Below are 57,671 nucleotides of genomic sequence, written 5' to 3'. Positions count from 1 at the left end.
TGAGATCACAGAGAGGTGTCGTCTGATCAATATCAGCAGACTTTCCGGGATTTTGTCAGAGTTGCGCGCAATCGGAGTCCGGTTTGCCCTTGATGATTTTGGCACCGGATATTCCTCGCTGAGCATCTTGAAACAACTGAAATGTGACATCGTCAAGATTGATAAAGTTTTTGTGGATGGCATCGCAGAAGGGTCGGAGAATGCCAGATTAATTGATGTTATGAATGATCTGGCGGAGATCTGTGGGTCGACTGTCTGTGTAGAGGGAGTCGAAACGAAGGAACAGTGTGACATCATAAAAAGATGCGGAGTTGACAGCCTGCAGGGCTATTATTTCTCCAGACCGGTGCCGCTGGATAGCTTCCGGGTGCAGTTTGTCAAATGAGTCGGGAAACCGATCCCTTTACGTCGGTATGGAACGTAATTTTGACCGGGCACTGCAATATTTTAAAAAGGCAGTGGAATTAGGGGATGAACAGGCACCGGAAATATACAATATGGTTTTGCAAAATCAACTCATTGAGGAAGGGGTGGAGGCACGTGAGTCGGGTGAATCCGAACTCGCTTATCTGTTATTTTCAGAGGCGGCCCAATATCAGAATCATGTGGCTTTGTTATACTGCGGCATAATGAATATAAGCGGTGAGGGCATGGAAAGAGATCTGGAGAAAGCTCAGGATTATCTTGAGAGGGCAGCAGAAATGGGAAATGAAGATGCTATGCAAATCCTTCAAAAGCTTCCGGGAGAAAAATTGCTGGATGAAGGGCGTATTGCTGTTGAAATGGGAGAATATGAGCGTGCTTTTGCAATCTATGATAAGCTTGCAAAAGCAGAGAGTGCAGATGGTATGTTTAATTTCGGAATCATGTTTGCCCGTGGTGTTGGTGTTGAAAAAGATATGGAAAAAGCGCAGCAGTATTTGGAGATGGCGGCATCAATGGGAAGTGTACAGGCAGCCAATATACTTGAAAAAGTGGGATAGGAATGGTTCTCTGTCCTGAATAGTTTTAAAAGTTAGACAAAAACTGTCCCTATTCTCAAAAATGTATAATGATATGAAAGAAAGTGCTATGAATGAAAATTTGTGGCGCTTTTTATATTGGTATCATAATAGATGAGAAAGTGAAAAAAAGAAACAAAATAATGTAAAAATAGAGTTATGAAACCTGTCTTCGATTGTCGATAGATGTTGAAAAGTTTTTTCATTTCTTCTATAATACATTATGAAAGACTATATCTAAGCAAAAATGAAGGGGAGTTGTGATTATGCGGGAAGATGAAAAACTGAATAATGCGGAACAACAGCTCGAAGAAATAAAGGTGCTTAAAAAGTCTCTTTATGAAAAAAAGGAAAAAGTAGATGATTTTTGGAATACATTTTTGCGTACGGGAGCTATTATACTTGCAACTTTAATTGTACTGGTTTTTTTAGGGATAGCTTGGTTTGTGATGAATAATTGGGTAAAAGGAGAAAGCGCTGCGATATCTGCATTAGGTGAAAATAGATTTTCATTGGCGACTCTGATAGATGAGCCTGCTACAAAACAGGGCGTGTATGATGTCAGCGTAAATGATGAGAGTGCATTAGCAAAGGCTTTAAATAAGTTCTGGCGTGCAGATCGAAATGGGCGTGACGATGATAAGGGAAATCATTATACATCATTTTTGAATTTGCCGAATTTAGTTAAGGGGACATCAACTTTTATAGATAAAGATGGAAATACTTATATTTTGGGTGATTCAGATGGAATTAGCCTTCAGGTGAATTCGGAAAGCAATGTTAATAATACGGAAGAATTTGAACATATTGGACCGGGATCTCGTGGAAAGGTTACTTTCTATATTATTCCCCATATAGACAATTTTGATAAAGTGAAACTATCGGTTTCTCTTAAAGCATTTACGCTGGTCAGAGAAGGAGAGCCAAATGATAAAACAGCAACTGGAAGGGCAGTTCCTGTGGAAAAAACTGGAAATCAAGTATTAATGAATATGCTTCAGGGACACATATTGTTGTTTGCGGGAGCGGACGAGAAAACTGGAAATTATTCAAATCGCATTCTTCCGAAATTAGAGGATGATGGTAGAATCAGTTTTGTATTTGAGAAAGATCGTACTAATACGGCTTGGGAGAAGGATCAGCCGGTACCGATAACCGTGTATTGGATCTGGCCCAGGCGATTTGAAAATATCAAATACTGTGGTCAGGAAGATAGCGTGTTTAAAAGTGAATGTGATAGTCATACTGAGTTATTGCGGTGGATGGATGAGAAGAAAGAATGCGTGGTAAATACAAATGAAATTGATACGACTTCTCTGGTAGCACCATGGGAGAATATGACGAATAAAGAGTTTGCTCAGTGGAGTACAGGCTATAATAAAGGCGATCAGCTTATAGGTGAAAATGTCGCGTATTTTCAGTGGATGATTGAGGCCGAATAGTGAAAGATGGGAGAATAAGGATGGAAGACAAAGAGAAAAGTTTTAATGGTAAACGATGGGTTCCGGCTCTTATTATAGCACTTCTTCTGGTACTGATAGGAATCAGTGTGGCCTGGTTTGCATATTTAAATCGACTTAATACGATTTCAGTTGTTCAGATCCCTTCACGTATTACCATTTCCGGGGCGAATCGTTCTGAGATGCAAAAGATATCTTTGGAAATGACCAGTGATGATACACAGGTTGAAAATAGAGTTACGATTCGACGTGTATTTTGTATTGAAAGTACAGATGATTTCCTTTTAGAGGTTGCACATACAACGAATATACCAAGTATGGAGATTAAAATCTTTCCGGTTTCTAATGAGAACAGTAAGCCGGAAAAGAAGTCAGGAGCTGTAACGGGTTCAGACGCAGGAAAAACATTTTACTATGATCCAGATGGGGAAGAAATTGCGGGAGATTATATTAATAAAGAAGGAAATATTGCAATTCAAGAAAATGATTCTGATCCGCGAAATTTGCACGGTAAGACATACTCTGATGGCGACACAGGAAAGGTGCAGCAGAATGCAGAACCTCTGTATTGGCTTAGTGATGATGTGGAAGAGTTCGATAAAGAAAATTATAGTCGTGTAGGAAAAGCAGGAGATGGAGTAACAGAAATTCATTATCGTTATTATGTTCTCGAATTAAGTTGGAATATTGATAGAGCGGAAACAGATATGGTATATCTGTTGGCGAGTCATAAGGATTAAGATTGAGTCTGGGGTTACAATTGAGAATAAAAAGGAAGGAAAACTATAGGATGAAAAAGAAAACAAAAGTATTAATAATTTCTATCATATTGATACTGATTGCGGCGATAGGGGTGATTGCTGCCTATACAAGCCGTTCCTATGTAAAAGGTGTTGCGACGACTCCAAAGCAGGGGCTCGCACTTTCTTCCGATTACCTTGTAGTTGTTGCGCAGGAAGCGCGCGTTGATAAATATGCAGTCAGAAAGATTCTTTTAGATAAAAAAAGTGATGATGATCAGACTCCATATACATTTTCCTTTTATATACAGAACTCGTCAGACGGATCTGTTAGTGAAAAAGCAATGAGATACACACTTACGGTAGAAGACTTGCCTGAGAATGTAAAAATTGAACGGGATGGAGTTGATATTACCGGTGAAGCAGCAGGTCAGGGGGCAACGGCACCTCTGATGCCGGCATATACAAAAACAACACACTTCTACCAAATTAGCATACCAAAAGATGAGATAAACAATGTGTCAGAGATAATTATTAAAGCAGTACCTGATGCAGATTCGGACAGCAGTGGAAATATGATAGCGGCTAAATTTCAGCCAAGTGTAGCAGGCGTGGTGGCAGGTTTCTCCTATAAAGGGGTATTTATTGACGAAACAGTGAGTAATAAGCCTTCAGACTTTGCGGCTTTTAATTATGAGATTTTGGTATTGAATGCAACAGAACCTCATCAGATGGTTTTGAAATGGGATACCAATTACGTTGAGATTGATCCGTTATTTTTGAATAAAATTGGAGCAGAATCCGGTAACAGTGGTATCGTGGAATTCCCAATGGATGCAGAACATAATAGTTATCTTGTTCGATTTTATCGATTGGATGGGCAGGATACAACGGCTGACTGGCAGAGCAGTTGGGAAAAACTCAAAGGTATCATTACGTTTAAGGAGAAAGAATAGAAAGTATCAGGCATAAGAACTTGGCAGGGGATAGGAAAATGAACAGTAATATGAGAAAAAAAATAATGGCAATCTTGCTGTCCGGAGTGATTTGCGTATCGAATTGTGTTGTTCCATCATTTGCCAGCGAGGCGGCAATGGATCCTGTTGCGGAAAGTGAAACAGACGGAGAAAAAGGAACTGCAGCAGATATAGTGGAAGAAAATCAGGGGGAAGTTGAAAATACAGGTTCGGAGCAAGAGAAAGAAGGCGTCGAATCAGGAACTGAAGTTGAGCAAGGTGGTGAAGAAAATACTGTAGATAATGCAGAAGAAACTATCGTAGATCACACAGTAGAAGATAATGCAGAGGATACAGAAGAAGTTCTGATGACTTTGGCGGCTGATACAGGTACATTTTCAACGTTAGGTGAGTTGAAGAGTTTTTATGATGAATACCAGTCAAGTGGAGGATTGGTAAATGCACTTGATTTTACTAATTATGAGCAGAAAATAATTGGTGCAAATGCGAATGGTTTGATTTTGCTGTCATGTGTGGAGAATGAGTCTTTTGAGGGATATAAAATTAAGTTAAGCGGATTAACCGGTGGTGGTTCTAATTTATCTGCTCAGATTGAGGGATTTCCGGCTTATCATTTTAAAGGACTGGGAAGAAATGGAAGTCCTTTTAAAGGTACGATTACAGTTTCTGATGCAACAACAGTATCTTATATTGATCTGATACTGGATTGTCCGTTTTTTAATGCAATTGACGTGACAAGTGCAAAAATAGAAATAGAAAAGATAACAACAATCAATATTATAACCGCAAGTGAGTCTGTCGTTGCGTTCGCGCAGGAGGTTAGTGGAATTGCTCCAGAAGGTTCCTGGGACAACGTTGAAGTAAGTATTGATGCATATGAACATGTTGATGGGGAATCCAGAAGATACACATATCCGGGTTCATGTATTGGTACGATTCGAAGTGGTACAAGCTTTTCTCTGAAAAAGATTTGGTACAAATCCGCTGCTAAAGTCAATGAGGCGTCAGGCAATGCAGGTTTGCTCTGTAATGAAATAGAAAGCAATGCTACATTTCAGGTCGGTAGTGTAGCGGTTTCAGACAGTGTGAGTATCATAGCAGGCAGCGGTAAAGCAGCGGGTGGACTTGTTGGTGATATTTCTGAAAATGCATCGCTTTCCGTAGGAAACACAGAGAAACTTACAATTGATGGAAATTGGGAAATCAAAGGAAAAGATGCCGGTGCTTTGATTGGAAAAGGAAAAAATGCTACTCTGGATTTGAATGTAGAAGTCAATGGTGCAAAAGTCACTGCAAATGAAGGTTCGGGTTCAGCGGGAGGCATTTTTGGAAGTTATCAACTGACATCAGAAGCCTCAGATGCGGCATTTCACACTTATGATGTGGCAAATGGAACGATTCAGGTGAAAAATGTTGTTCTGGACGCAACAGGCGAAAAATCCTGTTGTGGTGCATTATTTGGTGTGCTTGAACTTTCGAAAGACTTTTCTGTAAATGGTTCAGCAGGTGATGCGGTAACTGTGGCTTCAACAGCCGGATTGGCTATGAGCGGAAGTACTTATGTTCTGAATGGGAAAACGACTTACGGAGGACTTGCAGGTCAGGTTTACGGGACGAACAGTAGTAGCTCTCTGTCTGCATTGAAGATCAGCGGAAATATTTCCGTTTCCAGTACAACCAACGGTGATGTTACGTATTATGGCGGTCTCATAGGTGTGCTTGGAAAGCCGGGCATTGATGATCCCAATAAAAATGGAGCGTATGTTGTAATCGAGAATCAAATATCAACAGACTGTAAGAATAGCGAAAAGCTTGTTTCGGGTGGCCATTATTTTGGTGGTGCAGTAGGCGGTATGTTTTATGATTCTGTTTTGGAAATCGCAGAAAATGCAACGTTTTCACCTAAGGCATCAAACATCAGGTATGGTGGCGGTATTGCCGGTGCTACAGGCAGAAAGAGTACCCTTCGTCTGGCAGGAAAAACGAATCTTACAGGGGTTACATTTACAGCACATGCTGTAGGACAAAGTCCAGGGAATGCTGCAAATTATCGGAATACAAATGGACAGATTGCAGGGGCTCAAAATGCTTCGATCATCTATGCAGCAAAATCATGGACACTGACACGTCCCACAAACCCTGGTGAAATTGACGATATCGGAAATTATGGCAGCGTCATTCGACTTGGAAGAAATATCGGACAGGGCAGCGTAAATCTTCCTGATAAAGGTGGTTTATCGGAGACACTGATACAACAGGATGCGAATACGCACAAAACTTCTTTTGGAATTTCTGCAGCAACACTAAGCAGTGGTACCATTGAAATTCAAAATACAGATCAGTTTGCACTTCTTTCGATTGCGGAACAGACGTATGGTGATTTTAATATATATGATTCGGTGACGAATGGATTTATTGTTGGCGGCAATAAGGTAACGAAGATTGTGCTTAAAGCAGATATTGATCTGTCAAATACAGGCATATCCGGATTGCAGAGGGACTTCTATACTGGCAGCAATGTATATACGGGTGAGTTGGATGGAGAAAACCATACCCTGACACTGGATATTGGACAGTTATATGCTAATAACAGCGAAACAGGCGCGGGAAACGGACAGATTCATGGTCATTCGCAGGTAGGTCTTTTCAGTCAGGCAAATGCAACAATCAGGAATTTGAAAATTGATGGCAATATCAATGTACGGGAACGAGCACTGAAAAATCCAGCTGCAAATCAGACGACTTCGATGGCTGTTGGTGGCTGTGTTGCATTGTCAACAGGAAGCGGAAGTACTTTTGAAAACGTTACAACGAATGTGAACATTCAGTGCGCTGGGGATGGCACAGAGTCTGTCATCGGTGGATTGCTTGGCTTAAAGCAGGGAACCGGTAGTTTTATTTCCATTAGTAATTGCACAGGAAATGCCCAGATATCAGATACGACTACTGCGGGCATACATGCGGTTGGCGGTTTGATCGGTGTCTATGCCGGTGGAGGTACCATTACAGTAAGTGGTACAGCGCTTACAGGAAACATTACCGGCAATAATAATATTGCCGATGCAAAATGTGGAGGTCTGATTTCTGTAATTAAGGATAATGCCGTCAAGATGAATTTGAATAATCTTACGGTCAATGGGCAGACAATTAATAACAGTGCCACAACAAGCAGTGGTGGACTTCTTGGATACGAATGGAATAACAGTGAAGTTTATTTTGGGGATGGAAATTCTTCAAATGTTACAATTCAGGGAGAGAGCAGCGTGAATGTTTCCGGTAATGCCAGTGTCGGTGGACTGGTGTATCTGGCAACCGGATATTGGCAGGTAAATACCCTGAAGCTAAATAAGGCAAATATCCAAAATAAAAGCGGTGATTTAGGCTTACTGATTTGTTATGGGCGAAAAGAATATGTTCCTAATTCAGATGCTGACACACAACTGTTATACGTCGAAGAAACAACGTATGATGGATATCATATTGAGGGTTCTAATATAAGCGTTTCAAGTTCAGGCAGCTATTTTGATGAGTGGGTCGTATACACAGCCAAAGATGCAGAATCCATAATAGATAACGGAAACTCCGTTATTTCCATTGCAACGGAGGAGGAAGGCGGGGAAAGAAAGGGATTCGACCCGACAGATAGTACTTCCACTGGGTATCAGAATAAAACAACCAATCAGGGTACAGAATGGTCGGTAGCCAATCCGAATGCGAGATACTATTATGACCTTGATGATATCCGTGAAAAAGCAAAGACAACAAATGGATATGTAGATACTCCTGGTGAGTCAGTGCTCTGGTCGGTTTGGCGTTACTGTGAAAAAGTTCCAAATGGAAAGGGCAGAATTGTTAACAGCAATATTCAAAATTATTTAAAAACAGCCGATATTGCATCAGAAACGTTTGATGGTAATGGTTTGCCGATTGATTTGACTGGTTATTCCTATTATCCGGTGAATGTGGATGGTGCAAATGTTGAGATTAAGAATTGTACCTTTGTATTTGCAAATCAAATCATTGAAAATGCAGAGGAGAAAACCGGTACCGGATTAGATACGATGAACCGTAAAACTTCTGGTACAGCCCAGGTACATACACAGCATTATCTGATGCACACAGGATTGATTTTCAATTACCTGAATACAACCAAATCAGTATCATCGGCAACTTTGTCTGTAAACAACGTAACACTAAAGGGAACAATTGGAAAAGGACCAGATGGAAATGGCTCAGGAGCGATTGTGTGTGGAACAGTTGAAGGTTCAGGTGTTGGTGGTAACCACTTTGCAAATGTTAAACTCCATACAGTGACTGTGGATAACTTAAGCGTAAATACAGATTTATTAAGTGAGAGTTATGCACCATTACTGATTAATACAGTAGGCAGTTATGGTGGAATTGATGCACAGCAGATTTTCACAGAGAATTATAATTCTGCGAAGGCCGCCACAAGCTTGATTGGGCATGTCGGTAATGCGACTGCGACAAACATTTCACTTGCATTTTCAAATGTAATCGACTTAAATGGAAAAACAGCTGATTCAATATTCACACATGCAACGTTGCTGGAATCATTCCAGTATCTGGCTTCTTCGTCAGGGTATTATCATTTCAACGAAGAAGAAGAATGTACCTACGGAAAAGAAATCAATGGAACGGTTGAGCATAAAGGTGAACAATTATACTATTTTGATACAAGAAATGAAATTCAGGATGGTTCGAATAAAAACTTTAATACTGCTGTTTACTTACCGTATGTTTGTCAGACACAGGTGACGGATTCAAGCAGAGCAGGTACATACCATGAATTGGAAATCAATATTGTAAAGCCGGATTTGGATGAAGGGTGTGGTACATACGACGATCCATATATAATCAGTCAGGCGGAACAGCTTAACTTGGTAGCCCGGTATATCGAAGGTATTGCAACTGCTGGATGGAAAGTGAATATCGTAACCAATGCAGAAAATATAAAGTCAGAGGAAGACGAAAATCACACAAAGTATGAATTTAGTGATCAGAAATGGAAAGTTTCCGGTGCTGCGGATGATTCCGGAGCGAAAAGTGATTCGGAAGTGAGGGATTATTTAAGGAATGCATATTATAAAATTTCTGCTGATCTTACATTGAATAGTTTTTCCGGATTAGGCACGATGGAAGCACCGTTTCGGGGTGTTGTTGAAGGTGCAGATCATACAGTGACCATTAACGCGGAAAAAGTTAAGTCAGGTTTTATTAATGTGAGTTACGGTAGCGTGATTCAAAATTTGAATATTACTTATACGGGAACAAAGACATTGGCAAATACGCAAGCGGCACTGAACAGTAATGCCGTTGCAAATGAAAGCTATTTTGGAGGCATTATCGGTGATGTCAAAGGCGGAGATAACCTGGTTAAAAAGGTTTCGGTGACATATGAAGGTGGCTTTAAAATAAAGGTTCAAAATCATTTACAATGTGTTGGTGGTTTCCTTGGGATTGTTGAAGGTGGCGGTGTTATTTTCAGTGAGATGTCTCAGCCGAAAGGATTAAAGGCGATTCAGGTAGACCCGACTCTTAGTGAAAATGATCGGGCTTACATATCACCGCTTGTTGGTCGGGTTTTGGATGGATTCGTGATCAACGAGACGACGACAGGAGGAACTGCATTTGAAGTAACTGATAGCTCAGATGAAAATTATTCCATTGGAAATGTCTCAAGTTCGGCCTCTTTAGATTGTAACGTATCAGGTAGTGATGTGAAGGCAGAAATTGATAAAGAAGAAGAACTGCTATTGCTTTCGGCGATGATCAACAGCGGTGCCTGCAATGGGGGCTGGTCTTTAGCGTACAAAACTGGAAGTGATGCAAATGCTTACAAGGCAAACAGTGGTAAGGTTCGTAATGCAGATTATTCTCAGATAGGCAATGTGAATGCAGAAAACAAAAGTCAATATTTTGATCCATCACGAAATGATGATACAAAATATCCTGCTGCTACGAATCTTCCATATATCATTAAGAAATATGCAGGAGAAAATTCTGCATTTTGGAATTTGTGTTTGTCCGGATCGTATTATTTGGATCTAAGTATTCAGAAAGATTTGGATATGCGTGGATATAAGAATGGTTACCGTGGAATAGGAGGGAGATATAACTGTACAGCCAGTTCGTCAACAATCAAAGATTCTACGCAAAAAAATCAAACTACTAACAGCCAGTTCCAGAGTAATACACCGGTGTTTGTGGCGATTGATGGCGGAAAGCATATACTGATGGTTGATAATCAGATCAATGGATATTCGGATGACAATTATGTCGCGAATGCAGCCGGAGGACTTGTCAATGTTTTGCGAAGAAAGGTAAATACACCTGTAACGGTTAAGGATTTAACGGTAAAAGGGAATGTAGAGCTACATGATTTTTCGAATCAGCCGAATTCAACGTCAGATAAGAATGCAAGCGATAGATCTTATGCCTCTTCGGTAGGTGGTGTAATTGGAAGATATTTTACGGAAGAAACAGCTGAAACGGCAGAAACTTATTTATTTTTGAAAAATTTAAGAGCAGAAACATTGAACTTATATAGTGATAGTGCAGCAGGTGGAATTGTAGGTCAGACAGGTGTAAAATGTTTTTTCATATTTGGTAATGCTAATAATCAGTATGCATCAGGTGTAACTTATGAGAATTGTGGTTATAAAGCACTAAAAGCAGTATCTTGTCAATCTACCGGAGGCATTGTAGGGGCTGCCTGTGATAATGCAGATTATTACAATCATGGAAGTGCGAATAGTACAAAGATTACAAATAAAATTATATCCACTGGTGAAGGAGATACGAAAATTGTAACAGGGGATGATAGTACTTTAAATGTTTATGCCGACACAGTATCAGCAAGTGGGTGTGGAGGACTTATTGGAAATGCAGGTTCAAATGTTGAAATAAATAAAGACGGATCCAGTACGCTGATTCTTGATAAAATAAAACTTCAAGATTCAACAGTGAGTACGGCTGTATGCCGTACGGGAGGGGCCATTGGATTTTTACATCATGGAACAACCCGAGCGTATAACATCACAGTATCAAACTCAATTTTAGGTAATCAAAAAGATGATAACCTCGGAGGTATTGTAGGCTGTTGGTACTCACCAGAATCTGGTGGCGTAATGGATAATATTGTTATTGATTCTTGTAGCTTGGATGCGGATTTATCAGTTGGAGGACTTGTTGGTTATATTGCGCAGGGAGTCAAAAATATTAGTAATGTTACTGTAAAAAACTCAGAAATACAACAGCGCCGGGATACAGATGGTCGAGGTATCGCTTTAGTTGTTGGTGAAATTGTCGGTGGTGGTATTTTAGGTGAAAATATTCTTTTGAATAGTAATATCATAACTGCGACAACCAATGTGAAAAAAGGAAGGATTATCGGTAAAACTAGTGATTTGCCAATCCAGCTTCTCGGCGTATCGATTCAATATGGTAAGGATAAGAATGGGAATCCGATTGATGTAGCAAGTCAGCCCACAGAGGATATCGGAAGTATTAAATATACTGATTACTCAAATAAAAAAAGTAAAATCTTTATTTCCTATGATGCGTTTTTGACGGATAAGACTGTGGGCAGTGAATTGGCGCAATGGCCTTTTGTGGAAATACCAGGTGTTGGTTTTGAAGAGACGGTTGACACGAATACTACCTATAAGATTACCGGTGATACAGCAAAACCTTATACTATTACAGGTTCCGATTCAGTCACTGGTATTGTGAAAAAAGAGGGAAATGCCTATACTTATATCGGTTCAAAGAAAACCTATCAATATGTCGATCAGGCAAATGTTGACCGGCTTGTTCCGGGTATTGTATCTACATATAATGCCAATCAGGATACAAAAATTGACAAAAATTTTGACGTTATACAGATTGATGGTAGTGCAGCCTGCCTGAAACAATATTTGAATGCGGCGACGAATGGTGCATTTGCTACAGGCGTTGCGATTAGTAAGGAAAGTGCTGCATCGAGCAAAGTTATGACGGTTGATGTAAGCCGGTACAAATGGGATTCTTCCGAAAAAAAATTTGTGAAGGATACAGATGCAAAGCCAACTTTAGTTTACGACAGCACAGACGGAAGCTTTTATGCGACAGCACAGTACGACAACCAAAGTGATATGTTTACACTTGTATCGGTTACATTTAAGACAACATCGACAACGTCAGATAATTATGCGAGAACCTATCATATCCCGGTAGTTGTTCGGCGAATGCTTCAGGTTGACTTTATGGCGACCATGGTAAGCGGAACGGTGTTTAATGCTGCAGAAATGGAAGGTTACAAAACCCATGCACTTGCATCAGCAGGTGAAGAAATTACTGGTTATCTCACTTTTAAATATAACAGCAATCTGAGTGGCTTACCTGCAACATATGATTGGCAGAGTTATATGGAAGGTGGTGCGAATCTTCTGGGATATTATCAGAAGACGATGGACACAGGTTCGGCAAATTTGCCGGCAGGTACACAGATTACCTTGATTGACTGTCAGCAGTCTGAACGGCGATATCATGCAGTTGTTCCTGATGGAGGAAGTCAGTTAGAACTTTTTAACGGGAATAATCTTGTATTTAAACATTCAGATGGTACTGCGTATCAACCGGTGACATTGGCGGAGCTTTTGAAGATAGAAGCCACAAAAATTACGGATTCCGCTTTTGATGGCATCAAATGGGTGGCGCTTACGGAAGAAAATAAAGCTGAGGCAACCGTTGTGGATAAGATTGGAAACTACTATCGACTTTATGATGCCAATAAGGATAGTGCACTTAATGTTACGGATTGTTTTACATTAAAGATTACAGACACAACTCCGGAAGAGAATTACTTTGTTGTCATATCGGTTCCAAATGCAGAAAACCATATGTTGACATTGATTAAATCGGGTGGTGCCACAAAGGGAAGTTTTACCTGGAGTGACACAGAAACCAGTGCGCCGCCGACAGAAATTCACCAGTTGCATCGTTACCAAGATGAAAATACTGGTAAATATACGCAGGTAAGTACAAATGCTTCATCTGAAATTACATTTAACTTCCTGAATAATTACGAGCAGGAATTAAAGGATTTACTTTCAGTAGAAACAATTCCTGTAACAAGTGCGGGTTCAACAACCGTGGAAATGTCGTTTGAACTGCAAAATAAAGTGACGTTCGTGCCGGATAACTATGAAAAATCAGATCCATTATATCAGGAGTTAAGAGTATCGCTTAGGAAAACAACGGATGGTGTTGGAACTGACGTCTATTTTCCGAGTGATACAACAGCGACTGTAGATTTGTATGCTTACTACATAAAAGATGATCAAAAGGTATATTTTGAGGTTGACGAAAATGGTAAGTTGAAAGAAACATCAACGACTGATCCAGAGCATCCACCTGTGGCTGTATCCTATGACTGGCTTGCCGGAAATGACGGAAATATGGTTTTGCCATTTGCAGTTAAAAAAAGTGATGGTACCTATCAATATGTAGATCTTTCACCGATAAGAATTGCATCAGAAAGTCAAAAAACTTTCTATCTTGAAGCAAAGCTTCAAAAACCGATATCAATCGGTATCAATTCGATTCTTACAAATGACATGTTACCGGTGAGAGAGAATCCGGAGAGTAAAAATCAGACGAATATGTATTTTACATCTGTTTTATCATTTAAAGAATCTGGTCTTTCATATAGTACATTGCGTAAGTCGGTATCAGGAAATAAAGGATATTATCTGAATGACAAACGTGAGGCTGTCTTGAAACTGGACTATCTGAATGTGGATCAATTGGGTATCAATCTGAGTGATGAACATTCCGGTGAAATAAATGCAATGCTGACGCTGGATTTTTCAGGAGCAGAAGGATTTAATACCAATCTTTCAAAATTTGCAGCATTGAATGATGCAGATTCAGTTGTATTTTATTTTTCATTGAGGCAAAAAGGCCAATCTGGATTGTCCAGTGAGGACTATGGGGATGTGACCATAGGAGACTATTTGACAGATATCAGTATCACTGGACGTAGGAGTGACAGAAACTTTAGGATTGAGGTGAGTAAAAACGCAGAGGGAGGTTATCCATATTATAATGAAACCTCCGGTGTGTTTAGTATCCCGATAACGGTTAAAGTCAATACAACAGATGTTAAACAATATGCAAATTACCGTATATATGCATCGGCGGATATTATGAAAGGTGGACAATCTCAGGATTCGGCTATCAATGAAGAAAATGCATATATTACGTATACAATTGCAAAAATCAATATTAATGGTATTTGGTCAAAACCAACAGAAAAGCCATAGGGAATGAGCTGGAGAGCCAAAAGGAGGGACAGGTTCCGCGACTTATTAATGAGTCACGGAACCTGTCCCCTCCCTTTTGACTCTATCCCTTCACCATACACCGTTATTTGAAAAATTAGTTCATCTATTCATTTGAATGTCAGAAAGATAGTCGGGATTTCTTGTCTGCGTCAAGGTAATTTTCGTCTTCCTGTTGAAATATCAGAGCACTTCTTTTATAATTTATTATGTAATGGTATACCTATGCCCATTTTTAGGGTGTTTTGAGGATTGAATAACAGAGAAGAGGTACATGGTTTGAGTACGACAAAACGTTTGAAACGAAATCTTGTGTTTGCCTTATTAGCACTTCTGGCAGCTTTGTTTGCTATCGTGGCAGCGACATTTGCATGGTATATTTACCATACCAGTTCTCATACGACAAAAGTTCATATGGCGGCAGGTACGGGTGTTTCTTTGGAAATTTCCAATCAATATAGTGAAGGGTATGGATCGGCAACGGTACTGGAGGAGTTTAACGGATGGCTGAATCCGGTATCGACAAACAAAATTTCCAATGGATTTCAGAAGGTGCTTGGTTTTACCAACGGAGATGAGACGCAGCCGAAGCTGGTGGCGAACCTGTTTGGTCCCAGTGAGACGAGTGATTATTATAAGACATCATTATATATTCGGACGAATCATGAGAAGCTGGATGTGTATTTATCCGGCATAGGATATGAGGATGATGATGAGAACCTGCCCATATCTACAGCGATTCGTGTGGGGATTGTTCCTCATTATGCCGGGAAGGATCAGGGCGAGAGCGGAGAATATATTTTCGCGATCAATGATGCGGAGAATCCGGAGAAAGAGTATAACACGGCTACGGGAAAAGAGGGATATGTTCTGGATTCCACGAAGACGGATGGAACGACGCTCCCGTTTGAGCCTTATGACAGCAGGAATTTCTGCGTTTACGATTCCGAGAGCGGAGCCGTTACTTTGAAGGATGAGTCATTGAAGATTTGTACCGTGAGCGGTACTGGTAATGATTATGGCGAGTCGGTGCAGGTGGATATTTATATCTGGCTGGAGGGCTGTGATCAGGATTGCACGCGGAGCCTGTGCGGAAAAACACTTAAGAATCTGGCACTCTCATTTGCCGGATATGCACAGGGATAGTGTTAAATGGAAATTAATTGAGGAAGGAGACTGTGTATGGAAAAGAAAAAGCTGCGTAGAACAGTATATCTGGCATATGTCTGGCTGGTTGTTCTGGCTGTTATTTTTATTGCGGCTACCTATGCATGGTTTACCTTTAACCCGACTACTAATGTTACACCTATGAGCAGCACCATAAGTGAGGGAGGTGCCAGCCTTCTCATCGCAAATAATCCGAATGGGGAGTTTGCCAAGGAGTGTACATTGGTGCTGGATGGAACGGTGACTTCCCTGCGTCCGGTTTCTACTGTGGATCTGAATCGATTTTATACAGCAAAGGGACAGAACAGGCAGGGGATTTCTATCCTGTTTGCCGATGCAACAGATAGTATTAACAGCAGTGCTATGCATGGGAAGGTTTATTTAAAATCTGAACAGAGCGCCTGTGATGTGTATCTTTACAGATCCGGACTGAGTCTCGGAGGAGATGCTCAGACTCTTGCGGCTCTTCGCCTGGGTCTTCGGATCAGCACAAACAGCGGGACGAATACATATATTTTTCAGTTAGATGATATGGGAAATACGGCAGGGGCTTCCGCGACGCGGACCGTGCCACAGAGCGGAACGGTAGTTTCGGCGGTGGATAACAGTGGTTCGGCTTCTTTTACTGCTGATCCGGCAGTGGCATTGTCCGGGTATATGGCAGTTGAGCAGGGAACGGATGGTGAACCGGCAGCAGGTAATACTGTTCTTTGTACTTTGCAGGCAGATGAGGTGGGAACAGTGGAGTACTGGCTTTATCTGGAAGGCTGCGATGATAATTGTATCGGTGAAGTGCAGAGTAAGGATATTGAACTCGCACTTGCATTTGCCGGCGTAGAAAAATAAGGAAGGAGGCAGTGCCAATGATGGGATTTTATAAGAAATTCAGGGCTTGGGCTGTGGGAGTGACCATGATAGCTGCAGCGTTGGCATTGTCTGCTGCAACCTATGCATGGTTTACCTCGAATCGTCTGGTTAATACCGATAAGGCGACGGCACGGTCAGGTACGGATACGCTCGAGCTGCAGATCAGTTCTGAGGGCGGGAATAATTTTCAGGCTTCGAGTGAAGCCGCGATTATTCAGATGAACCGGACAGCGCTTTCTGAGCTGATGCCGGTATCTACGGCAGATTTGAATAGCTTTGTTTATAATCCTTCTTCAAGAGGGGATATGGCAGAAAGCTTCCGTACGGTAACGGATGAGAATTATTATTATCACGGACGCATCTATCTGCGTGCTTTGGCACAGGGAGACAGCGTCAGCGGAAGGATGGCATTATATCTGGACGAGGACAATGAAGCAGGAGGTGCACTGGCACAATCGGATGGAGGACTGGTTCTCAATGCGGCAAGACTGGGGCTTACCTTTGATGGTGGAAATCCGGCAATTTTCTATCTGAGCAATACCAGTAATCCGGAGGAACAGCAGATTCGGAATACCAGTATCAATGGAGAAATCCTGGCAGACGGACAGGTGCTCAAAAGTTCCGGGGGAACGTTATCAGCTGTGGCAGATCCTTCTATACCCCTGGCAGACAGGACAATCATTATGAATGATTCCGGAGCAGTGCTTCCGGCAGCACCGCTGCTTTATATGAATTTGAATCAGATATATACGGTAGATATTTATTTTTATATAGAAGGATGTGATCCGGATTGTTCGAACAGTATCGGTCTGGATGAACTGGATCTGCATCTTGCCTTCTATGGAATATTGGAAGAATAGGAGGCTGAGTATGGGAAAGAGAGAAAAATCTGCCCGGAGAGAGGGGCAAAGTACCCGACAGGCGGCTATGACGTCTGTGCTTCTTGTGTTACTGGCTCTGGTCAGTGTAACGGCAGCAACGATCGCATGGTTTTCCATTGCGGATCGAACGAAAGTCCGGAGTATGAATATGGAGATTACTACGGGAGCCAATCTGAGATTTGATCTGGATGCACATCGGTCATTTGATGACTATGTAAAGACTCTCGGGTTTGAGCAGATTGCAGACCGCATGAGGCAGGAGAAGGGCTTCGACATGCGGGAGACCCCGCTGGAACCGGTAACGACTGCGGACTATACGACATTTACACTGGAAAACGGAACGGTGGTGGAAAGTACAAAGGGTTCCTATCTGGAATTTACACTTCACTTTATGGCACTTGAGAATATGGTCGTGCATTTGTCCAGTGCAGACAGTACAAGCCAGAAAAATGATGGTACCGAGATCACATCGGGAGCAGCGGGACTGGCTGAGGCTATGAGGATTAGCTTTACCGTTGACAACCGGACGTTTGTTTATGATCCGGGAATGGGAAATACCAGTACGGCATCCGGGAATGGGAAGATATTTGGATTGCCTCAGGGTGGGGCGATGACGTATAATAATGACAACGAGTTATTTTCACTGAAAAAGGAAACGGATCAGCCGGTCATCGTCCATGTCTGGATGGAAGGAACGGACGAGAATTGTACAGATGCGCTCAAGGGAGCGGATTATTCCATACAGCTGCGATTTGTCGGAACGGATGAAAATGGAAATGAACTGAACGGAGCCGAACAGAATTAGAGAATATAGTAAAGAGAGGTACATACATGAAAGCAGTAAAACGTGGTGTTACAGTTGTAATTAGCATTATTTTGTGGGCAATTATCCTGCTGGCCGCCCTGTTTGCATTTACTACGCTGGCGACCAGAGATCAGAATAATGTTGCCAGTCTGGGTGGATTCACACCCATGATCGTAGAATCCGATTCTATGGCACCCACCTTTTATGCGGGAGATTTGATTTTTATTAAAAAATGTGACACCGCGGCACTGAAAGAGGGAGATGTTATTACCTTCCACACGATTATCAATAATGAGTATGCATTGAATACTCACCGTATTGAGAGTATCACGGAAATGAATGGTGTTCGCAGTTATACTACCAAGGGTGATAATAATGATATGGCGGACACACATGTGATATCAGACGGGGATATCGTAGGTAAGTATGTAAATAAGCTGTCCGGTTTTGGAAAGATTATGGAATTCCTTTCCAGCAGTATGGGATTCCTGATCGTAATTGTGCTTCCGCTTCTTCTGTTTTTCATCTATCAGATTTATCATCTTGTTATGGTAAGTATTAATCTGAAGAAAGCAATTGCAGTAGAAGAGGCAAAAGAGAAGGAACTTGCGAAAGCGAAAGTAGATGAAGCTGAAGCGGCGCTGGAGGAGGCGAGACGCCTGAAGGCAGAGGCAGAGGCAAAAATTGCGGAGCTGGAAGCGAGCAAAGGAGCGAATAAAGAAGCAAAGAAAGACGAAGAGGATGAATAAATATGAGTGACTTTTTGAAGTTTGCTTATGAACTGATTGCGCAGGTAATTTACAATCTCACAGCCCTGTTTGTGGCAATCGCGAAGGTATTTGTCATAGGCTGGCTGGACTATTTTACAATCTTTGGTACGTATTTTGGAACGCTGAGCATTGTTGCAAAAGTTCTTGCAGTGCTCCTGATGCTGGTTTTGATGGCTATTCCGATTCTTTTGATTGTGATCCTCATACGCAGGTGGATTCTTCATATCCGATTGAAAGCGGACAAGGAAGACAATGCTACACTGTATAAAGAGATTGGAAGACTGAACAAGCAGGTTCTGAGCCTGATAGACGAGAAGAATAAGATATTGGCCATGAAGGTGAATACCATGGGCGGTGTGGAGAGGATTCCTTACATGGGAGCGTCTGCACTGACCGATGATGTGATACCTACGGTGGAAAATGTAAGCGGCAATGCTCCGGCGGGTGCCGGCGGAGCTGTGATCCAGTCCGCAGAGATTAAAGTGGCAAGTGGCAATCTTCAGGCAGATGGATCATCCGGTAAGAAGGATTTTACGGGGATTCAGAGATTCCCGAAGCTGGATCTGGTGGATCAGAAATATCAGGATTATATCAGACCGGAATTCGACGATGTGATTACATTGGAAGAGTTTGTAGAAAATTACAGACTATTTGCGGCAAGTCAGATGCATCTTTATTATACACCGGAGATTATCCGCCGCTTTGTGGCAGGTATGGCAGCCAGCAAACTGCTGATTCTGGAAGGTATTTCCGGTACAGGTAAGACCAGTCTTCCGTACTCTTTCAGCCGTTATCTGGACAATCCGGCTACGATGGTGTCTGTTCAGCCGTCTTATCGTGACCGTACGGAGCTGTTGGGATATTTTAATGAATTTTCCAAGCGGTTTAACGAAACCGAATTCCTGCGTGCATTGTATGAAGCCGGTTATCGTGAAGATCCGAGCTTTATTGTGCTTGACGAGATGAACCTGGCGCGTATCGAATATTATTTTGCGGAAATGCTTTCCGTACTCGAAATGCCAAGCCATGATGAGTGGGTGCTGGATCTGGTATCTACCGCATGGCCGGAGGATCCGAAGCTGCTGGATGGCGGTAAGATTTCCGTATCCGATACCCTGTGGTTCGTAGGAACGGCGAACAACGACGATTCTACATTTACAATTACAGATAAGGTGTACGACCGTGCGATCCCGATTGAGTTGAATGAGCGTGCGGAGGCATTCGAATGTGAGCCGCAGCCGAAGTGCTATGTTACCTGTGCGCATCTGGAGGAAATGTTCGTCCGTGCGAAAGAGGAGCATCCGATCAGTGAGGAAACACTTGAGAAGATGGAGAAGCTGGATACTTATCTGCAGACCCGTTTCAAGCTGGCGTTTGGTAACCGTATTATTAAACAGATGTATGATTTCATTCCGGTGTATGTAGCATGCGGAGGCACGGAACTTGGCGGTATGGACTACATTGTTGCCCGGAAAGTATTGAAGAAATTTGAAAGTTTAAATGTAAGCTTTGTCCGTGACGAGATCAAAGGTCTGATCGGTTATATTGAGAAGATCTTCGGTAAATCAGAGATGCCGGACAGCAGGGCTTACCTGACCAGAATTCAGAATCTGTATTAAAAGAGGAAGATAAATGGAATATACAATTAATGATCTCTATCTGAAATATATCGAAAAAGTGGGGGAAACGCTGGAAAGTGACCGGTATTTCCAATATCTGTTTGAGATGGTGCAGGCTGGGAATACTACCCTGCAGCAGACGCATCAGGTTCTGCATAAGGTGGTAGATGAGCGATGGCTTACTACGATTGAGGACAGTCTGGATGCGATCAATACGATTATTGAGAAGCCGCGCCGTTTTATAACGACTGTAGAGGAAGTAGTGCCGGTGGCACTGGCCCGCAAGATATCGGCAGACAGTGTACGTCATCTGAGCATGAACACGCAGTTTATTGCCAGTGATGAGGATGGGGAGATTCATCCTACCCGGGTACTGAACGTATCCGCGGATGAGAGCTACGATCTCTATGAGAACCGCTTTATTTATCATCTGATTCAGCGTCTGGTAACCTTTATCGATAAACGTACAGATGTCATCTTCTGGTCTACGGGAGATGAGACCCGCAATACGCTCACAATGGAGAGTAAAGTGGATGATGCTTACGAGCAGATTGAATACAAGATCGAGATGAAGATCAAGAATCTTCAGAGCTTTGCGGAAAACGACAATGATAATATGCAGGTCTTCATGCGGATCGACCGTGTAAGACGTATGGTGATGGCGCTCAGGAACAGTTCTTTCTGCAGCCTGATGGCCGGATGTGCCAAAGTACGAAGTCCGATTCAGAGAACGAACCTGATGATGAAGGATCCCAATTATCGTACCTGCTATAAGTTGTGGCAGTTCCTGGAGAGTTATGATGAGGTTGGTTATACCATCGATGCCAGAGATTCCGCTCTGGAATTTGACGAGGAATATCTGATTCAGTTATATACCAATCTGATCACGAACTACACCGTATTTAAGAGTTTACTGGAAAATGATCCTCGTCAGCTGGAAGAAGCGGAAGCTCATAAACACAGTGTGGTCAAACCGAAATTTATTAAGGAAATAGAAGAACAGATTGTGGATGACTACAACATTCCGGATGTAGAAGTCCGCAAGGTTATTATAGAAGAAGTGACGCAGGCACAGCTTGATGCAGAAGCGAAGCTGGAGGAAGAGACTGCTCTTCGTAAGGCGGCTGAGGAAGCCCGTATGGACGCGGAGGTACAGCTGGAGAACGAGCGTTGGCAGATGCAGTCCCAGATGTTTGAGACCCAGCAGCTGGCGGAAGAACAGATTTTTGCAGCTCAGCAGAGCGCGGAAATGCAAGTGAAAGAGGCACAGGATAATGCGCAGGCTCAGATTAAAGTGGCGCATGAAAATGCCGAAGCGCAGGTCGCAGAGGCACATCGTCAGGCAGACAAGGCAATTAAGGAAGCGAAAGCCGAAGCTGAGAAACAGAGCAGGAAGGCTCGTGAAAGTGCGGAAGCGCAGGTCGCTGAAATCCGTGAGTGTGCTGAAACCCAGGTAAGAGAGGCTCAGGCGAGTGCTGAAGCACGAGTGGCAGAGACCCGCGAGAATGCGGAAACGCAGGTGGCAGAGATGCGTCGCCAGGCTGACAGTGCAATAGAAGCAGCGAAGACAGAGGCTGAGAGACAGAGCCGCGAGACCCGTGAGAATGCAGAGTCTCAGGTGGCAGAAGCACGTGAAAGTGCAAAAGCACAAGTAGCAGAAGCCCGCGAGAATGCGGAAACGCAGGTGAGAGAGGCGCGGGAGTCTGCCGAAGCACAAGTTGCTGAAGCTCGTGCAACTGCCCAGAGTCAGGTGAGAGAAGCGCAGGAAAATGCCCAGGCTCAGATTGAGGAAATCCGCCGTCAGGCAGAAGCCCAGATGGAAGCAATGCGCCGTCAGGTGGAAGAAGAGCTGGCAAAGGCTCGTCAGCAGGCAGAAGCAGAGATACGTCAGGCAAAGGAAGAGGCCAAAGCGAAAGTGCAGGAGGCAGAGGCGGCAGCGGAAGAGGCGTCTCAGGCAAGAAGGGACGCCGAAGAAGCAGCAGCTTCCGAGAAAATTTCCCGTGAACAGGCTGAAAAACGGGAAAAGGCAGCAGTGAAACAGGCGGAGAAGGAAGCAAAAGCAAGAGCGAAAGCAGAAGCAAAGGCTGATGAGAACCGATTGACTAACCGTATTATTGCAGCCTTATTGGAACGCCGTGAGAATAAGAATCCGACGAAGGAAGAATCTGAAGAAAAACCGACAGATGAAAATTAATTATGCTGAAAAAAATTGTTTTAAAGATTATTAATGCCATATCCATTCTTGCTATAGCAGTATCTGTAATAGTACTTTTGATGGTAGTACTGACCAGATCGGGAGAGGCACCGAGTATTATGGGCTATTCGGTATTCCGTGTTATGACCGGAAGTATGGAACCGACCATACAGACGGACTCGCTTATTGCAGTGAAGAAGGTGGAACCGTCACAGGTGAAGGAGGGAGATGTTATCTCCTTCTATTCACAGGATCCGGCACATGGTGGTGCTGTCAATACCCATCGGGTGGTGTCCGTAGAGCAGAATGGCGAGACATGGATATATGAGACAAAAGGAGATGCGAACCAGGTGGTGGATCAGTATCCGGTATCTGCGGAAGACTTGATTGGAAAAGTGGTATTTGTATCCCATCCGCTCGGAGTGGCGGTTCGTCTGTTGTCTAACCCACTGATTTTCATTCCGGGAATACTAGTACCTCTGTTTTTTATATTAATTTATAACATAAGCCGTACAATCCTGCTGACCAGAGGACTGGTACAGGAAGAGGAGGAAGCAGCCGTCCGGGAAGCGGTAGAGGCAATCCGAAAAAAACGTGCCGTAGAAGCTTCTGAAACGGAAGATAATAAGGAGTAAACGAATATAGCCGTCGTTATTTGCAGAAATGTGAGTAATGGCGGCTGTAAGTTTTAAAGTAAAAAAAATATATTGAAAAACAGTGTCAACGATGATATGATTATGAAAATGGTATGAAAAGAGGAAAGAATTATGATTGAGGCAGATGCTTATAAAGCAGAAAAGGAAGCGAGGGAGAAGCGGCTGCTGGCGTACTCCGAGATGATACAGAAGAGGACACAGGAGATTTCTTCGGAAATCATAAAAGAACTGGTTTTAGAACGTCACAGGCAGAACTTGACCCAGAAAGATATTGCAGATATGACAGGAATTCTCCCATCGAATCTGGCGAGATTTGAAGGTGGCACAAGAATTCCTACACTGATTGTATTGGAGAAATATGCAGCAGCATTGGGCAAGCATATTGAGCTTCGGATAAGTGATGATGAGTAATGAGAATGAAGTTTCCGGGAGGAGCTTCATTTGTTTTAAATATCATAAGTGATAGTATCTGTAAAAATAATTAATTTGACACATAAATAAAAAGCAATTATTATAATAGTAAGTGAGGAACGAATATAGTGGGACAAAAAGATACGATAACCAAAAGTTATATGTCCAAAAAGAAATACTTTGCTGATGCATTTAATTTTCTAATGTTTGAAGGGAATGTTAGAAGATGTTGATAAGTCAGTCCTGCATTTTGTGAATGATTATAAGTTAAATCTTATCGTCCCAAAAGAAATTGATGATTTTTCAAAATTTGTAACGGACTTTGGAAAAGCAATGAAATATATTGCCAGTTCACAAGACAAACAGAAAATGCAGGAGAATATTTTAAGTAATCAAAAATATTGTTAAAAGTTATTAGATGTGTTTAAATGCACTCATGGAGGTGTGTTTATGAACACGTCAAATATTACAAATTATAAACCGAAAGATTTTGCTGAATTAATAGGCGTTTCTGTCAAAACCCTACAGCGTTGGGATAGGGAAGGAACTATAAAAGCAAATCGTACTCCAATTGACAGGCGTTATTACACTTACGTCCAATATCTTCAATTTAAAGGTATAAATGCAGAAAATGATAATCGTCAAATCGTTATTTATGCCAGAGTATCTACAGGAAATCAAAAAGATGTTTTACAAAATCAAGTATCTTTTTTAAGGCAGTTCTGTAATGCCAAAGGTATTATTGTAGACCAATGTATTGAAGGAGGATCAGGAAATTGCTGAAGAGTTTCAAAACAGAACTAAATCCGACGCAGGAACAGAAATCCAGGATTAACAGAACGATTGGCACTTGCAGATATGTTTATAACTTCTACCTTGCCTGCAACAAAGAGCGCCACGAAAATGGCGAAAAGTTCATGACAGGTAAAAGCTTTAGTGTCTGGCTAAACAATGAATATATTCCAAATAATCCTGATAAAGCATGGATCAGGGATGTGTACTCAAAAGCAGTAAAGAAATCTATTGAGGATGGGTGTACTGGATTCACAAGATTTTTTAAACATCAGAGTGCTTTCCCGAATTTCAAGAAGAAAGGCAAGTCTGATGTGAAAATGTATTTTGTAAAGAATAATCCAAAGGATTGTGCCTGCGAAAGACACAGGATTAAAATTCCAACATTAGGCTGGGTAAGACTGAAAGAAAAAGGCTATATTCCTACTACGAAAGACGGATGGAAAATTAAAAGCGGTGCAGTTTCTGTGAAAGCGGACAGATACTATGTATCCGTTCTGGTAGAAATTCCGGATACTCCGGTTGTTAATAATAACAATGATGGTATCGGTATAGACTTGGGAATTAAAGATTTTGCAATTGTTTCTAATGGTAATACCTATAAGAACATCAATAAATCAGCAAAATTAAAGAAATTAGAAAAACAATTAAGAAGAGGACAGAGATGTCTCTCGCGTAAATATGAGAATTTAAAGAAAGGAGAAGTCACTCAGAGAACAAATATACAGAAACAAAAGCTGAGAGTACAGAAACTTCATCGTAGAATAGCCAATATCCGCACTGACTATATCAATAAAACGATAGCTGAGATTGTGAAAACCAAACCATCTTACATAACTATTGAAGATTTGAATGTGTCAGGAATGATGAAGAACAGGCATCTTTCAAAAGCTGTTGCATCGCAGAAGTTCCACGAATTCAGGACAAGACTGAAAGCTAAATGTGATGATAATGGTATAGAATTAAGAGTTGTTGACAGATTTTATCCATCTTCTAAAATATGTCATTGTTGTGGCCGGATTAAGAAAGATTTAAAACTTTCTGACAGGGTCTACAGATGTACATGTGGATATGTAGAAGACCGAGATTTTAATGCAAGTCTTAATCTAAGAGATGCTGTTACTTACGAAGTTGCATAATCAGGCAAACGTAAGTATGTACCGAAGGCTATTTCGGGAATTTACGACTGTGGAGTGTACATGAACTTGTGAGTAGCGTGTTACTTGTAACCGCCAAAGCATACACTAAGAAACAGTAAGAAGTATCCGTGAGGGCTTCAATTTCTCGATGTGTTAAGTATATTTAAACACATTTTGAGTGGCAGCGAATATTTCTGTGCCAGAAGGAAAGGGGCAGGTTGATATGTGTAAAGCGTTAGAAGATATTAAAAATGAGGGAATTTCCCAAGGAGTGGAAATAGGAATCCATGCTTTGGTAAAAACATTAAAATCAATGGATGCCAGCGGAGATTTTATTGTGGACAGAATTGTAGAGGAATTTGGTCTGTCGGAGAACAATGCAAAGAAATATGTACAATAATACATTGATAAAACGAGGATGCACTAAATTATTCTGGAGATGATTAGTGATATAGTACCAGCTGGATCTTCCGGCTGGTATTTTCAGATGGAGGCGATTATTTTGGAAAAAGAACGAAGTTTACAGTATGCTCACACTTTGTCATGCCTGATTCAGGCAGAGACCGTTTCAGTGGAGGGCAGCAGAGATATTGAGAAATTTAAGAAATTTCAAGCTCTATTAAGGAAGGAGTTTCCAGCATTTTTTGGAGTGGTTTCCGTGGAGGAGTTTGACGGAAGCCTTTTGATTAGATGGAAGGGAAAGAGCAGCGCAGAAGCGAAGGAGCCGATTCTTCTGATGAGCCATCATGATGTGGTGGAGGCGCCGGGCGAGTGGAAGTATCCACCGTTTTCCGGGACGATTGCGGAAGGGAAGGTCTGGGGCAGAGGAACTTTGGATACCAAGGGAAGCCTGTGGGCTATGCTGCAGGCTGCAGAGGAGTTGGTGTCAGAGGGCTTTGTGCCGGACCGGGACATTTATTTTGAATCCGCATGTACAGAGGAGACGGATGGCTCCGGGGCAGACCGGATATCCCGGGTACTTCAGGAGAGAGGAATACATTTTTCCATGGTTCTGGATGAGGGCGGCATGATCCTGTATGATCCAATCGGCGGTGCGGATGGCACATTTGCTGTCATAGGTGTGGGAGAAAAATGTAGCGGAGATTTGAAGTTTGTTGCCCGTTCAACAGGTGGACATGCGTCGACGCCGGGAAAGAATACGCCATTAGTACGACTTGGAAAATTTATGGCAGCGGCAGAAGATGCGAAGCTTTTCGACAGTCAGCTGCCGCCTGTGGTGCAGGAAATGTTTGAGCGGATGGCACCTTATACGAAGGGAGCGATGCGGTTTCTGTTCTCTCATGCGGGAGCATTGAAGGGGCTTCTGTGCCGCATTCTCCCGATGGTGTCAGGAACGGCAGGTGCCATGCTGAAGACGACGATGGCATTTACCATGGCTCACGGTTCAGAGGGAAATAATGTGTTGCCCCAGGAAGCCTATGTGGTTGCCAATATGCGGTTTTCCCATCATCAGGGAGTAGAGAACAGCATTGACGCTGTGAGAAAACTGGCGGCAAAGTTCGATATTGAGACACAGGTTCTGGATCCGGGATTTGAGTCACCGGTGACAGATTGTCACGGAGAACCCTTTAAGCTGGTAGAGCGTGCGGTAAAGGCAGCATGTCCGGGCGTGATTCCGGTGCCCTATATTATGATGGCGGCAAGTGACAGCCGGTTCTTCAGCCGGGTCTGCGACCATTGTATCCGGTTTGCTCCATTTCTTATCAGCAGCGAGCAGATGGACAGTATTCACGGAATCAATGAGAATGTGGACATCAGTACCCTGGAGCAAGCCGTGGATTTTTATAAATACATCATGCGTGAGGTCTAGAAGATGGAGAAAAAGAATGAGATGAAAAAAGAAAAAAAGGGACTGAACATCAGCACCAAATCATTTATCACGGCAATTGTAGTGATTTTTGTATTGATGGTGCTGACCTATATACTGACATTTTTTATACCGGGAGGTGAATATGCCCGTGTAACGGATGCATCGGGAAATACGGTGATTGACACGGAGGCGGGATTTTCTTACATAGAAGGAGGCATTCCTTTTTGGAAATGGATCCTGTCTCCCATCCTTGTATTGGGAGCAGAGGGCAGCGGTTCGCTGATTGCGGTGATTGTATTTCTTCTGGTCATTGGCGGAGTGTTTAACAGTCTGGAAAAATGCAATCTGATGAAATATATGCTGGACAGGATTACCAGTCGTTTCGGAGAAAAACGCTATCAGCTTCTGGGAGTGATCACGTTGTTCTTTATGGCACTCGGTTCCTTTATCGGTTCCTTTGAAGAGTGTATTCCGCTGGTTCCTATTGTCGTTGCCCTGGCTGTCAGCCTGGGCTGGGATGCCCTGACCGGTGTGGGAATGAGCCTTCTGGCCGTTGGATGTGGATTCGCAGCCGGTGTCTGTAATCCATTTACGGTAGGCGTTGCCCAGGAGCTGGCGGGGCTTCCCATGTTCTCCGGCATCTGGTTCCGGGCTTTGTGCTTTGTACTAATCTATGTGCTCCTGATGATTTTTCTCAGATTCCATGCGAGGAAAGTGGAGCGCCCGTTAAACGAGGTTTCTGCCGGGAAGGAATTTGTCAGAGACAGGGCAATGGACCGGGGACTTACCTGTTTTGTGATCATTCTCTGTGCGGGTATCCTGTTGATTTTAAGCTCGATCGTGATTACGGCTCTGCAGGATTATACTATGATTATTGTTGCGGTCATGTTCCTGGTGGCAGGAATTGCTTCCGTACTCCTGTGTGGGAAGAGCTTTAGATGGCTGGCAATCAGCTTCTGGAATGGGCTGGTGAGTGTGCTTCCGGCGGTACTGATGATCCTGATGGCAAATTCCATCAAATATACACTGGTGGAGGCAGATATTCTGGACACTATTCTGCATGGAGCGGTTGTGATGGCAGGCACACTGCCGGGCTGGGTAGTGATTCTATTTATTTATCTGGTAGTGCTGGTGATGAATTTCTTCATCCCTTCCGGGTCGGCCAAGGCATTTTTGCTGATGCCGCTGATCGTTCCCGTTGCACAGGTGTTTGGGATTTCCGCGCAGCTCTGCGTGGTTGCCTATGCTTTTGGAGATGGATTTTCCAATGTATTTTACCCTACTAATCCGGTGCTTCTGATCGGACTTGGGCTTGCAGATGTGAACTATGGAACATGGGTGAAATGGAGCTGGAAATTCCAGGCGGCGAATCTGGTGCTTACGAGCCTTTTATTGTTATTTGGCATGATGATTGCAATATAGACTGTGGAAAATGGATTATATTCATATTGCCACGTAGTGGAAAAACAGCTAAAACAGCTGCACTACGTGGCAATATTATTTTTTTTACTTTTCCCACGTAGAAAAATGAGCATGCTACGTGGCAATTTGAAATTTTTTTTGCTTCCCGCGTAAAATTAAGTGAGTCTTACGTGTCAGCATCAAAAAAAATCGAAATCCCCACGTAGTGGATCGCAAAAACTACGTGGCAAACATCCAAAATTGCTATTTTCCACGTAACATCACGAAAAAACTACGTGTCAAATCATAAAAATTGCTTTTGCCCGCGTAAATCCCCGGAATCACATGATAAATTCTATAGAATAGTCCCCGGATCGCCCCGAAAACAATCCAAGAACCATCCGAAACAATCCGAAACAATCCGAAAACAATCCTACAGAAGCTCCCGAACCCTCTCCAGAAAAGTCTCTTCATCCAGGATGCCCTGCATGATGCTCTCCACCTCGCCATCTTTAAACATGACGAAGGTGGGGACGATGTTCGCACCGAATTCGGCCGCCAGCACAGCGGATTCGTCGACTTCTACCTCGCAGAATTTAATGCGGTCATAATACCTCTTTTCTGCATTTTCTACAATGGGTTTCATCATGGCACATTTGCCGCACCAGATGGCGTAGAACATAACGACCACAGGTCCGCGACAATGTCTTGCCTCTATTCCAAAATTTTTCGCAGTTAAATGAATCATATATTACATCCTCTCGATGACAGGTTTGTCGTCTTTTTCACCCACTTATGAGCAAGCCCATGTGGGCTTAGCCCTTTTGACTCTGGTATCATCTTATATTAATGTATGCGTCCTGCCGCCAGCTTGTGAATGGGGTTCCCCTGAGCGGAGAATTTGGCTTCATATTCTGTCATGACATTTCCCTGATTTAGAATCTCGTCATGGTGAAGATCCCAGGTATGATAGAGAAGTTTCCATCCTGCTTCCTCTACCTGTTCCAGGGAAAATGCGAACAGGTCATGGTTGTCGGTTTTGAACTCTACCCTTCCTTCCGGAGCAAGAATCTTGTCATAACGGGCGAAGAATTCTTTTGAAGTAAGTCTTCGTCTTGCGTGACGTTTCTTCGGCCATGGGTCAGAAAAGTTCAGGTAGATGCCGGACACCTCCCCGGGGGCAAAGACTTTTTCAATCTCAGTGGCATCCATGCAGATGAAGCGGATATTAGGCAGAGGTGTTTCCAGCATGTCATATTTCTCGGTCGCGCGAAGCAGTACGCTGGAGTACCGCTCAATACCAATATAATTGATATCCGGGTTTCGTCTTGCAAGTTCCAGCAGGAATTGTCCCTTTCCCATTCCGATTTCTATATATAAGGGGTTCTGATTTTCAAATACGTCTGCCCAGTGTCCGCGGCAGTTCTCTTTATCTTTAATTACTGTGCTGTGTGTCTCTAACACACCTTCCGCACGGGGAATATTTCGCAGTCTCATACTGTGTCTGTCTCCTTCCGGTTACCGTTCCGGGACGGTTATGCTATGGATATCTTATCTATTTGCCGGGGAAATGTCAAATCCACATTCGAATATTCCTGTATGTGATACACTTTTGGGGCGCTTCATATGGTAAAATATCAGAGTAGTATTTGAAAGTGAGGAGAAAACGGATGAAAAAAAAGCGGAATGGGAAAGACGGTTTGCGTGTTTTGTCGGCAATGTTAAGTGCCATACTGATCTTACAAAATTTTTATACAATTCCTGTACGTGCCGAAGAACAGGAGACTGACCTGACTGAGTCTCAGAATGTAGCAGATTCAGAGGAGGGTTTGGTTTATGATGAGGCGGCAGCATCGGCCGATATGGGAGATGCTTCCTATGTCGGGTCCATTCCGAATACCAATCTGGGTGTTTACAGACTTGATGTGGACGAATCAGCTCAGGCTGCTGATGGCGGTGAAAGCGGTGATAATCAGGAAATACCGGAAGCTCAGGAAATACAGGAAGCTGTGCAGGCAATATATGATGCGGAATTTATGACAATGGATGAAGCATTTGTATTTCTAGAAGAAGCGGATGCGCGTGCATGTGGAACAGATAATGACGCATTTGATGAAAATGCGCTGTCAAAGGTTCAGATTTTTGATTCCTATAGTAATGACAGTTCTGCACGGGTACTGGTGGTGGATGATGATGCAGTGGTGGTACTGGTCGAGAATGAAGATGGACAGGGTATACCGGGTGCGGTCGTTACGATTAATTATGTAAATGAGAGCGGAAACAGAGAAAGCCGGAGTGTCATTACAGATGGTGAGGCGGGGACCGAAGGCGTGGCTGTTTTTTCTGATATGCAGGGATCGCGGTATGGAGCGGTAGATGTTCAGCATGAAAATTATGAGAGCCAGACCGTGATGGATGTGAATTTATCCGGAGGGGAGAATATTATTCGCTGCCTTAAAGAAAAGGAAGAGAATCAGTGTTATGTCCGTTGTGCAGATATGGGTGGAGCAGATTTATTGTATGGCGATCCCTCTATTGCTTTGATGAAAAGTGGTACGGAAGCGCTGAATCTGTCATTTCTGATTTCTTCTACGGGGGATGCAAAACTTCCGGAACAGCTGGAGCTTCGCGCAAAAAATGGCGAGGATGACCGTTTGGTATCCGCTTTGTCAAAAACATCCAGTATTTATTCCGGTGCAGATACGGCGGCATATGCATTATCGGCGGATTGGATTCAGGCGGAAGGCCTTTTAAAGAACGGTGACAAGTTGTATGTGAAGATGGGTAGTGATACGGAAGAAACAGAAGCTTATGAAGATGGCTGGGAATGGAAAAGTGAGAAAGAGCTGAATGTAAAGGTTGAAGATGCCAAGGTGACTACGCCTACCTGGACAAATACTTCATTTGGCTTTTTTAACGGACTGGCTTCCTTTACACTTCCAGATTATATACCGGGGGCAGGAGGCGGAAAAGTCGGTGTCGACCTGTTTAAAACGAATGTTTCTGCAGCTGTATTGCCGGATGGTTCTTTCTTTGTATCTTACGGGGAGAATCTGATTGATCCTAAAGAGATGAAGGAAATCATGCAGCAGAGCTGGATACCGAGACAGTCCGAACGTGTCAAAGGTGTTTTTGATAAAATAGGGAGCAATATAAACAGCAAGATCGATGCATTTCAGCAGGGCAAAAGTATTTTCAGCGGACAGGGGTTTTCTGTTGCTCCGGATGTATCCTACAGTTTTACAGTTCAGCTTATCGGCGGATGCGTCGGACGATATGATTTTGATACAGGGCTTCTGAAGGGAGATTTTACTGTAGCTTTATCCGTTAAAGGGGCATTTGGACTGACAATTTATGTTATTACTCCGGTTGGACCTTTTTATGGGGGAATGCAGGCATCGCTTGGCGGAACGGCAGCAGGCAGTATTGGTATGTCAGTGAATCCAGCCGGAAAGGATACGGATATTTTTGATAATATCAGCATTACCTCTCCTGTCTCACGGGCCGGGCTGACTTTTGATCTGATCGGAACAATCGGCGGATATGTGGGTGCCGGAATTCATGATCTGGCCTGTGCCCAGATCGATGGCAGCGTGTACATGGATGCCTCGGTTCGTTATAAAAAAAATACCGGGACAGACATTCCTCTTGAAGAAAAGAAGATTCCACGTGTATACATAACGGGCGGATATGAAGTGGATATATCTGCGACTCTGCTCTTTTTTAAGTATCATAAAAAAATTGAATCTTTAAGTGACCGGGGAGTTTTCTATGACAGTTGGGATGAAAATGATTCAGTCAATGGATATGCAGATGATGAATTACAGGAAACGGCAGTACCAATGTCTGTGGATATGGATCATGCGCAAAGTGAACTGACCAGTGTAGGCGGTTCTTCTTATACGATCAATTCCGGAATGTCCGCAAACGATGTGAATGGGCAGGATATTACGCTGATTGACAGCCTGACATTGGCAGACAATAAGGCATGTTTCGTGAGAACGGGCAACCAGACGGCTTTGTTCCGTATCATGGCCATTGACGGTATTCCGCGTCTTGTATATCAGATTCAGGATCAGGCATCGGGAGAGCTGGAAAATACAGTGCATCTGGTAGAAACACCGACTGAGGGAAAAGCTGTTTACTCATATGATGTGAGGGCAAATCAGACAGATTACGGCAACAGTCAATATGAAGATAATGTGTATTTATGCGTAATCGGGGGAGAATTTACAGAAGATGACACGCCGGAACAGCGTGCCATGAAGACAAATGTCAGTGCGATGACAATAAATCTGAGCTCGGGCGAGGTACGGCAGAGTGTGGCTGTCCGCGACGGGGATGGCATGCAGCATCTGGGTGCTCAGGCAGCCGGATCCGGGGATACGTGTGCAGTAGCCTGGCGGGAATCCGCTTCTTATCTGTCTTCGGATCGGAAGCCGGCAAATGCCTACATTTACTCTCCATGGATAAAAGATGATATAAAAATAAAAAGCCACGGAAAGATGCGTCAGCTCTTGACAACCGGAGTTCTGAAGGAGGGTGAGAGTGCCTTTTTTAAAGGATGGAAGAATGGAACATATGTCCGTTATTATGGAATTGACGGCTATGGAGAGTATGTGAAAGACGATGTTATGATGATCGAAAATCCTAACGGAGAATATACGGACATACCTCCTGTCAGCAATTTTGTATATGCAAATGGCAAGTGCTACGGAATTGTGGGCGGCATTCTCTGCTATCTGGAACGAGAAACCAACGAATCGGATAGCTGGCTGGAATGGAAACGCATATCTAATGACAGGGAAGGAAATCCGGTAACCTGGCCGGATGATGATAATGCAAGTTACAGATTTGTCTATGATAATTCTGAAGGTCTGTCTGTTGCATCGCTGGCAAAACACTATAAGGAAGATAATACATTGGATTACAGTTTGCTGACAGTTTACAAAGTCGGTTCCTATTCGGATGAAACAGTCATCTGCGGTGCACAGGAAATTGAATTGGAAGGCGTCAACGCAGGTAATTATACAATTGCAAGACAGGATGGAGGCGGATATCAGCTTGCTTTTTCGGATGGACATGAAGAGAAGCAGAGCAGAAATGAAGTGTCCGATACGGTACAGCTTTTTATGTGGAAACAGAACACAGAGCGAAAGTTGGAAGCGGTGGATTTCAGTCTGGACAGTTCTGTTATACGCCGTACTCAGAAATCGCTTGGAGCAACAGTTTTTATAAAAAATACAGGCTGCCAATATGAGGATATTGTGAATTTTAAAATTACAGACAAAGACGGAACAGTACTCAAGCTTCTGGATTCGGAGGGAAATCCGCAGCGCCAGGAGGATGACGGAAGTTACAGCTACTGGGCGGACTTATATCCGGGTGAAACCGAGAGTTTCCGGGTGACGATTCAGACAAATCCATCCTGGGAATCAGGTGCACAGGAACTGAATGTCTGTGTGACTTATCCGGTTACAAGTACATCGATTGATTTTACGGTATCTTATGACATGCCGAGTATATATATGAACGGATATCAGACCACGCTAAACGGGAAGAATACGGCATTTTTGAATTTGAAAAATCATTCTATGGTTCCGGCAGAAAATCTTTCTCTTGTACTCAGAGGAAATTTTCAAAAAAATAATAGTTCGACCAATGATGATGTGCTGAAGGAAATACCTCTGAATATTGGAATCCTTTCGGATACAAGAGAAAATGTTTCAGATCTTGGACAAACTTATTGTCTTCGTCTGAATCTTGAAGATATATGGAATCAGTATAAAGACAGTAATCGTCTGCTTTACGGAGTTACAGTCAGACTTTTGACTGCAGGAGACGATAAAAACAGCGTGACGGAAGAGCTGTATTTTGATAATCCATATCTTCCGGCACTTTATATGATTCATGCCGCGGCAAATGACCCTACTTTCGGTACAATAGATGGGGGCGGTGCCTATCAGTCCGGTGAGACGGCAACTCTGACTGCATTTCCGGAAAATGGATATCGTTTTGTCTGCTGGCAGGATGAAAGTGGCGAAGAGGTTTCAAAGGATGAATCCTATTCTATAGATGTGGAAGACCGGTCCAGAGAGCTTATGGCAGTATTCGAGCCGGATGGCTCTGTACACAGTCTTGTCGTCAATGCAGGTCCTAATCCTCTGGCTGAGACAGAAGAACCGGGTGGAGCTGTGCATGTGGATGGCTGTGATCGTACTGTATTTGACGGAAAAAATACGGTTTATCGGGTCAATGATCAGGATACAGTCACTTTGACTGCCATAGTAACAGGCGAAGGCCTCTGTTTTGGAGGATGGATCGATGATTCGGGCGAACTGGTCAGCGAAGAACGGATCACGAATATTGCTGTGACAGAGGATATGGAACTGACTGCAGTCTTTGAAAAAATGCCGGATCCGGATTTTGATGAACCGGTGGAACCGGTTGTTCCCGATGATCCGGGAAAGGATGATCCCGGTAAAGATAACCCGGGCGGCGGGAATTCAACCGGAGAAAAGGCAGGAAAGGTGAAGACAGGCGATTCTGCGGATATGGCAGTTTCTGTGATTTTGATCCTGTTATCAGTAGTTGTAATCCTGGAAATACGCAGAAGAAAGATAGAAATACGTTAACAGAAAAATTTCTGCATAAATGCGGAGTTTAGAGAGTCGGAATTATAATCCGACTCTCTTTTGCTAAATAATTGTCAATTTTTTTCATCAAATACTGGAAAAATAAAAAAATAAGAGTATTATAGATAAAATAGAGTTATTAAATTTTTCTAAACTGGCAGTAAAGGAGGCAGAGCATGAATTCAATCATCGATAGACTGTCGGATATTGAAACAACGGCAGAAGCAATCGTGGCACATGCCGAAGCACAGAAGCCGGCGATTGAGCGGGAGATTCAGGATAAACGGGATAAGTTTGATGAAGAGATGGAGCAGGAGACTCAGGAGAAGATTCAGGCTATCCGGTCCAAATTAAAAGAAGAGATGGACCGTGTACTGGATGAGCAGCGTATCAGGAACCGGGCAACCATTGACAATCTTTTAAAAGATTTTGAAGCAAATCATACAGCATATGCGAAGAAAATATTATCGCACATAACAGAGGTGTAAGTATGGGAAATATAATGGCTTACAGCGGAATCGTGACCAAGGTCTGTGCCATGCAGTCCAAACTCCTCACAGAAGAAGATTTTGAGAACATTGCTTCCATGAAAAGTGTATTGGAGATCATTGCGTTTTTGAAGGAGAGAACGGCTTATGCGGCTCTTCTTGAGCAGATGGATGAATCACTTTACCACCGCGGAAATATCGAGAAGATTATGTATCAGTCACTTTATAATGACTATACCCGGTTATTCCAATTTGGCGGTATGGAACAGAAGAAGTTCCTGAAGCTTTATATGAAGAGATATGAGGTGGATCTGATCAATTATTGTCTGCGTATTGTATTTAATCATTACGATCTGCCCTTTGATTTGAATTATAAGAAGGAGTTTTTTGATAAGTACTCACAGTTGTCCATAGACCGGCTCATCACTTCACGGAATGTAGATGAACTGGTGGAAAATCTGAAAGGCACAGAGTATTATGATCCCCTTCGCAGATTGAAAGATTCGGGAGCGGCTACATTATTTGATTATGATCTGGCACTGGATCTGTATTATTTTACAACATTGTGGAAGTCCAGAAGGCGTCTGCTGAAGAAGAAGGAGCTGGAGATATTTACCAGAGACTGCGGCTCCAAGATTGATCTTCTGAATCTTCAGTGGATATACCGTGCCAAGAAGTATTATAACATGCTTCCTCCGGATATTTATACGCTGACGATTCCGATTCATTACCGGATTCATCTGGATGAATTCAAGATGCTGGTAGAGGCACCATCTGTGGAAGAATTCACGAATCTGATGATCCGTACGGCGTACGGAAGGAAATACGATTTTGAACAGAACAAAACACTGGAGCAGATGTATAAGGAATGTCTGTACAGACTCTATATCAGTGACAGACGAAGTGATCCTTATTCTATTGCATCGATTACGACCTATCTGTTCTTAAAAGAAGAAGAAATATATAAACTAACTACAGCCCTTGAATGTGTCCGCTATGGTCTGACTTCAAGAGAGACGTTAGCATACTTAGGAGGTGTGACTAATTGATTATAAAAATGAAATTTCTAAGCATCACCGGACCGAGGGAAGATATTGACCGCGTCAGTGATGTATATCTCTCCAAATATGAGATGCAGCTGGAGCATGCGATTACAGAGCTGAAAACGACGGATAATCTGATGCCCTTCGTAGAACTGAATCCATATAAGGAATCTCTGGCAAAGGCGGAACAATTTGCGGCCATGCTTCCGGAAGGCATATCCAAAGCGGATACATCACTTTCCAAAGAGGAGATGCTGGATCTGATCCGGGATGTGAATCATGATTATCTGGAAATTCAGGATAAAATTGATTCTCTGGAAAAGGAGAAAACAAAGCTCCATGAGAAACTGAATGTGTTAAAACCATTCCAGCCGCTGGATTTTGATCTGCAAAAAGTAATGGCATATCGTTACATGCAGATCCGGTTCGGAAGAATTGACGTAGATTATTTCCATAAATTAGAGAAGTACCTGTTCGAGGACCTGAATGCAATTTTCCTGGAAGGTTCCCGGGATGCGGGGTACGTGTATGGATGCTATTTTGTGGCGAAATCCGAGGCCAGCAAAGTGGATTCGGTATTTAATTCCCTGCATTTTGAGCGGATATCTCTGGCGGATGAGTATACAGGCACACCGGCGGTGGCATACCAGAATCTGTCTAAGGAACTGGACAAAAAGGATAAAGAGATTCAGAAGCTCAAGCAGGATACCGAAAACATGCTGAAGGAAAAAGCTTCGAAGATTCTCGGGGCGAGAAATCGTCTGGAAGAGCTGTCCGGCAACTTCGATGTCCGCAAGATGGCGGCAAGAGTTGAGGCGGAGGAAGAAGATTATTACATTCTCTGCGGATGGATGGGCGAAGATGATGTAAAAGCCTTTATCGAGGAATCTAAGGATGACGATAAGGTATTTATAGTGGTAGAGGAAGACCGGGAGAAATTCTTTGGTGAACCGCCTACCAAGCTTAAGAATCCGAAGCTGTTCAAGCCGTTTGAAATGTTCATACAGATGTATGGACTGCCGAGTGCCAATGAGATGGATCCGACAATCTTTGTGGCTCTGACCTATACCTTTATTTTCGGAGCAATGTTCGGTGACGTGGGACAGGGACTTTGCCTGTTCATCGGAGGAGGAATCCTGTACCTGACGAAGAAGATGAATCTGGCGGGAATCATTTCCGTTGCAGGATTATTCTCCACCTTCTTTGGATTTATGTTCGGAAGTGTATTTGGATTTGAAAATATTATAGAGGCTCACTGGCTGAGGCCTGTGGAGGCTATGACGAAGCTTCCTTTCGTGGGACAGCTTAACACGGTGTTTGTAATTGCCATTGCATTTGGTATGGCGTTGAATCTTCTGGTAATGATTTTCCAGATCATCAATGCTATCCGGGCCCATGATACGGAAAATCTCTGGTTTTCCAATAATGGTGTGGCGGGAATTATTTTCTATGGATTCCTGGTACTCACAGTGGTACTGTTTATGACCGGCCATAAAACACCGAGCAATATATTAATGGTGATATTCCTGGGCGGACCGATTCTGGCATTTCTGTTCAAGGAACCGCTCACGGCGCTGATAGAAAAGAAGAAAAAGAAGATGGAAACGGGTGCAGTCATGTTCCTGGTACAGGGATTCTTCGAACTGTTCGAGACCATGCTGAGTTATTTTTCCAATACTCTTTCCTATGTGCGTATCGGCGCATTTGCCGTCAGCCATGCGGCCATCATGGAGGTTGTGCTGATGCTTTCGGGAGCAACGGACGGAGGTTCCATCAACTGGTTCGGAGTTGTTCTGGGCAACCTGATCGTCTGCGGTCTGGAAGGACTGATCGTGGGAATTCAGGTACTGCGTCTGGAATATTATGAGATGTTCAGCCGTTTCTACAAGGGCAGCGGACGTGAATTTAAACCATTTACCAATCACAGTAAAGAACATACAAAATAATCCATTTTAAGGAGGTCTATTATTATGACAATGACAATCAAATTACTTCTTATTGCAGCTATCGTACTTGGTATCATTCTTCCGTTCGGATACTATCTGATCGGTGAGAAGAATAAAAATCGTTATAAAAAAGCACTTGGTGCAAATGTGCTTCTGTATTTCGGTTGCTTTGTAATTGCATCCATCATGATGTATGGCGGTCATGCCGAGGCAGCTGAGGCAGCAGGAGCAGCAGCTGCAAGTGCAACCGGTCTTGGATATATTGCGGCAGCACTCTCTACCGGTCTTTCCTGTGTGGGTGGCGGTATCGCCGTAGCAAGTGCGGCTTCCGCAGCTCTTGGAGCAATCAGCGAGGACTCCAGTGCACTTGGTAAGTCCCTGATTTTCGTAGGTCTTGCAGAAGGTGTCTGCCTGTATGGTCTGATCATCTCCTTCATGATCATCGGTAGATTGTAAGATGAAGATGTACTTAATCAGTGATAATGTGGATACCCTGACAGGGATGCGGCTCGCCGGTGTTGACGGCGTGGTCGTTCATGAGCGCAGTGAGCTTCGGGAGGCATTGGAGAAGGCTATGAGCGATTCTACCATAGGCATCGTGCTCCTGACGGAAAAGTTCGGCAGAGAATTTCCGGATCTGATCGATGAGATCAAGCTGGAGCGGAAGATGCCTCTTCTGATTGAGATCCCTGACAGGCATGGAACCGGACGCAAGAAGGACTTTATCACTTCCTATGTAAATGAAGCCATCGGACTGAAGCTATAGCTTGAGCCGAAGAAAAGAAGGTGATCGATTTGACAATAGAAGAGAAGATTGGACATTTGCAGGCGGCTGCAATGGAGGAGGCAAGGCTCGAGGGCAATGCAATTATGAAGCAGCATCGGGATGCGCTGGAGAAGTTATTTGAAGAACACCGTGAGGAGACACTGCGCCAGTCGAAGAGCAGAATCCAGGCAGAGTCTGTGAATGCGAAGAAACAGCTCAATATGGCGGCGTCCAAAGCCCAGCTGGAATTGAAGCGGGAACTCAGCAAGACTCAGCATGAGCTGAGGAGAAGGCTGTTCCAGGAGGTTGAGCAGCTGCTGAAGGAATATATGATTACAGAGGATTACAAACGTCTCTTGATTGCTTATATCGAAAAGGCAGCCAGATTCGCAGCCGGAGAAGAGCTGACTATTTATATCAATCCGTCTGATGAAGATAAGAAGGCGTATCTGGAGGAGCATACCGGGCTTACACTTACTGTCAGCAAAGAAGATTTTGCCGGAGGGATCCGCGCAGTGGTTCACGGCCGGAATATTCTGATTGATTATTCCTTTAAGGGTGCTCTGGAGACAGCATACAGGGATTTCTTATTTGAAGGAGGTGCGGGAATTGAATAGAACAGGAACAATATACGGCATCAATGGTCCCGTAATCTATCTGAAAGGAAACACTGGATTTAAAATGTCAGAGATGGTGTACGTCGGCGAGGAAAAACTGGTCGGCGAAGTGATTTCTCTGGATAAGGATCTGACGACTATTCAGGTGTATGAGGAGACATCCGGGCTGCGTCCGGGAGAGAAGGTAGAAGCAAGTGGTTCTGCCGTGTCTGTAACTCTTGCACCGGGAATTTTGAATAATATTTTTGATGGTATTGAGCGCCCGCTGGAGCGTATTGCGGATAAGGGAGGCGCTTTCATTACAAAAGGTGTCAGCGTGGATTCCCTGGATCGGGAGAAGAAATGGCAGACCCACATTACTGTGAAGGTGGGAGATGTTCTGCATGGCGGTGACATTATCGCAGAGGTACCGGAGACTCCGGCTATCACACATAAATGTATGGTTCCGCCGGATCTGCAGGGTGTGGTCATCAATGCGGCTCCGGACGGAGAGTATACGATTGACGATACACTGATTACCATTCAGCTTCCGGATGATACTACCCGAGAGCTTACGATGACACAGCGCTGGCCTATCCGGATTGCAAGACCGGTCCATCATCGTTTCCCGGCCAGTGTTCCGCTGATCACCGGTCAGCGTATTCTGGATACCATGTTCCCCATTGCCAAGGGCGGTACAGCAGCGATCCCGGGAGGATTCGGAACCGGAAAGACAATGACCCAGCATCAGATTGCAAAATGGTCAGATGCGGATATTATTATTTATATCGGATGCGGAGAGCGTGGAAATGAGATGACCCAGGTTCTGGAGGAATTCTCTGAGCTTGTGGACCCGCGTTCCGGCAATCCGTTGATGGACAGAACGACACTGATCGCCAACACATCCAACATGCCGGTGGCAGCCCGTGAGGCATCCATTTACACCGGACTTACGCTGGCAGAGTACTACCGGGATATGGGATACGATGTGGCAATCATGGCGGATTCGACCTCCCGTTGGGCAGAGGCGCTCCGTGAGCTGTCCGGACGACTGGAAGAAATGCCTGCCGAGGAAGGTTTCCCGGCATATCTGGCATCCAGGCTGTCGGCGTTCTATGAACGTGCCGGCATGATGCATAATCTGAATGGAACCGATGGTTCGGTATCCATTATCGGTGCGGTATCCCCGCAGGGCGGCGACTTCTCCGAACCGGTTACGCAGAACACCAAGCGATTCGTGCGCTGCTTCTGGGGGCTGGATAAATCTCTGGCTTATTCCAGACATTTCCCGGCTATTCACTGGCTTACCAGTTACAGTGAGTATCTGAATGATCTGAGCGCATGGTATAATGACAATGTGTCTCCGAAGTTTGTGGATTACAGAAACCGAATGATGGCCCTTCTGAATCAGGAGAGCAGCCTGATGGAAATCGTAAAACTGATTGGAGGAGACGTGCTTCCGGACGATCAGAAGCTGGTTTTGGAGATTGCCCGCGTCATCCGTCTGGGCTTCCTGCAGCAGAATGCATTTCATAAGGATGACACTTGTGTATCCATGAAGAAACAGTTTAAAATGATGGATGTAATCCTGTATCTGTATAAAACCTGCCGGATGCTGGTAGCGATGGGAATGCCAATGTCCGTTCTGAAGGAAGAAAATATCTTTGAGAAGGTCATTGCCATCAAGTATGATGTGCCAAATGACAATCTGCAGATGCTGGATATGTATAAAAAATATATTGATGACTTTGCACAGAGAGTCATGGATAAGAATGCATAAAGGAGGGACCATATTATGGCAATAGAATATCTCGGACTAAGTAATATCAATGGCCCTCTTGTAGTCCTGGAGGGAGTACAGGACGCTTTCTATGACGAAATCGTAGAATTCGTGGTAGAGGGAAATACGAAGAAAATGGGACGTATCATCGAGCTTTATGAGGATAAAGCCATCATTCAGGTCTTCGAGGGCACGGAAAATATGTCTCTGAATAATACCCATACAAAGCTGAGCGGACATCCGATGGAAATCGCAGTGTCTCCGGAAATGCTGGGACGTACCTTTAACGGTATCGGGCAGCCGATTGATGACCTGGGACCGATTTCTTCCAACGACAGAAGAGATGTCAATGGTCTGCCTCTGAATCCGGTGCGCCGGGAGTACCCGCGAAACTATATTCGTACCGGAATCTCAGCTATCGACGGACTTACCACACTGATCCGTGGACAGAAGCTGCCCATTTTCTCCGGAAATGGTCTGCCTCATGATCAGCTGGCGGCTCAGATCGTAAAACAGGCATCCCTGGGTGACGATACAGATGAAGAATTCGCAGTAGTATTTGGAGCCATGGGTGTGAAACATGACGTTGCGGATTTCTTCCGGAAAACATTCGAGGAAAGCGGAGTTTCCGACCATGTGTGTATGTTCCTGAATCTGGCAAATGACCCGGTTGTGGAACGTCTCATTACACCGAAGGTGGCACTTACCGTTGCAGAGTATCTGGCATTTGAGCAGAATATGCACATTCTGGTTATCCTGACAGATATGACCTCATTTGCCGAGGCCATGCGTGAAGTATCCTCATCCAAGGGAGAAATTCCTTCCCGAAAAGGATATCCGGGCTACCTTTACAGTGAACTGGCCACCATCTATGAGCGCGCCGGCATCGTAACAGGCTCAAAAGGATCCGTAACGCAGCTACCGATCCTGACCATGCCAAATGACGACATCACACATCCGATCCCTGACCTGACCGGATACATTACAGAAGGTCAGGTGGTACTGGACCGTAACCTTCACGGTCAGGCAGTCTACCCGCCAATCAGCATACTGCCGTCTCTGTCACGACTGATGAAAGACGGAATCGGAGAAGGCTATACCCGTGAGGATCATCAGGATCTGGCAAACCAGTTATTCTCAGCCTACGCAAAAGTAGGAGAGGCAAGAAACCTGGCATCCGTTATCGGTGAAGACGAATTGTCACCGATCGATAAAAAATATCTGGAATTCGGAAAAGAATTTGAGGAACGCTACATCGGCCAGGGACGCACCGAGAACCGCTCCATGATAGAAACCCTGAACCTGGGCTGGGAGCTTCTGGGACTGCTTCCGAAAGAAGAACTGGACCGAATCGACACTAAGATTATTGAGAAATATTATCCACGTGAAGAATGCTCGGATGCACAAGCATAGACAATGGATGCTGGCATCCAATTGACTATGCTTGTATAGCCGAGTTCGACGTGACCGAGAAAGCGAAGCTTTCGAGGGGCGCGTCGAGTTCACGTGGATAGTAGGATGATGCTTGCATAGAAATAAATGGAGGGATGGAGAATGGATCCACGGGAATTCCCAACCAAAGGAAACTTAATACTTGCGAAAAACTCTCTTGCTCTCGCAAAGCAGGGCTACGATCTGATGGACAAAAAACGAAATATTCTGATTCGTGAACTGATGGATCTGATTGATGAGGCAAAAGGTATTCAGGAGCAGATAGATACCACATTTACCCGTGCATATGCCTGCCTCCAGCGTGCGAATATTGAACACGGAATCAGTAAAGTGGAGGAGCTTGCCTATACGGTTCCAATTGAGGACTCCATCCGTATACAGACACGGAGCATTATGGGAACAGAAATTCCTCACGTTAAGTATGATGCGGAACAGAACAAACTGACCTATGCACTGGGAACTACACACGAATCCATCGATATTGCCAGAGAGGCATTCAGGCAGGTTAAAGATCTGACGATTAAGTTGTCAATGATTGAAAATGCGGCCTATCGTCTGGCAGCAAATATCAAGAAGACTCAGAAGAGAGCAAACGCCCTTAAGAATATTACAATTCCTACTTATACAGCGTTAGTGTATAATATCACCAATGAGCTGGAGGAAAAAGAGAGAGAGGAATTTACAAGACTTAAGGTTATTAAGAGAATGAAAACAAAATAGCAGGGAAATAGAAAACCATGATTGTTATTGACAATTGTGGTTTTTTTACATAATATAAATAACAAGTTGACATATTGCTGATAAGATGATTAATTCTTTATTAAAGAAACGTTTCTAAAATCTAGTATTTCACACTGCATTGTGCGGGGTTCAAGTTTATCTGTGAAAGATCTTTCGAGAATACCTAAGAATTAAAGTATTGACACAAGAGAAGGGATGTGTTTCATGACAAAGAACAATACACAAATCAATTCACTACAGTATTCGGGCGATTGGCGAAGTCTGCGGGGGCCGCTTTCTATTCGGATGACCAATGATTATCTGTTTCGGGCTTTGCTTCAGAGAAATAAAAAGGTTTTGAAGGCGCTGATCTGTTCCCTGCTTCATCTGGAAATGCAGGTACTCAACGAAGGAAACTGGGTGGAGCGTTCTCTTTGCTATCTCTGCAGAGAATTTGACAATCTGAGCAGAGGAGAAGATTATGGAGAGGTCAGACCGGTTGTGCACATTGGTATTCTGGATTTCACACTTTTTGAGGATGCTCCGGAGTTTTATGCTACATATTGGATGATGAATGAGAAAAGTTATCGTAAATATAGTGACAAACTTCGATTGTCTGTGCTAGACTTAAACTGTATCAAAGAGGCAACAGAAGAGGACCGGAGATATAAGATAGATTACTGGGCGGGACTCTTCAAATCCACTACGTGGGAGGAAATCAAAATGTATGCAGAGTCCGATGAATATTTACAGGAAGCGGCAGACACAGTTTATAAATTGACGCAGGAAGAGAAGATCCGTCAGCAGTGCGAAGCCAGAGAAGATTATTATCGGCGGACAGCCGGACGGGAGCGGTTACTGCGGGAGACACAGGAGCTTGTGAGAGAGAAGCAGAGTCAGCTAGACGAGAAGCAGAGTCAGTTAGAGGAGAAGCAGAGTCAGTTAGAGGAGAAGCAGAGCCAATTGGATGAGAAGCAGAGTCAGTTAGACGAGAAACAGAAGCAGTTAAACGAACAGCAAGCCATGTTGGATCGGCAAAGCAATACTATAGAGAGAGGAATCCGTATACTTATTTGTTCCGGTAAGACATATGGAGAGTCCCGGGGGACAGTAGCTCAGAAGCTGGAAGAAGGGTACGGGCTGTCCCCGGAACAGGCAGAGGCGTATGTAGAAAAATATTGGGGAGAAGAGTAGGAAAAGCGGGTCATTAAGATAAAGATTTACAATGATTTAAGAAAGTCTTAATGTACATTTTAAAAGGACTGTGCTATATTATGGGAGATAACAGGAAAATTTAAATAATTAAAAGGGTGGTATTTATTATGAAAAAAAGAAGAATTTTACCGCTTTTGATGGCAGCAGTCTTGATGGCAGCAAGCATTCCTATGGCAGCCGGAGCGACTGAGTCAACCGAGGCGGTTCAGACAACAGAGGAAAATCCGGAAGCCGGAGCAGTAGAAGGCGGTACGGAAAGCGGAACAGTTACAGATGAAAATGTTACCGGTGAGGGCAGCGAAACCGAAACGGAAACAACTCCATCGGAAGAAGGTAATCAGGAAGGTACTGTTACAGAGAATACCGGAGAGACAACCGATAAACCGGAAGTCATTGAACCGGAGCAGGTAGAGAGCGACAATGTAGTAACTCTTGGAGAGAACCTGAATGAAGAGCAGAGAGCAGCGATGTATAAATATTTTGGAACATCTGCAGATAAGGTGAGAACGATTATTGTAACTCACGCAGATGAAGTGAAGTACATGGAAGGCATTGCAACTGCTGAACAGATCGGGGCAACAACCAATAGCTGTGCATATGTGGAGCCGACCAAATCCGGTGGAATTAAGGTAAAGACAGCGAACCTGAATTTTGTTACCAGCGCGATGATCGCAAGTACGCTTACAACAGCCGGAATGGAGAACTGTAATGTAATTGCAGCATGTCCGTTCGAGGTATCTGGAACCGGAGCACTGACCGGAATTATGATGGCGTATGAGACTGCAAGTGGAGAGAATCTGGACGAAGGAAAGAAAGAAGCAGCAATTGAAGAGCTGATCACAACCGGAAATCTGGCAGATACACTGGGACAGGAGAAGGCAACAGAAGTGATGAACGAGGTGAAGACCGAAATCATCGACAAGGGGCTGACTGACCCGGAAGAAATCGGATCTGCAGTAGATAAGATCGCAGAGGACAATGGTGTTACACTTACAGAGGAGCAGAGAGCCCAGGTTGTAAGTCTGATGGAGAAGATTTCCCAGTTTGATTATGATATCAGTGCATTGAAGAATACGCTGGACAGCCTGAATGGAAAGATAAGCGGACTTGCAAATGCATGGAATTCTGTGAAGAGTTTCTTCTTTGGTTCCGGAGATGGAATCCTTAGTGAGACCAATGACGAAGCACTTGGCGGAGATGTTATTACAGACAGTACGGTAAGTGAGAGCGGATATAAGGATGGTCTTCTGACACGAATTATAAATTTCTTCACCAAAGGTGATGAGTAGAACAGGATAGAAAACGGATAAGGGGGCTGCTGCACTTAGTGTGGCAGCTCTTTGCTCTATAGGAAACTGCGAAAGAAAAGAGAAAAGAAAAGAGGAAAGAAATGCGTTTACTACTAGCAGAGGACGAAAAAGCATTATCAAAAGCACTTACAGCAATTTTGGAACGGAATCATTATTCGGTGGATACGGTTTTTGACGGACAAGAGGCATTGGAGTACCTGGAGGCGGATAATTACGATTGTGTGATCCTGGATATTATGATGCCAAAGATAGATGGAATTACGGTGTTGAAAGAAATCCGAAAAAAAGGGAATCTGATTCCGGTGCTGATGCTGACAGCAAAATCAGAAGTGGATGATAAAGTGATGGGGTTGGATGCCGGGGCAAATGATTATTTGACGAAGCCTTTTCATACTAAGGAACTCCTGGCAAGAATCCGCGCCATAACCCGGACACAGATGGCTCAGGCAGATTCGAAGATTCAATTTGGAAATGTTTCTCTGGATCGGGCAACGTTTGAACTCTCTACACCAACAGGTAGTTTCCAGTTGGCAAATAAGGAGTTTCAGATGTTGGAGCTTATGATGAGCAACCCTCATAACCTGATTTCCGGCGAAAGGTTTCTGGAAAAAATATGGGGATATGACAGTGACGCAGAACTGAATGTGGTCTGGGTATATATTTCTTATCTGAGAAAGAAATTGACAGCGCTCCATGCCAATATCCAGATTAAGGCGACGAGAAATGCAGGATATTCGTTAGAAAAAATATAATGGAATGGTGAGTAAAATGATCGGGAAATTGCGCAGAAAATTAATAATTGCATCGATGGTGTCGCTGCTTCTGGTGTTGCTTATAATTGAGGGGATTGTAGGAGTTCTGAATTACCGAAAGATTGTGGAGGATGCGGACAGGATCCTGAATATTCTGGAGCAGAATGATGGAAAATTTCCGGAAATGGCTCACACAGAGCCGGAAGAAGAAATAGCCGGAGAACCGGGAGAACCCCCGGAGGGAAAACTGCGGGAAGGGAGGCTGGATGATAAAAACGGTATGGGCAGAATGTCTGCGGAAATGCCGTATGAATCCAGATTTTTCTCTGTTGTACTGGATGAAAATGGTGAAGTAGTAACTGCTGATACAGGTAAAATTGCGTCTGTGGATACTTCTGCTGCGATGGAATATGCTAAGAGTGTGTGGAAAACCGGTAAGAAACAGGGATTTATGGAGGATTACCGGTATCGCGTTTGTGAAGCAGAGAGTGATTCGGAAGTGCGAATCATTTTTCTGGACAGAGGAAGAGAATTATCCAATTTTAACAATTTAATTATGACAGGAGTCGGAGTGACAGCTCTCGGACTGAGTGCAGTGTTTGTACTGATGGTATTTCTGTCGGCATATATCACGAAACCCTTTGTGGAGAATTATGAGAAACAGAAGCGGTTTATTACAGATGCGGGACATGAACTGAAGACTCCACTGACGATTATCGATGCGGATGCGGAAGTACTGGAGATGGATCTGGGAGAGAATGAGTGGCTGAGTGATATTCAGACTCAGAGTAAACGTCTGGCAGGGCTGACAAATGATCTGATCCTTCTTTCCCGCATGGAAGAGAGCAGGAAAGAAACGGCCATGGTGGATTTCCCGTTTTCCGATATGGTAGAGGAGACTGTGAATACATTTCATTCTCTGGCAAAAACACAGGATAAAATGCTGGTGAGCGAGATTGAGCCGATGATTTCCATGTGCGGTGATGAGAAAGCACTAAATCGTCTTGTGACGATTCTTTTGGATAATGCAGTTAAATATTCAGATGAGGGAGGCCGAATTGTGGTTCGTCTGGAAAAAGAGAAAAAGAGGATTCGCCTGTCTGTCTGCAATACGACAGAATTGATTTCCAGGGAACAACTAAAGTATTTGTTTGACAGATTCTACCGCACAGACAGTTCGCGGAACTCTCAGACCGGCGGATACGGGCTGGGACTCTCCATCGCAGCTGCGACGGTAGAGGCGCACAAAGGAAAAATTGCTGCATCCACGGAAGATGAAAAATCTCTGATGATTACAGTGACTCTTCCGGCAAAGTAAAGTTCAAGACTCGCTCGCGAGTCTTGGCGCGGAATTCGGGTCTGCATAGCAGACATGTTTCTAATCCGAATTCCTGCGCATCCTCGCGGAGCGTATATCAGATGGGGGATTGAAACCCGCCACTGATACATAATTGTTGCTCACCGCCTACAGAGGCGGGAGTCATCCCTCATCTGATATAGGATTGTTGACGGGTAATGCCTCGGGTGGATTTATTTTCACCCGGGGTATTTTTTTGCCTTTAAAGTTCATTTAAGGTAGAAACGTTATAGTGATATCTGTAAAAAAGAAATCAAAGGAGTAAACAATATGGCATATCAGATGACTTTTAAGCGATATGAACTGAAGTACCTGATGGACCGGCAGCAGAAAGAAAATATTTTGCAAAGCATGGAAGAACATATGAAGCTGGACCGGTATGGAAGGACGACGATACGGAACATTTATTTTGACACAGATACATACCGGCTGATCCGCCGCTCGCTGGAAAAACCGGCTTACAAAGAAAAACTGCGAGTGAGAAGCTACTGTCAGGCAGAAGGATCAGATTCGGTGTTTGTGGAATTGAAGAAGAAATACAAGCATGTGGTGTATAAGCGCAGGCTGGTGTGTCCGGAGGCAGAAGTGATGGAATGTTTCTGTAATGGAAAGCCCCTTCCGGATGATTCGCAGATTGGCAGGGAAATCCGGTATTTCTGGGAATATTATCAGACTCTTCATCCGGTCGTTTTTTTATCTTATGAAAGAGAAGCCTACTATGCGCTTGACGGAAGTGATTTTCGGGTGACCTTTGATGAAAATATTTTATACCGGGAAAATGACCTGTCTCTCGGAAGTGCCATTTACGGAACTTCCATTCTGGAAGAAGGGCAGACTTTGATGGAGATAAAGACATCCGGCGGGATTCCGTTATGGATGAGTGAGGCGCTGACCGGAAACCATTTATACAGGACTTCATTTTCAAAATATGGTACAGCTTATCAGCAGATGCAGGCAGCAGAAAGAGAAAAAGCACAGGGAGGAATTCAATATGCCTAATACAATATTTCGGGGAATTTTTGATACAGATATGACAAGCGTGATTTCGTTACCCGATTTTCTGATTTGTGTGGGGAGTGCGCTGATAATCGGCATGATTCTGGCAGCAAGTTATATGTGGGGCACACGCTATACGAAGAGTTTTGTGGCAACATTGGCAATGCTGCCGGCAATCGTCTGCGTGGTGATTATGATGGTCAATGGAAATGTAGGAGCTGGTGTAGCTGTGGCGGGAGCCTTCAGCCTGGTCCGTTTCCGTTCTGTTCCCGGCTCTGCAAAAGAAATCGGTGCAATCTTTCTTGCCATGGGAACAGGACTTGTGGTAGGAATGGGCTACATCGGATATGCGTTTCTGGTAGCTGTGATCCTGGGAGGAATGACATTTTTGTACAACCGCCTGGATTTGGGTGCGGGAAAAAGCATGGCACTTTACAAAACATTACATATTACTATTCCGGAAGATTTGGATTATACGGGAGTATTTGACGAAATATTTAACAAATATACTGACGAGTGTGAACTGGTTCAGGTGAAGACAACCAACATGGGAAGTCTGTTTCGATTGACCTATCATTTAAAAATGAAAAAGGGAAATGAGGAAAAGGGTTTAATCGATGAGCTTCGATGCCGAAATGGAAATCTGGAGATAACAGTATCCAGACAGGAAAATGTGGTCGGAGAGCTGTAAGAAACAATGCACAGCAAGTGCGGTGAGATGGATTTAAATCAGAATGGAAGGTGAAGAATATGAAATGGAAAGAAATAGCAGTATTTTTATTGACAGGAATCCTGCTTTTAACAGGATGTGGTTTGGGAAATACGGGGACTTCTGGGGAAGGCACAGGAGAAAATACAACGACCGCAGCGAAAACCACGACTCAAACTACGACGGAAACAGCGACCGGAGAGTTGTCAAATGGGATAGATACATCAGACATGTTTACGGACAGGGATAAAGAAATCGGTTATGACGAGGAAAACAGTGCGGTCATTACCCTTTCAGACGGTAAAAGCGCCTGTGATTCAGACGCTGTTCAGATTGATGAAAATACAGTGACGATTTCTGATGAAGGAACCTATATTCTTTCCGGTAAACTGACGAACGGGATGATTATTGTGGACGCGGAAGATACGGATAAAATACAGCTTGTACTGGACGGCGTAACGATTTCAAACGCGGAATCGGCGTCAATCTATGTACGTTCGGCGGATAAAGTATTTATTACAACAGCATCCGGCTCCGAAAATATGCTGAAAAACGGTGGAACCTATACTGCAATTGATGATAATAATATTGATGCAGTAATATTTTCCAAAGATGACCTGACATTAAACGGAGCCGGTACACTGACAATCCATGCAGAGGCAGGACACGGAATCGTGTCTAAAGATGACCTGGTGTTGACAAGTGGAACTTATGAAATTACAGCCGAGAAACATGGTCTTTCCGGAAAGGACAGTGTGAGGATTGCAGATGGAACTTATAACATTACATCCGGTAAGGATGGACTTCACGCATCGAATACAGATGAGACCAGTCTGGGGTTTATTTACATTGCAGGAGGTAACTTTGAAATTACCGCAGCGGACGACGGAATGCATGCGGATTCTGCACTGATGATTGAAGGTGGAACAATCCATGTGGCGGAGAGCTATGAAGGGTTGGAAGGCCTGAGCATTGATATTGCAGGGGGAGACATTGATGTGACTTCAAGTGATGATGGCCTCAATGCGGCAGGAGGAAATGACAGCAGTGGATTTGAAGGCGGCGGAGGAGATATTTTTGCCGTAGAAGAAGGCGCGTATATTCATATTTCAGGCGGCAAACTGCACGTGAATGCTTCCGGGGATGGAATAGATTCCAATGGAACCCTGACCATATCAGGAGGAGAGACTTATGTGTCCGGTCCGACTAACGGAGCAAACGGTTCGCTGGATTATAATGGAGAAGGTGTAATAAGCGGAGGCATTTTTGTGGCAGCAGGCTCTTCGGGTATGGCGCAGAATTTCAGCAGTTCTTCCACCCAGGGAGCAATGATGGTAACTGTAGATGTGCAGACGGCGGGAAGTACGATTTCCCTTTCGGACAGCAGCGGAAAGGAACTGGTATCATGGGTAGCAGATAAAGAATATGCCTCCGTGATTGTAAGCTGTCCGGAAATCACAGAAGGAGACACATATACATTGACAGCCGGCAGCAGCACGCAGGAGATTACCATGGACACTCTTGTATACGGCAGCGGCGGCATGGGCGGACAGAGAGGCGGCGGAGCGCCGGGACAGGATAGATCAATGAAAGGCGGAGAAGTACCGGGGCAGAGAGGCCCGATGGAGAATAGAGAAGCACCCGAACAAAATGGGCCGATGTAAAATAACAGTCCAGCAGAGAAATGAGATAGGCTCTGTTGGACTGTTTCTTTTCTTTTTATCAAATCCTTTTTATTTTTTAAGGACTGCGACCAGTCTGTCGGCTGCTTTCTGAATATTTTCACGGCTGGTTGCAAGATTGACACGGATAAATCCATCATATGGTTTTCCACCGAACCAGGAGCCATAGTCTACAGCCAGACCACATGCATCCTGAATGGTGCGTTCCATTTCTTCAGGTTGTATGTAATTGCTGAGATCTATCCACATCAGATAGGTGCCTTCCAAATCTGAGATCCATGCTTTGGGCAGATGTTTCTCCAAAGTTCTCCGCATAAGTTGATAATTTTCCTCAATAATCTCCAATACTCCATCCAGCCATTCCCGTCCGTTTTCATAAGCGCTTTGGACCGCAATGTAGCCAAATGCATTTCCGTCACCGGCACAAAGCTTTGTTGTATACTCATTGTACATCGTCCGCAATTTCTCGTTTGGGATAATCAGGATAGAATTCTGACAGCCTGCAAGATTAAATGTCTTCGTTGCGGCTGTGAGCGTAATCAGGATGTCATCATACTCTCCCGTGGTGGCTGCTGTTATTTGCTGGTATCCTTTCATGATAAGATCCTGATGTATTTCATTAGCAATCACATAAACTTGATGCCTTTTGCAAATGTCAAGCACGGTTCTAATCTCCTCTTTTGTCCATACCCTGCCGACAGGATTGTGAGGAGAGCAGAAAATGAAAAGCTTGACCTTATGCGTTATTATTTTCTGTTCAAAATCTTCAAAATCAATTACATATTTGTGATCTGTGCGAATTAAAGGGCTTTCCACAAGTGTCCGGTTATTGTTGACGACTGCATTGTGAAATGGATAGTAAACAGGCGGCATGATAATCACACTGTCCTGTTCTTTGGTGAGGATGTTTATTAGCCAGTTGAATGCTGGTACAACACCTGGTGCAAAACGAATCCATTCTGGTTTTACCTGATAATGGTGATAAGCCTCTTCCCACCTGATAAATGCATCTTTATAAGTTTTGGGAGGCTGATAATAGCCAAATACCCCAAAATCAACGTACTGATTCAGAGCTTCTTTAACACATGCAGGTGCCTCAAAGTCCATATCAGCTACCCAAAGTGGAAGTAAATCCTCTTTCCCGAATTTTTTTTTGCATCCATCCCATTTTACAGAATTTGTATACATTCTTTCTTTATATGTGGCTTTCTCCATTTTAATCCTCCAGTCTCCTTCGTTTTTCCATTTTTCAGAATGGAAATTACAGCTTCTTGGATTTCTCGGCAGCCTTGTTGATACAGTCAATAACAGCGCCTCTCATGCCGCCCCGTTCCAGTGCCTCGCAGCCTTCAATAGTGGTTCCGCCCGGAGATGTTACCATATCCTTCAGTGCACCTGGATGAATACCCTGCTCAAGAATCATCTTTGCGGTTCCCAGACAGGTCTGTGCTGCAAGACGATATGCGGTAGAACGTGGAAGTCCCTGTTTCACGCCGCCGTCAGCCATTGCCTCAATAAACATGGCAACAAAGGCAGGACCGCCGCCATTGAGCGCACATGCGGCATCAATCAGGTGCTCAGGTATCATCTCAATAATGCCGATAGCTCCGTAAATTGCCTTGGCAATTTCCAGTTCTTCCGCTGTAAAGTCATTATCAGAGCAGATGGCAAAAGCGCCCTCGAATACCATAGCCGGTGTGTTAGGAAGAAGACGCAGAATGCGTGGGATTCCGTCAATCATATTGTGCAGGCGTTCCACGGTGACTCCTGCAACGATAGACATCATAGCTTTGCCATCCAATGCCTTCTTGCACTGTGCCAGCGCTTCAGCAGCATTCTGTGGTTTTACGGCCAGAAGAATGATATCGCTTTTTGCGCAGACATCCTCATCATCTTCTGCCAGATTCACGCCCCAGCCTTTCGCTTTATCCATCATAGCCGGGTTAATGTCGTAGACGTAGACATTCTCCTTGGCAAGAACGCCGCTTTCCAGTGCGCCGTAGAGAATGGCGCCGCCCATGTTTCCACATCCGATAATACCAATTTTCTTTGTAATCATGTAAAATACCTCCTTTTGTTGGGGACGTAGGAAAGTGCACTTTCCTACGTCCCCAATTAACATTTGTGGTGTACCTTTTTTACGTTTGTGGTGTCCCCAAATGAAATTCCCATGTTTCTCGTAAATATTCTGGTTTTGAAAGCAATAATTTTGTGCCTTCTGCCATGCAACGTGCCGCATACATCATACCTTTTTGCCCAATACTCATTCCGGCCTGTTTTGCAGCGGCCCAGTGGTGCAGAGGAGTACCTTTGCACATGGTGGCTGCACTTATGGTGATGGTAGGAACCGTATGGCTGACTTCGGATACATCTGTGCCGATGGAGATCGGAACAGGTTCCGGTTCCAACGGTGCCAGTCCGCTAAAATATATACCATTATTTGAGAGCCCGGCTTCCTTTGTGATTTCTGCAGCGAAATCAAGTTCCTCCTGTGTATATTCCGGAGTGGGGATATGGGTCATGGCCTCATAATAAACTTCTGCCAGCACCCGGTTTACCTTCATTTCCTTGCAGCTGCCCAGAAGTTCAATTTCCACGGTGGTACCCGTCATAAGGGCGGCACCTCTGGCGCAGTCATCGATCCGTTCGCTTGCATCCTCAGTGCGGGAGCGCTTACTGGAGCGGATAAAATAGTTCGTCTTGGCGTAGTCGGGCACGACATTTGCCGGTCGACCGTTGTCAATGTAGGCGTAATGCATGCGCACATCTCCCGGAACGTGTTCCCGCAGATAATTAACTCCAATATTCATAAGCTCTGCGGCGTCCAGAGCGCTGCGTCCTTCTTCCGGTGATTTGGAAGCGTGGGCGCTGACGCCGTGGAATATGTAATTTTTAATATCCTGTGATTGCCAGATATCGTTGCTGACCCGGTTGGTGTCGAATGGATGCCAGGTAACAGCAACGTCCAGGTCATCAAAAACATGCTGGTCGTTCATGACGATTTTCCCGGACATGATTTCTTCTGCCGGACAGCCGTATACGCGGATGGTACAGGCTTTGGTGCCGCCGGTCTCCATATCGGACTTAAGGGCGCAGGTAGCCCCGACGACAGCGGTTCCGAGAAGATTGTGCCCACAGGCATGCCCGAGCTTTGCAAGGGCGTCATATTCAGCAAGAAAACCGATGACCGGTTTTCCGTTTCCCCAACTTGCGGTAAATGCTGTCTCGATGCCGGCAGTATTCCATTCAATCTGGAATCCCTCTTTTTCCAGAAAATCCGCCAGGCATTTGGAAGACATTTTTTCCTGATAAGCAAGTTCGGGATGGTTGAAAATAAAGTCGGCGGTCTGGATCATCTGAGGTTCATGCCCGGTAAGCCAGTCTGCAATCCGGGTTGAATCAAAATTGTTCATGGTCAATCGCTCCTAACACATCCAGATATTCCTGACCGAATTTTTCTGCATATTCAGCCAGCGCCTGTTCCACAGCCTTCTCTCCGATGCTTCCCAGCTCCGTTTTCAGAGTGTTTCCAACGGTGAAGAGAAGGTGGGCGGTATGGAAATTAAAATCCTTCATACAGGATGTCCCCAGTTCTTTCTTCTTTGCAGCCAGTGTTTTAGTATCGTCTTCACTTAGCGGGTGTCCCCAGTCGAATTCGCAACGGGTTCCGCCCCAGCTTAAAGAGGTGGTAGTAGGAGTGCAGACAAAATCTGGGCGAAATCCCTGGTAAACGGCATTATCAACATTCACACAATAATATTTACCATATTCCGTTAAATTGTGTTTTTTCCATGCGTCGCACCAGGCACATTTCGCAATATAGGTCTGAAGGGTCGGCTCCGTGCGCAGAGTTCCGAAATCCATCTGTCCGTCAAAATCCGGTTTCCATTCCCCGTAAGCCTGGTTGGTCAACGTGTTGAGTTCGTCGCCATGGGCAAGAGCGTTGGCAGCCATACGTGCGCCGCGTTCATTTCCATATAATGTCATTCCTTTTAAAATGGCTTCTTTCCCGGCGTCGCCGGCCAGTGTGATGGCATATTTGGACAAAAGTGCAAACATGATGGCGTGATGTTCAATTTTACAGGTAACAGTTTCATTTGCCATAATAAAACTCCTTTCCAAAAGTAGTTGCTCTTATTATACGCCTGTTTCGCGGAAGGTGGGAAATTATTTTGCATAAAAAATATTTTTATTGCATATCTTAAAAATAGTTCCGTTTATTCCGAAACGGAGTGGAATATCAGAAAACAGGAGGCCGGTGCATGAGAAAATATATTTCAAAAAAGGATATACCCTATCTTATCGTCACGTTGGTTCTGGGAACACTTAGTCATTTCCTGTATGAGTATTCAGGAGAAAATCCGTTTACGGCTTTAATTTCTCCGGTAAATGAATCGGTGTGGGAGCATTTGAAGCTGGTGTTTTTTCCGATTTTCCTGGTGACAGCAATGGAATACTCCATACATAGGCCAAATAAATCAGCGCTGTGGGGCTCTAGGCTGGCCGGGGCGTGGGCGGGAATGGCTGTGATAGTCCTCCTGTTTTATGGGTATACGGCAGTTTTGGGCAGGGAAGTACTGGTCATAGATATTCTTCTGTTTGTAATCGGAGTATTTGTCGCCTTTTTTGTGTCAGAGAGACTGAGGCATTGTTTTAGAAAGGTGGATGCAGTTTATATTTTTCTGGGCTGGCTGGGAAGCATTCTGCTATTTTTTATATTCACGGCATTTCCTCCGGAAGTTTTCCTGTTTACACTACCGGAAAATAAATAGCATAAACCGCTGATTTGTGGGGAAAATACAGAAATATGAAAAAAATTAAAAAAATATAAAAAAAGGGTTGCATTTTCGTAAAACATCACATATAATAACTCTTGTGTTGTTGAGGAAACAACTTACAACTTAATAAATGCGCGATTAGCTCAGTTGGTAGAGCACCTGACTCTTAATCAGGGTGTCCAGGGTTCGAACCCCTGATCGCGCACTTAGGAATCACTGTTTTTGGCGACATGAGAGCGTCGGGGGCGGTGATTTTTATTTTGTAAAAACCCAGTGTTTTCAAGGAATTTCGACTTTTGATTACACTGCTTTAATTTTTAGATTAACTCCACCATCAATAGGAAGACACATTTTTGTCCTAAAACAGTTGCATATTTTTAAAATAATTA

At 43.9% G+C, this 57,671-nt stretch carries 44 protein-coding genes, 1 tRNA gene and 1 pseudogene (1 of these 46 running past the window's edge); 40 read left to right on the top strand and 6 right to left on the bottom strand.

The window, feature by feature from the left end:
• The 21 genes and pseudogenes from ACQRCC_RS08995 to ACQRCC_RS08895 all read left to right on the top strand — a co-directional run.
• Positions 1 to 385, top strand: the 3' end of a protein-coding gene (locus tag ACQRCC_RS08995) for a bifunctional diguanylate cyclase/phosphodiesterase (RefSeq protein ID WP_427850481.1). 1,280 nt of this gene lie to the left of the window's left edge; the window shows 385 of its 1,665 coding nt (coding positions 1,281–1,665); its start codon lies off the left edge, out of view; the stop codon is at positions 383 to 385.
• 28 nt (positions 386 to 413) lie between these two features.
• Positions 414 to 983: a hypothetical protein gene (locus tag ACQRCC_RS08990; protein WP_427850480.1), complete on the top strand. Its 570-nt coding sequence runs from the start codon at positions 414 to 416 to the stop codon at positions 981 to 983.
• 284 nt (positions 984 to 1,267) lie between these two features.
• On the top strand, positions 1,268 to 2,443 hold the full coding sequence (locus ACQRCC_RS08985; protein ID WP_427850479.1) for a hypothetical protein: 1,176 nt from the start codon (positions 1,268 to 1,270) through the stop codon (positions 2,441 to 2,443).
• A gap of 20 nt (positions 2,444 to 2,463) precedes the next feature.
• Positions 2,464 to 3,201 carry a hypothetical protein gene (locus ACQRCC_RS08980; protein ID WP_427850478.1) on the top strand — a complete coding sequence of 246 codons (738 nt, stop codon included), beginning with the start codon at positions 2,464 to 2,466 and terminating at the stop codon, positions 3,199 to 3,201.
• Positions 3,202 to 3,251: 50 nt separating this feature from the next.
• Positions 3,252 to 4,157: a hypothetical protein gene (locus ACQRCC_RS08975; protein ID WP_427850477.1), complete on the top strand. Its 906-nt coding sequence runs from the start codon at positions 3,252 to 3,254 to the stop codon at positions 4,155 to 4,157.
• Between the two features lie 38 nt (positions 4,158 to 4,195).
• Positions 4,196 to 14,506, top strand: a complete 10,311-nt coding sequence (locus ACQRCC_RS08970; protein ID WP_427850476.1) for a hypothetical protein — start codon at positions 4,196 to 4,198, stop codon at positions 14,504 to 14,506.
• A gap of 297 nt (positions 14,507 to 14,803) precedes the next feature.
• A complete protein-coding gene (locus tag ACQRCC_RS08965; protein ID WP_427850475.1) occupies positions 14,804 to 15,670 on the top strand; it encodes a hypothetical protein in 867 nt (288 codons plus the stop codon).
• 36 nt (positions 15,671 to 15,706) lie between these two features.
• On the top strand, positions 15,707 to 16,537 hold the full coding sequence (locus ACQRCC_RS08960) for a hypothetical protein (protein WP_427850474.1): 831 nt from the start codon (positions 15,707 to 15,709) through the stop codon (positions 16,535 to 16,537).
• 17 nt (positions 16,538 to 16,554) lie between these two features.
• The gene (locus ACQRCC_RS08955) at positions 16,555 to 17,418 is read left to right on the top strand and encodes a hypothetical protein (protein WP_427850473.1); all 864 of its coding nucleotides are present in this window, start codon (positions 16,555 to 16,557) and stop codon (positions 17,416 to 17,418) included.
• A gap of 10 nt (positions 17,419 to 17,428) precedes the next feature.
• Complete coding sequence (locus ACQRCC_RS08950; RefSeq protein ID WP_427850472.1) at positions 17,429 to 18,244, top strand: hypothetical protein; 816 nt, start codon at positions 17,429 to 17,431, stop codon at positions 18,242 to 18,244.
• Positions 18,245 to 18,270: 26 nt separating this feature from the next.
• A complete protein-coding gene (locus ACQRCC_RS08945; protein WP_427850471.1) occupies positions 18,271 to 18,993 on the top strand; it encodes a signal peptidase I in 723 nt (240 codons plus the stop codon).
• A gap of 2 nt (positions 18,994 to 18,995) precedes the next feature.
• Positions 18,996 to 20,633: a hypothetical protein gene (locus ACQRCC_RS08940; protein WP_427850470.1), complete on the top strand. Its 1,638-nt coding sequence runs from the start codon at positions 18,996 to 18,998 to the stop codon at positions 20,631 to 20,633.
• A 13-nt stretch (positions 20,634 to 20,646) separates the two neighbouring features.
• Positions 20,647 to 22,827: a hypothetical protein gene (locus ACQRCC_RS08935; protein WP_427850469.1), complete on the top strand. Its 2,181-nt coding sequence runs from the start codon at positions 20,647 to 20,649 to the stop codon at positions 22,825 to 22,827.
• 2 nt (positions 22,828 to 22,829) lie between these two features.
• Positions 22,830 to 23,462: a signal peptidase I gene (locus ACQRCC_RS08930; protein WP_427850468.1), complete on the top strand. Its 633-nt coding sequence runs from the start codon at positions 22,830 to 22,832 to the stop codon at positions 23,460 to 23,462.
• Positions 23,463 to 23,594: 132 nt separating this feature from the next.
• Positions 23,595 to 23,894, top strand: a complete 300-nt coding sequence (locus tag ACQRCC_RS08925) for a helix-turn-helix domain-containing protein (protein ID WP_427850467.1) — start codon at positions 23,595 to 23,597, stop codon at positions 23,892 to 23,894.
• Between the two features lie 216 nt (positions 23,895 to 24,110).
• The gene (locus ACQRCC_RS08920) at positions 24,111 to 24,302 is read left to right on the top strand and encodes a hypothetical protein (RefSeq protein ID WP_427850466.1); all 192 of its coding nucleotides are present in this window, start codon (positions 24,111 to 24,113) and stop codon (positions 24,300 to 24,302) included.
• A 57-nt stretch (positions 24,303 to 24,359) separates the two neighbouring features.
• Positions 24,360 to 24,668: pseudogene (locus ACQRCC_RS08915) on the top strand (MerR family transcriptional regulator); the annotation flags it as partial.
• Positions 24,662 to 25,825, top strand: coding sequence for an RNA-guided endonuclease InsQ/TnpB family protein (locus ACQRCC_RS08910; RefSeq protein ID WP_427850529.1), 1,164 nt, complete (start codon positions 24,662 to 24,664; stop codon positions 25,823 to 25,825). The pseudogene ACQRCC_RS08915 and the gene ACQRCC_RS08910, both read left to right, overlap by 7 nt.
• Positions 25,826 to 26,048: 223 nt before the next feature.
• The gene (locus tag ACQRCC_RS08905; RefSeq protein ID WP_427850465.1) at positions 26,049 to 26,225 is read left to right on the top strand and encodes a hypothetical protein; all 177 of its coding nucleotides are present in this window, start codon (positions 26,049 to 26,051) and stop codon (positions 26,223 to 26,225) included.
• 102 nt (positions 26,226 to 26,327) lie between these two features.
• The gene (locus tag ACQRCC_RS08900) at positions 26,328 to 27,656 is read left to right on the top strand and encodes a M20/M25/M40 family metallo-hydrolase (protein WP_427850464.1); all 1,329 of its coding nucleotides are present in this window, start codon (positions 26,328 to 26,330) and stop codon (positions 27,654 to 27,656) included.
• A gap of 3 nt (positions 27,657 to 27,659) precedes the next feature.
• On the top strand, positions 27,660 to 29,078 hold the full coding sequence (locus ACQRCC_RS08895; RefSeq protein ID WP_427850463.1) for a hypothetical protein: 1,419 nt from the start codon (positions 27,660 to 27,662) through the stop codon (positions 29,076 to 29,078).
• Positions 29,079 to 29,490: 412 nt separating this feature from the next.
• Here ACQRCC_RS08895 and ACQRCC_RS08890 read toward each other — a convergent pair whose 3' ends face one another.
• Together ACQRCC_RS08890 and trmB are read right to left on the bottom strand one after the other, a co-directional pair.
• The gene (locus ACQRCC_RS08890; protein WP_427850462.1) at positions 29,491 to 29,805 is read right to left on the bottom strand and encodes a thioredoxin family protein; all 315 of its coding nucleotides are present in this window, start codon (positions 29,803 to 29,805) and stop codon (positions 29,491 to 29,493) included.
• Positions 29,806 to 29,903: 98 nt separating this feature from the next.
• Positions 29,904 to 30,554, bottom strand: coding sequence for a tRNA (guanosine(46)-N7)-methyltransferase TrmB (trmB, locus tag ACQRCC_RS08885; RefSeq protein WP_427850461.1), 651 nt, complete (start codon positions 30,552 to 30,554; stop codon positions 29,904 to 29,906).
• 173 nt (positions 30,555 to 30,727) lie between these two features.
• Here trmB and ACQRCC_RS08880 point away from each other — a divergent pair, with 173 nt between their 5' ends.
• The 17 genes from ACQRCC_RS08880 (at position 30,728) to ACQRCC_RS08800 (ending at position 52,486) form a co-directional block, all read left to right on the top strand.
• A complete protein-coding gene (locus tag ACQRCC_RS08880; RefSeq protein WP_427850460.1) occupies positions 30,728 to 35,692 on the top strand; it encodes an InlB B-repeat-containing protein in 4,965 nt (1,654 codons plus the stop codon).
• Positions 35,693 to 35,868: 176 nt separating this feature from the next.
• A complete protein-coding gene (locus tag ACQRCC_RS08875; RefSeq protein WP_427850459.1) occupies positions 35,869 to 36,180 on the top strand; it encodes a hypothetical protein in 312 nt (103 codons plus the stop codon).
• 2 nt (positions 36,181 to 36,182) lie between these two features.
• Entirely contained in the window at positions 36,183 to 37,229 is a 1,047-nt protein-coding gene (locus tag ACQRCC_RS08870; protein WP_427850458.1) for a V0D/AC39 family V-type ATPase subunit, read from the top strand.
• The gene (locus ACQRCC_RS08865; RefSeq protein ID WP_427850457.1) at positions 37,226 to 39,169 is read left to right on the top strand and encodes a V-type ATP synthase subunit I; all 1,944 of its coding nucleotides are present in this window, start codon (positions 37,226 to 37,228) and stop codon (positions 39,167 to 39,169) included. The genes ACQRCC_RS08870 and ACQRCC_RS08865 overlap by 4 nt, the downstream gene beginning before the upstream one ends.
• Before the next feature lie 24 nt (positions 39,170 to 39,193).
• The gene (locus ACQRCC_RS08860; RefSeq protein WP_427850456.1) at positions 39,194 to 39,625 is read left to right on the top strand and encodes an ATP synthase subunit C; all 432 of its coding nucleotides are present in this window, start codon (positions 39,194 to 39,196) and stop codon (positions 39,623 to 39,625) included.
• A gap of 1 nt (position 39,626) precedes the next feature.
• On the top strand, positions 39,627 to 39,935 hold the full coding sequence (locus ACQRCC_RS08855) for a V-type ATP synthase subunit F (RefSeq protein WP_427850455.1): 309 nt from the start codon (positions 39,627 to 39,629) through the stop codon (positions 39,933 to 39,935).
• Between the two features lie 29 nt (positions 39,936 to 39,964).
• On the top strand, positions 39,965 to 40,552 hold the full coding sequence (locus ACQRCC_RS08850; RefSeq protein WP_427850454.1) for a V-type ATP synthase subunit E: 588 nt from the start codon (positions 39,965 to 39,967) through the stop codon (positions 40,550 to 40,552).
• Complete coding sequence (locus ACQRCC_RS08845) at positions 40,545 to 42,311, top strand: V-type ATP synthase subunit A (protein WP_427850453.1); 1,767 nt, start codon at positions 40,545 to 40,547, stop codon at positions 42,309 to 42,311. The genes ACQRCC_RS08850 and ACQRCC_RS08845 overlap by 8 nt, the downstream gene beginning before the upstream one ends.
• Positions 42,312 to 42,326: 15 nt before the next feature.
• Positions 42,327 to 43,724, top strand: coding sequence for a V-type ATP synthase subunit B (locus ACQRCC_RS08840; RefSeq protein ID WP_427850452.1), 1,398 nt, complete (start codon positions 42,327 to 42,329; stop codon positions 43,722 to 43,724).
• A gap of 141 nt (positions 43,725 to 43,865) precedes the next feature.
• Entirely contained in the window at positions 43,866 to 44,483 is a 618-nt protein-coding gene (locus ACQRCC_RS08835; RefSeq protein ID WP_427850451.1) for a V-type ATP synthase subunit D, read from the top strand.
• A 225-nt stretch (positions 44,484 to 44,708) separates the two neighbouring features.
• Positions 44,709 to 45,677, top strand: coding sequence for an Rpn family recombination-promoting nuclease/putative transposase (locus ACQRCC_RS08830; RefSeq protein WP_427850450.1), 969 nt, complete (start codon positions 44,709 to 44,711; stop codon positions 45,675 to 45,677).
• A 128-nt stretch (positions 45,678 to 45,805) separates the two neighbouring features.
• On the top strand, positions 45,806 to 46,987 hold the full coding sequence (locus ACQRCC_RS08825) for a DUF1002 domain-containing protein (protein WP_427850449.1): 1,182 nt from the start codon (positions 45,806 to 45,808) through the stop codon (positions 46,985 to 46,987).
• Positions 46,988 to 47,088: 101 nt separating this feature from the next.
• Entirely contained in the window at positions 47,089 to 47,760 is a 672-nt protein-coding gene (locus ACQRCC_RS08820; protein ID WP_427850448.1) for a response regulator transcription factor, read from the top strand.
• A 16-nt stretch (positions 47,761 to 47,776) separates the two neighbouring features.
• Entirely contained in the window at positions 47,777 to 49,078 is a 1,302-nt protein-coding gene (locus ACQRCC_RS08815) for a sensor histidine kinase (protein WP_427850447.1), read from the top strand.
• 309 nt (positions 49,079 to 49,387) lie between these two features.
• Positions 49,388 to 50,116 carry a polyphosphate polymerase domain-containing protein gene (locus ACQRCC_RS08810; RefSeq protein WP_427850446.1) on the top strand — a complete coding sequence of 243 codons (729 nt, stop codon included), beginning with the start codon at positions 49,388 to 49,390 and terminating at the stop codon, positions 50,114 to 50,116.
• Positions 50,109 to 50,804, top strand: a complete 696-nt coding sequence (locus ACQRCC_RS08805; protein ID WP_427850445.1) for a DUF4956 domain-containing protein — start codon at positions 50,109 to 50,111, stop codon at positions 50,802 to 50,804. The genes ACQRCC_RS08810 and ACQRCC_RS08805 overlap by 8 nt, the downstream gene beginning before the upstream one ends.
• Positions 50,805 to 50,863: 59 nt before the next feature.
• Positions 50,864 to 52,486 carry a carbohydrate-binding domain-containing protein gene (locus ACQRCC_RS08800; RefSeq protein ID WP_427850444.1) on the top strand — a complete coding sequence of 541 codons (1,623 nt, stop codon included), beginning with the start codon at positions 50,864 to 50,866 and terminating at the stop codon, positions 52,484 to 52,486.
• Between the two features lie 69 nt (positions 52,487 to 52,555).
• Here the strand turns inward: ACQRCC_RS08800 and ACQRCC_RS08795 are convergent, their stop codons facing one another.
• The 4 genes from ACQRCC_RS08795 to ACQRCC_RS08780 form a co-directional block, all read right to left on the bottom strand.
• Entirely contained in the window at positions 52,556 to 53,719 is a 1,164-nt protein-coding gene (locus ACQRCC_RS08795) for a MalY/PatB family protein (protein WP_427850443.1), read from the bottom strand.
• Positions 53,720 to 53,765: 46 nt separating this feature from the next.
• A complete protein-coding gene (gene proC / locus ACQRCC_RS08790; RefSeq protein ID WP_427850442.1) occupies positions 53,766 to 54,563 on the bottom strand; it encodes a pyrroline-5-carboxylate reductase in 798 nt (265 codons plus the stop codon).
• A gap of 79 nt (positions 54,564 to 54,642) precedes the next feature.
• The gene (locus ACQRCC_RS08785) at positions 54,643 to 55,917 is read right to left on the bottom strand and encodes an amidohydrolase (protein ID WP_427850441.1); all 1,275 of its coding nucleotides are present in this window, start codon (positions 55,915 to 55,917) and stop codon (positions 54,643 to 54,645) included.
• Positions 55,904 to 56,608, bottom strand: coding sequence for an L-2-amino-thiazoline-4-carboxylic acid hydrolase (locus tag ACQRCC_RS08780; RefSeq protein ID WP_427850440.1), 705 nt, complete (start codon positions 56,606 to 56,608; stop codon positions 55,904 to 55,906). The genes ACQRCC_RS08785 and ACQRCC_RS08780 overlap by 14 nt, the downstream gene beginning before the upstream one ends.
• Positions 56,609 to 56,766: 158 nt before the next feature.
• On the opposite strand from ACQRCC_RS08780, the gene ACQRCC_RS08775 reads away from it, so the two are divergent.
• Positions 56,767 to 57,276 (top strand): DUF6512 family protein, encoded by a 510-nt coding sequence (locus ACQRCC_RS08775; RefSeq protein WP_427850439.1) that lies wholly within the window; start codon positions 56,767 to 56,769, stop codon positions 57,274 to 57,276.
• Positions 57,277 to 57,414: 138 nt separating this feature from the next.
• Positions 57,415 to 57,487: transfer RNA gene (locus ACQRCC_RS08770), tRNA-Lys, on the top strand.
• Positions 57,488 to 57,671: the final 184 nt, after the last annotated feature.

Origin of the sequence: Sporofaciens sp. SGI.106, from assembly GCF_050314255.1 — a bacterium.
In the GTDB taxonomy this organism is placed as follows: Bacteria; Bacillota; Clostridia; order Lachnospirales; family Lachnospiraceae; genus Claveliimonas.
Note: the sequence above shows the minus strand (reverse complement) of the source record. Positions and strands in the feature narration are given on the sequence as shown.

What these genes read in the sequence shown, in the direction of transcription:
- ACQRCC_RS08990 (WP_427850480.1), top strand. Translation starts at nt 414, where the DNA reads ATGGAACGTAATTTTGACCGGGCACTGCAATATTTTAAAAAGGCAGTG.
- ACQRCC_RS08985 (WP_427850479.1), top strand. Translation starts at nt 1,268, where the DNA reads ATGCGGGAAGATGAAAAACTGAATAATGCGGAACAACAGCTCGAAGAA.
- ACQRCC_RS08980 (WP_427850478.1), top strand. Translation starts at nt 2,464, where the DNA reads ATGGAAGACAAAGAGAAAAGTTTTAATGGTAAACGATGGGTTCCGGCT.
- ACQRCC_RS08975 (WP_427850477.1), top strand. Translation starts at nt 3,252, where the DNA reads ATGAAAAAGAAAACAAAAGTATTAATAATTTCTATCATATTGATACTG.
- ACQRCC_RS08970 (WP_427850476.1), top strand. Translation starts at nt 4,196, where the DNA reads ATGAACAGTAATATGAGAAAAAAAATAATGGCAATCTTGCTGTCCGGA.
- ACQRCC_RS08960 (WP_427850474.1), top strand. Translation starts at nt 15,707, where the DNA reads ATGGAAAAGAAAAAGCTGCGTAGAACAGTATATCTGGCATATGTCTGG.
- ACQRCC_RS08955 (WP_427850473.1), top strand. Translation starts at nt 16,555, where the DNA reads ATGATGGGATTTTATAAGAAATTCAGGGCTTGGGCTGTGGGAGTGACC.
- ACQRCC_RS08950 (WP_427850472.1), top strand. Translation starts at nt 17,429, where the DNA reads ATGGGAAAGAGAGAAAAATCTGCCCGGAGAGAGGGGCAAAGTACCCGA.
- ACQRCC_RS08945 (WP_427850471.1), top strand. Translation starts at nt 18,271, where the DNA reads ATGAAAGCAGTAAAACGTGGTGTTACAGTTGTAATTAGCATTATTTTG.
- ACQRCC_RS08940 (WP_427850470.1), top strand. Translation starts at nt 18,996, where the DNA reads ATGAGTGACTTTTTGAAGTTTGCTTATGAACTGATTGCGCAGGTAATT.
- ACQRCC_RS08935 (WP_427850469.1), top strand. Translation starts at nt 20,647, where the DNA reads ATGGAATATACAATTAATGATCTCTATCTGAAATATATCGAAAAAGTG.
- ACQRCC_RS08930 (WP_427850468.1), top strand. Translation starts at nt 22,830, where the DNA reads ATGCTGAAAAAAATTGTTTTAAAGATTATTAATGCCATATCCATTCTT.
- ACQRCC_RS08925 (WP_427850467.1), top strand. Translation starts at nt 23,595, where the DNA reads ATGATTGAGGCAGATGCTTATAAAGCAGAAAAGGAAGCGAGGGAGAAG.
- ACQRCC_RS08920 (WP_427850466.1), top strand. Translation starts at nt 24,111, where the DNA reads ATGTTAGAAGATGTTGATAAGTCAGTCCTGCATTTTGTGAATGATTAT.
- ACQRCC_RS08905 (WP_427850465.1), top strand. Translation starts at nt 26,049, where the DNA reads ATGTGTAAAGCGTTAGAAGATATTAAAAATGAGGGAATTTCCCAAGGA.
- ACQRCC_RS08895 (WP_427850463.1), top strand. Translation starts at nt 27,660, where the DNA reads ATGGAGAAAAAGAATGAGATGAAAAAAGAAAAAAAGGGACTGAACATC.
- ACQRCC_RS08890 (WP_427850462.1), bottom strand. Translation starts at nt 29,805, where the DNA reads ATGATTCATTTAACTGCGAAAAATTTTGGAATAGAGGCAAGACATTGT.
- trmB (WP_427850461.1), bottom strand. Translation starts at nt 30,554, where the DNA reads ATGAGACTGCGAAATATTCCCCGTGCGGAAGGTGTGTTAGAGACACAC.
- ACQRCC_RS08880 (WP_427850460.1), top strand. Translation starts at nt 30,728, where the DNA reads ATGAAAAAAAAGCGGAATGGGAAAGACGGTTTGCGTGTTTTGTCGGCA.
- ACQRCC_RS08875 (WP_427850459.1), top strand. Translation starts at nt 35,869, where the DNA reads ATGAATTCAATCATCGATAGACTGTCGGATATTGAAACAACGGCAGAA.
- ACQRCC_RS08870 (WP_427850458.1), top strand. Translation starts at nt 36,183, where the DNA reads ATGGGAAATATAATGGCTTACAGCGGAATCGTGACCAAGGTCTGTGCC.
- ACQRCC_RS08860 (WP_427850456.1), top strand. Translation starts at nt 39,194, where the DNA reads ATGACAATGACAATCAAATTACTTCTTATTGCAGCTATCGTACTTGGT.
- ACQRCC_RS08855 (WP_427850455.1), top strand. Translation starts at nt 39,627, where the DNA reads ATGAAGATGTACTTAATCAGTGATAATGTGGATACCCTGACAGGGATG.
- ACQRCC_RS08840 (WP_427850452.1), top strand. Translation starts at nt 42,327, where the DNA reads ATGGCAATAGAATATCTCGGACTAAGTAATATCAATGGCCCTCTTGTA.
- ACQRCC_RS08835 (WP_427850451.1), top strand. Translation starts at nt 43,866, where the DNA reads ATGGATCCACGGGAATTCCCAACCAAAGGAAACTTAATACTTGCGAAA.
- ACQRCC_RS08830 (WP_427850450.1), top strand. Translation starts at nt 44,709, where the DNA reads ATGACAAAGAACAATACACAAATCAATTCACTACAGTATTCGGGCGAT.
- ACQRCC_RS08825 (WP_427850449.1), top strand. Translation starts at nt 45,806, where the DNA reads ATGAAAAAAAGAAGAATTTTACCGCTTTTGATGGCAGCAGTCTTGATG.
- ACQRCC_RS08820 (WP_427850448.1), top strand. Translation starts at nt 47,089, where the DNA reads ATGCGTTTACTACTAGCAGAGGACGAAAAAGCATTATCAAAAGCACTT.
- ACQRCC_RS08815 (WP_427850447.1), top strand. Translation starts at nt 47,777, where the DNA reads ATGATCGGGAAATTGCGCAGAAAATTAATAATTGCATCGATGGTGTCG.
- ACQRCC_RS08810 (WP_427850446.1), top strand. Translation starts at nt 49,388, where the DNA reads ATGGCATATCAGATGACTTTTAAGCGATATGAACTGAAGTACCTGATG.
- ACQRCC_RS08805 (WP_427850445.1), top strand. Translation starts at nt 50,109, where the DNA reads ATGCCTAATACAATATTTCGGGGAATTTTTGATACAGATATGACAAGC.
- ACQRCC_RS08800 (WP_427850444.1), top strand. Translation starts at nt 50,864, where the DNA reads ATGAAATGGAAAGAAATAGCAGTATTTTTATTGACAGGAATCCTGCTT.
- ACQRCC_RS08795 (WP_427850443.1), bottom strand. Translation starts at nt 53,719, where the DNA reads ATGGAGAAAGCCACATATAAAGAAAGAATGTATACAAATTCTGTAAAA.
- proC (WP_427850442.1), bottom strand. Translation starts at nt 54,563, where the DNA reads ATGATTACAAAGAAAATTGGTATTATCGGATGTGGAAACATGGGCGGC.
- ACQRCC_RS08785 (WP_427850441.1), bottom strand. Translation starts at nt 55,917, where the DNA reads ATGAACAATTTTGATTCAACCCGGATTGCAGACTGGCTTACCGGGCAT.
- ACQRCC_RS08780 (WP_427850440.1), bottom strand. Translation starts at nt 56,608, where the DNA reads ATGGCAAATGAAACTGTTACCTGTAAAATTGAACATCACGCCATCATG.
- ACQRCC_RS08775 (WP_427850439.1), top strand. Translation starts at nt 56,767, where the DNA reads ATGAGAAAATATATTTCAAAAAAGGATATACCCTATCTTATCGTCACG.